Annotated in this window: 48 protein-coding genes and 1 pseudogene (2 of these 49 cut by a window edge); 21 read left to right on the top strand and 28 right to left on the bottom strand. The window is 69.6% G+C overall.

The features are described 5' to 3' along the window. Positions 1 to 1,013, top strand: partial view of a hypothetical protein gene (locus OG801_RS19540; protein WP_406030694.1) — the 3' portion only. The gene continues 490 nt to the left of window position 1, outside the view; 1,013 of the gene's 1,503 nt are visible here — the last part of the coding sequence; the start codon falls outside the window, past its left edge; it ends in the stop codon at positions 1,011 to 1,013. Between the two features lie 156 nt (positions 1,014 to 1,169). Continuing rightward, complete coding sequence (locus OG801_RS19535; RefSeq protein ID WP_406030692.1) at positions 1,170 to 2,552, top strand: dicarboxylate/amino acid:cation symporter; 1,383 nt, start codon at positions 1,170 to 1,172, stop codon at positions 2,550 to 2,552. A gap of 72 nt (positions 2,553 to 2,624) precedes the next feature. Here the strand turns inward: OG801_RS19535 and OG801_RS19530 are convergent, their stop codons facing one another. After that, positions 2,625 to 3,221: an NADPH-dependent FMN reductase gene (locus tag OG801_RS19530; RefSeq protein WP_406030690.1), complete on the bottom strand. Its 597-nt coding sequence runs from the start codon at positions 3,219 to 3,221 to the stop codon at positions 2,625 to 2,627. Positions 3,222 to 3,323: 102 nt separating this feature from the next. Here OG801_RS19530 and OG801_RS19525 point away from each other — a divergent pair, with 102 nt between their 5' ends. Further along, positions 3,324 to 4,160 carry a helix-turn-helix domain-containing protein gene (locus OG801_RS19525; protein ID WP_406030688.1) on the top strand — a complete coding sequence of 279 codons (837 nt, stop codon included), beginning with the start codon at positions 3,324 to 3,326 and terminating at the stop codon, positions 4,158 to 4,160. Between the two features lies 1 nt (position 4,161). Here the strand turns inward: OG801_RS19525 and OG801_RS19520 are convergent, their stop codons facing one another. The 3 genes from OG801_RS19520 to sucC all read right to left on the bottom strand — a co-directional run bounded on the left by OG801_RS19520 (position 4,162) and on the right by sucC (position 7,153). After that, positions 4,162 to 4,833: a LysM peptidoglycan-binding domain-containing protein gene (locus tag OG801_RS19520; protein WP_406030686.1), complete on the bottom strand. Its 672-nt coding sequence runs from the start codon at positions 4,831 to 4,833 to the stop codon at positions 4,162 to 4,164. Positions 4,834 to 5,075: 242 nt separating this feature from the next. Then, complete coding sequence (gene sucD / locus OG801_RS19515) at positions 5,076 to 5,972, bottom strand: succinate--CoA ligase subunit alpha (RefSeq protein ID WP_406030684.1); 897 nt, start codon at positions 5,970 to 5,972, stop codon at positions 5,076 to 5,078. A 17-nt stretch (positions 5,973 to 5,989) separates the two neighbouring features. Continuing rightward, entirely contained in the window at positions 5,990 to 7,153 is a 1,164-nt protein-coding gene (gene sucC / locus OG801_RS19510) for an ADP-forming succinate--CoA ligase subunit beta (protein WP_406030682.1), read from the bottom strand. A gap of 510 nt (positions 7,154 to 7,663) precedes the next feature. On the opposite strand from sucC, the gene OG801_RS19505 reads away from it, so the two are divergent. After that, entirely contained in the window at positions 7,664 to 9,700 is a 2,037-nt protein-coding gene (locus OG801_RS19505; protein WP_406030680.1) for a peptidoglycan DD-metalloendopeptidase family protein, read from the top strand. Between the two features lie 132 nt (positions 9,701 to 9,832). On the opposite strand, the gene pcrA is transcribed toward OG801_RS19505, so the two are convergent. Beyond that, positions 9,833 to 12,292, bottom strand: a complete 2,460-nt coding sequence (pcrA, locus tag OG801_RS19500; RefSeq protein ID WP_406030678.1) for a DNA helicase PcrA — start codon at positions 12,290 to 12,292, stop codon at positions 9,833 to 9,835. A gap of 61 nt (positions 12,293 to 12,353) precedes the next feature. Beyond that, the gene (locus tag OG801_RS19495; protein WP_406030676.1) at positions 12,354 to 12,716 is read right to left on the bottom strand and encodes a hypothetical protein; all 363 of its coding nucleotides are present in this window, start codon (positions 12,714 to 12,716) and stop codon (positions 12,354 to 12,356) included. Between the two features lie 170 nt (positions 12,717 to 12,886). On the opposite strand from OG801_RS19495, the gene OG801_RS19490 reads away from it, so the two are divergent. After that, positions 12,887 to 15,157, top strand: a complete 2,271-nt coding sequence (locus OG801_RS19490; protein WP_406030674.1) for a SulP family inorganic anion transporter — start codon at positions 12,887 to 12,889, stop codon at positions 15,155 to 15,157. Positions 15,158 to 15,160: 3 nt separating this feature from the next. Here OG801_RS19490 and OG801_RS19485 read toward each other — a convergent pair whose 3' ends face one another. Next, positions 15,161 to 15,808, bottom strand: coding sequence for a response regulator transcription factor (locus OG801_RS19485; protein WP_008364072.1), 648 nt, complete (start codon positions 15,806 to 15,808; stop codon positions 15,161 to 15,163). Continuing rightward, positions 15,805 to 17,145 (bottom strand): PspC domain-containing protein, encoded by a 1,341-nt coding sequence (locus OG801_RS19480; protein ID WP_406030672.1) that lies wholly within the window; start codon positions 17,143 to 17,145, stop codon positions 15,805 to 15,807. The genes OG801_RS19485 and OG801_RS19480 overlap by 4 nt, the downstream gene beginning before the upstream one ends. Positions 17,146 to 17,269: 124 nt before the next feature. Here OG801_RS19480 and OG801_RS19475 point away from each other — a divergent pair, with 124 nt between their 5' ends. The 4 genes and pseudogenes from OG801_RS19475 (at position 17,270) to OG801_RS19460 (ending at position 20,360) form a co-directional block, all read left to right on the top strand. After that, positions 17,270 to 18,568 (top strand): PspC domain-containing protein, encoded by a 1,299-nt coding sequence (locus OG801_RS19475; protein WP_406030670.1) that lies wholly within the window; start codon positions 17,270 to 17,272, stop codon positions 18,566 to 18,568. Further along, positions 18,565 to 18,819: a hypothetical protein gene (locus OG801_RS19470; RefSeq protein ID WP_355019663.1), complete on the top strand. Its 255-nt coding sequence runs from the start codon at positions 18,565 to 18,567 to the stop codon at positions 18,817 to 18,819. The genes OG801_RS19475 and OG801_RS19470 overlap by 4 nt, the downstream gene beginning before the upstream one ends. Before the next feature lie 193 nt (positions 18,820 to 19,012). Then, positions 19,013 to 20,089 (top strand): annotated as a pseudogene (locus OG801_RS19465) (DUF222 domain-containing protein); the annotation flags it as partial. 97 nt (positions 20,090 to 20,186) lie between these two features. Then, positions 20,187 to 20,360 carry an HNH endonuclease signature motif containing protein gene (locus tag OG801_RS19460; RefSeq protein ID WP_406030668.1) on the top strand — a complete coding sequence of 58 codons (174 nt, stop codon included), beginning with the start codon at positions 20,187 to 20,189 and terminating at the stop codon, positions 20,358 to 20,360. A 515-nt stretch (positions 20,361 to 20,875) separates the two neighbouring features. On the opposite strand, the gene OG801_RS19455 is transcribed toward OG801_RS19460, so the two are convergent. The 6 genes from OG801_RS19455 to fgd form a co-directional block, all read right to left on the bottom strand. Further along, positions 20,876 to 21,496 carry a helix-turn-helix domain-containing protein gene (locus tag OG801_RS19455; protein ID WP_355020784.1) on the bottom strand — a complete coding sequence of 207 codons (621 nt, stop codon included), beginning with the start codon at positions 21,494 to 21,496 and terminating at the stop codon, positions 20,876 to 20,878. 29 nt (positions 21,497 to 21,525) lie between these two features. Beyond that, the gene (locus OG801_RS19450) at positions 21,526 to 22,404 is read right to left on the bottom strand and encodes a glycerophosphodiester phosphodiesterase family protein (RefSeq protein WP_355020783.1); all 879 of its coding nucleotides are present in this window, start codon (positions 22,402 to 22,404) and stop codon (positions 21,526 to 21,528) included. Between the two features lie 101 nt (positions 22,405 to 22,505). Then, positions 22,506 to 23,231: an acyltransferase gene (locus OG801_RS19445; RefSeq protein WP_406030665.1), complete on the bottom strand. Its 726-nt coding sequence runs from the start codon at positions 23,229 to 23,231 to the stop codon at positions 22,506 to 22,508. Between the two features lie 20 nt (positions 23,232 to 23,251). Further along, complete coding sequence (locus tag OG801_RS19440; RefSeq protein ID WP_406030663.1) at positions 23,252 to 24,034, bottom strand: SDR family NAD(P)-dependent oxidoreductase; 783 nt, start codon at positions 24,032 to 24,034, stop codon at positions 23,252 to 23,254. 97 nt (positions 24,035 to 24,131) lie between these two features. Further along, positions 24,132 to 25,094, bottom strand: a complete 963-nt coding sequence (locus OG801_RS19435) for an RNA polymerase subunit sigma-70 (RefSeq protein ID WP_406030661.1) — start codon at positions 25,092 to 25,094, stop codon at positions 24,132 to 24,134. Positions 25,095 to 25,266: 172 nt separating this feature from the next. Further along, a complete protein-coding gene (fgd, locus tag OG801_RS19430) occupies positions 25,267 to 26,271 on the bottom strand; it encodes a glucose-6-phosphate dehydrogenase (coenzyme-F420) (RefSeq protein WP_355020779.1) in 1,005 nt (334 codons plus the stop codon). 23 nt (positions 26,272 to 26,294) lie between these two features. On the opposite strand from fgd, the gene OG801_RS19425 reads away from it, so the two are divergent. The 8 genes from OG801_RS19425 (at position 26,295) to OG801_RS19390 (ending at position 39,048) form a co-directional block, all read left to right on the top strand. After that, entirely contained in the window at positions 26,295 to 27,335 is a 1,041-nt protein-coding gene (locus tag OG801_RS19425) for an LLM class F420-dependent oxidoreductase (RefSeq protein WP_406030659.1), read from the top strand. A gap of 93 nt (positions 27,336 to 27,428) precedes the next feature. Beyond that, entirely contained in the window at positions 27,429 to 29,717 is a 2,289-nt protein-coding gene (locus OG801_RS19420) for an MMPL family transporter (RefSeq protein WP_406030657.1), read from the top strand. Between the two features lie 353 nt (positions 29,718 to 30,070). Continuing rightward, positions 30,071 to 31,249, top strand: a complete 1,179-nt coding sequence (locus tag OG801_RS19415) for a hypothetical protein (protein WP_406030655.1) — start codon at positions 30,071 to 30,073, stop codon at positions 31,247 to 31,249. Between the two features lie 128 nt (positions 31,250 to 31,377). After that, on the top strand, positions 31,378 to 33,654 hold the full coding sequence (locus OG801_RS19410) for a serine/threonine protein kinase (RefSeq protein WP_406030653.1): 2,277 nt from the start codon (positions 31,378 to 31,380) through the stop codon (positions 33,652 to 33,654). 37 nt (positions 33,655 to 33,691) lie between these two features. Next, a complete protein-coding gene (locus tag OG801_RS19405; protein WP_406030651.1) occupies positions 33,692 to 36,217 on the top strand; it encodes a bifunctional FO biosynthesis protein CofGH in 2,526 nt (841 codons plus the stop codon). A 4-nt stretch (positions 36,218 to 36,221) separates the two neighbouring features. Then, positions 36,222 to 36,758 carry a DUF1697 domain-containing protein gene (locus tag OG801_RS19400; RefSeq protein ID WP_406030649.1) on the top strand — a complete coding sequence of 179 codons (537 nt, stop codon included), beginning with the start codon at positions 36,222 to 36,224 and terminating at the stop codon, positions 36,756 to 36,758. Between the two features lie 97 nt (positions 36,759 to 36,855). Next, positions 36,856 to 38,073, top strand: a complete 1,218-nt coding sequence (locus tag OG801_RS19395; protein ID WP_406030647.1) for a hypothetical protein — start codon at positions 36,856 to 36,858, stop codon at positions 38,071 to 38,073. A 9-nt stretch (positions 38,074 to 38,082) separates the two neighbouring features. Then, the gene (locus OG801_RS19390) at positions 38,083 to 39,048 is read left to right on the top strand and encodes a formylglycine-generating enzyme family protein (protein ID WP_406030645.1); all 966 of its coding nucleotides are present in this window, start codon (positions 38,083 to 38,085) and stop codon (positions 39,046 to 39,048) included. Here OG801_RS19390 and OG801_RS19385 read toward each other — a convergent pair. Then, on the bottom strand, positions 39,033 to 40,574 hold the full coding sequence (locus tag OG801_RS19385) for a sulfatase-like hydrolase/transferase (protein ID WP_406030643.1): 1,542 nt from the start codon (positions 40,572 to 40,574) through the stop codon (positions 39,033 to 39,035). The two genes, OG801_RS19390 and OG801_RS19385, sit on opposite strands and share 16 nt — an antisense overlap. Before the next feature lie 127 nt (positions 40,575 to 40,701). On the opposite strand from OG801_RS19385, the gene OG801_RS19380 reads away from it, so the two are divergent. Beyond that, positions 40,702 to 41,163, top strand: coding sequence for a DUF5709 domain-containing protein (locus OG801_RS19380; RefSeq protein WP_355020769.1), 462 nt, complete (start codon positions 40,702 to 40,704; stop codon positions 41,161 to 41,163). Here the strand turns inward: OG801_RS19380 and OG801_RS19375 are convergent. Continuing rightward, on the bottom strand, positions 41,160 to 41,555 hold the full coding sequence (locus tag OG801_RS19375) for a VOC family protein (RefSeq protein ID WP_406030640.1): 396 nt from the start codon (positions 41,553 to 41,555) through the stop codon (positions 41,160 to 41,162). The two genes, OG801_RS19380 and OG801_RS19375, sit on opposite strands and share 4 nt — an antisense overlap. Positions 41,556 to 41,691: 136 nt before the next feature. On the opposite strand from OG801_RS19375, the gene OG801_RS19370 reads away from it, so the two are divergent. Together OG801_RS19370 and OG801_RS19365 are read left to right on the top strand one after the other, a co-directional pair. After that, on the top strand, positions 41,692 to 42,756 hold the full coding sequence (locus tag OG801_RS19370) for an adenosine deaminase (protein ID WP_406030638.1): 1,065 nt from the start codon (positions 41,692 to 41,694) through the stop codon (positions 42,754 to 42,756). A 40-nt stretch (positions 42,757 to 42,796) separates the two neighbouring features. Then, the gene (locus OG801_RS19365; protein ID WP_406030636.1) at positions 42,797 to 43,648 is read left to right on the top strand and encodes an alpha/beta fold hydrolase; all 852 of its coding nucleotides are present in this window, start codon (positions 42,797 to 42,799) and stop codon (positions 43,646 to 43,648) included. Here the strand turns inward: OG801_RS19365 and OG801_RS19360 are convergent. Genes OG801_RS19360 through OG801_RS19340 form a run of 5 tightly spaced genes read right to left on the bottom strand, consistent with a single transcriptional unit; the run spans position 43,645 to position 49,825 of the window. Then, on the bottom strand, positions 43,645 to 45,369 hold the full coding sequence (locus tag OG801_RS19360; protein WP_406030635.1) for an acetyl/propionyl/methylcrotonyl-CoA carboxylase subunit alpha: 1,725 nt from the start codon (positions 45,367 to 45,369) through the stop codon (positions 43,645 to 43,647). The genes OG801_RS19365 and OG801_RS19360 overlap by 4 nt on opposite strands. Position 45,370: 1 nt before the next feature. After that, positions 45,371 to 46,993, bottom strand: a complete 1,623-nt coding sequence (locus OG801_RS19355) for a 5-oxoprolinase/urea amidolyase family protein (protein ID WP_406030633.1) — start codon at positions 46,991 to 46,993, stop codon at positions 45,371 to 45,373. Beyond that, positions 46,990 to 47,784: a putative hydro-lyase gene (locus OG801_RS19350; protein ID WP_406030631.1), complete on the bottom strand. Its 795-nt coding sequence runs from the start codon at positions 47,782 to 47,784 to the stop codon at positions 46,990 to 46,992. Before OG801_RS19350 ends, OG801_RS19355 begins: the two co-directional genes overlap by 4 nt. Next, positions 47,781 to 48,554, bottom strand: coding sequence for a LamB/YcsF family protein (locus OG801_RS19345; protein ID WP_406030629.1), 774 nt, complete (start codon positions 48,552 to 48,554; stop codon positions 47,781 to 47,783). Before OG801_RS19345 ends, OG801_RS19350 begins: the two co-directional genes overlap by 4 nt. A 14-nt stretch (positions 48,555 to 48,568) precedes the next feature. Continuing rightward, entirely contained in the window at positions 48,569 to 49,825 is a 1,257-nt protein-coding gene (locus tag OG801_RS19340) for an NRAMP family divalent metal transporter (RefSeq protein ID WP_406030627.1), read from the bottom strand. A 143-nt stretch (positions 49,826 to 49,968) separates the two neighbouring features. Here OG801_RS19340 and OG801_RS19335 point away from each other — a divergent pair, with 143 nt between their 5' ends. Next, positions 49,969 to 50,610 (top strand): GntR family transcriptional regulator, encoded by a 642-nt coding sequence (locus OG801_RS19335; protein WP_406030625.1) that lies wholly within the window; start codon positions 49,969 to 49,971, stop codon positions 50,608 to 50,610. A gap of 30 nt (positions 50,611 to 50,640) precedes the next feature. Here OG801_RS19335 and OG801_RS19330 read toward each other — a convergent pair whose 3' ends face one another. The 7 genes from OG801_RS19330 to OG801_RS19300 all read right to left on the bottom strand — a co-directional run. Next, positions 50,641 to 50,904 carry a hypothetical protein gene (locus tag OG801_RS19330; protein WP_328527302.1) on the bottom strand — a complete coding sequence of 88 codons (264 nt, stop codon included), beginning with the start codon at positions 50,902 to 50,904 and terminating at the stop codon, positions 50,641 to 50,643. 197 nt (positions 50,905 to 51,101) lie between these two features. Then, complete coding sequence (locus OG801_RS19325; RefSeq protein ID WP_406030623.1) at positions 51,102 to 51,473, bottom strand: DoxX family protein; 372 nt, start codon at positions 51,471 to 51,473, stop codon at positions 51,102 to 51,104. A gap of 211 nt (positions 51,474 to 51,684) precedes the next feature. Next, on the bottom strand, positions 51,685 to 52,026 hold the full coding sequence (locus tag OG801_RS19320) for a DUF3140 domain-containing protein (protein ID WP_355020758.1): 342 nt from the start codon (positions 52,024 to 52,026) through the stop codon (positions 51,685 to 51,687). Positions 52,027 to 52,093: 67 nt separating this feature from the next. After that, complete coding sequence (locus OG801_RS19315) at positions 52,094 to 53,125, bottom strand: hypothetical protein (protein ID WP_406030621.1); 1,032 nt, start codon at positions 53,123 to 53,125, stop codon at positions 52,094 to 52,096. Positions 53,126 to 53,161: 36 nt separating this feature from the next. Then, positions 53,162 to 54,736 carry a glutamine-hydrolyzing GMP synthase gene (guaA, locus tag OG801_RS19310; RefSeq protein WP_350665591.1) on the bottom strand — a complete coding sequence of 525 codons (1,575 nt, stop codon included), beginning with the start codon at positions 54,734 to 54,736 and terminating at the stop codon, positions 53,162 to 53,164. 247 nt (positions 54,737 to 54,983) lie between these two features. Continuing rightward, positions 54,984 to 56,696 (bottom strand): GMC family oxidoreductase N-terminal domain-containing protein, encoded by a 1,713-nt coding sequence (locus tag OG801_RS19305; protein ID WP_406030618.1) that lies wholly within the window; start codon positions 56,694 to 56,696, stop codon positions 54,984 to 54,986. Beyond that, a protein-coding gene (locus OG801_RS19300; protein WP_406030616.1) for a succinic semialdehyde dehydrogenase crosses the window boundary here: on the bottom strand, positions 56,693 to 57,671 show its 3' portion. The gene runs 644 nt beyond the window's last position; the window shows 979 of its 1,623 coding nt (coding positions 645-1,623); its start codon lies beyond the right edge, outside the window; the stop codon is at positions 56,693 to 56,695. The genes OG801_RS19305 and OG801_RS19300 overlap by 4 nt, the downstream gene beginning before the upstream one ends.

Raw genomic sequence — 57,671 nt, 5'->3', positions numbered from 1 at the left:
CGGTCATCGCCGAGTTCGGCTCGGCCGACGAGGCCGAGAAGGTACGCACCGACCTCTCCGACGCCGCTACCTCGTGCCCCGGCGTGGACGGAGCTGAGGTGGCCGGCTCGCTCCCGGTCGAGGGCGACGTCATCTCGGGCGGGGACATCGACGTGGTGACGTACCAGCCCGACGACCCGGACATGAACGCGGTCTGGGAGACCGCGACGGCCGTCGTCTCCGCGGAGGACCGGGTGCTGGTGATGACCCGGAAGCGTGGCGTCCAGGACTACGTCTCACCCACCACCCTGCAGACCTCTGCCGTCAACGCCGCCTACCGGATGGTCGGCGCCGCGCCCCCGGGCGAACCGTCCACCGACCCGACGGAGACAGGATCGCCCGCGGCGGAAGGTCTCAGCGCCGTCAACCTGATCGATGGCAGCACCCTCCCCGCGCTCGACCGCTTCGAGAGCTCGCTCGGCTGGAACCAGTACACGCCCACTCCCGACGTACCGACCCTCGCCTGCCAGAAGGAATGGCTCTCCACGCTCGGACCCACGGCGAAGATCGCGTCCGACTACCGCTGGGACACCGACAGCGCCATGGTCGGCCAGGTCCACGTGGCGGTGCTGGAGTTCGCCGACGAGAACGCCGCCGGCGCTGCGTACAACGAGGTCATGGAGTGGATGGAGGTCTGCCCGGCCAACAAGCTCGGCGTCGACCCGGACGTCACCGCGCTGCCCATGGACGTCAGCTCCGAGCTCGATGCCGGGCCGAAGCGCGCGGCACGGTCGCAGGCGACGTACCCCGGGGAGGACGGCAACGACAGCATGTGGTTCGAGACCGAGCTGGTCGCGGAGTACGAGACTCGGCTCGTCCTGGTTGGCTACGCCGAGCTCGCCGGCCCCTGCCCGCCGAGCACCGGCGACAAGAACGACCCGTGCTACCAGCCCGACCAGCCCGACTCCTGGCCCAGCCGGATCCTCGCGATCGAGAAAGCGGCGATCACCGCCGGGATCAGCGACCTGCGCTGACGGACACCACTCAAACACGATATGGTTGATCGTCTTTCATGACTTAGCGCGTGGAGACTCCTGTCACAACGCGCTCATCCAAGGAAGACACGTACTGGTCATGGCGTTTGGGCCCATCAGAGCCCCGACCCGCATCAACCTTGGAGAAGCCCTCTCGTGTCCACCGCCCCCACTGCACCCGCCAGGCGGCGGTTGCCGCTTCCGTCCTTCTCGGTCCAGATCATTCTGGGCCTCGTCCTCGGCGTCGCCCTCGGTGCGGTCGCGCGAGCGATGGGTCCCGGGGCCGGCGACGAGGCCAACTGGCTGACGACGACCCTCGCCACGATCGGCGACTCGTTCGTCTCGCTGCTCAAGGCCGTCGTCGTACCGCTGATCTTCACCGCCATCGTCGCCTCGATCGCCAACCTGCGTACGGTCAGCAACGCGGCCCGGCTCGCGGGCCAGACGTTGCTGTGGTTCGCCATCACCGCGGCGATCTCGGTCGCCATCGGCATCGGCCTCGGGCTGCTCTTCCGGCCCGGCAGCAACACCGCGGTCAGCACCGCCGACGCGGCCGAGGCCGGCGCGTCCGCCTCGTGGCTCGACTTCCTCCAGGGCCTGATCCCCGGCAACTTCCTCGGCCTCGAAGCATCGACCAGCGTCGAGCAGGTCGGCGGGAGCCCGCTCGCGGAGACCGCGCTGAGCTTCAACGTCCTCCAGGTGCTCGTGGTCGCCCTCGCGATCGGCATCGCGGCGCTCAAGACCGGCGAGAAGGCCGAGCCGTTCCTCGCCTTCAACCGCTCCTTCCTCGCCATCGTGCAGAAGGTGCTGTGGTGGATCATCCGGCTGGCGCCGATCGGCACCCTCGGCCTGATCGGCAACGCGGTCGCGTCCTACGGCTGGGACTCGCTGAGCTCCCTGGCCTGGTTCGCGGTCGCCGTCTACGTCGGCCTGGCACTGGTCCTGTTCGTCGTCTACCCGGTCCTGCTGCGGGTCAACGGCCTCAACCCGCTGGCGTACTTCCGCGGCGCCTGGCCGGCGATCCAGCTCGCCTTCGTGTCGCGCTCCTCGGTGGGCACCATGCCGGTGACCGAGCAGGTGACGGTCAAGAACCTCGGCGTCCCCCGGGAGTACGCCTCGTTCGCCGTCCCGCTGGGCTCGACCACGAAGATGGACGGCTGCGCGTCGATCTACCCGGCGATCTCGGCGATCTTCGTCGCCCAGATCTTCGGGATCGACCTCGGCATCACCGACTACCTGCTGATCGCCTTCGTCTCGGTCGTCGGCTCGGCCGCCACCGCGGGCCTCACCGGCGCCGTCGTGATGCTGACCCTCACGCTCTCGACCCTCGGCCTGCCGCTGGCCGGCGTCGGCCTCCTGCTCGCGATCGACCCGATCCTCGACATGGGACGTACCGCGGTCAACGTCGCCGGACAGGCGCTCGTGCCGACCATCGTGGCCAAGCGCGAGGGCATCCTCGACATCGACCGCTACCGCTCCGCCTCCGCGGCCGGGCTCCTGGCCGACGACGAGCCCGTCAAGGAGACGGTCGCCGCCTGACGTCCGCGGACAGCCCCGGACGTACGCGATCGAGCGCCCCGGCAGCCAACTGGCTGCCGGGGCGCCTCCGTCTCATCCGGGGTAGGGCGCGTAGCCACGCGCGGTCCGCAGGGCCTCGGCCCACCAGGAGAGCTGGGCGAGCATGCCCTTGGCGTAGACGGCCGAGTCCGGGTCGTTGGGCCGACCGTTCTCGTCGAGGCGCTCCCAGTAGCGCGGGAAGGCGAGACGCGCCTGGAGAGGGTGGGCGTGCAGCTCGGTGAGCACGTTCTCCAGGTGGAGCGCGGCGTGGCGGCCGCCGCTGTCGCCACCATAGGAGACCAGCGCGACCGGCTTGGCCTGCCACTGGGTGAAGTGCCAGTCGAGGGCCGACTTCAGCGAGGCCGGATAGCTGTGGTTGTACTCCGGCGTGACGACGACGAAGCCGTCGGCAGCCTCGAGCGCCTCGGTCAGGTCGCGCTGACCGTCCGGCCGCGGGTAGTCGTCGCCGGCCGCCTTCGGCGACTCGGCGGGCAGGGACAACGGGATCTCATGGTCGGCCAGGTCGATCAGCTCGACGTCGAGACCGCCGTACGCCTCGGCCTGCTCGGCCACCCAGGAGCCGAAGATCGGGCCGCCGCGGCCTTCCCGGACGCTGGCGGTGATGACTGCGATACGTAGTGGTGTGTTCATGCCGTCCAGGTTCACGCGGATCGGCGGCCGGCGGGAGACCGAGCCGAGGCTGGCCCCAGCAGGGCCACCCTGACCGCCTTGCCGGGCCGTAGGCTTGATGACATGCCAGCCAACGCGGGAGCCCTCGGCTCGTACATCCGGGACCGCCGCGACCAGACCACGCCGGAGAGCGTCGGTCTCCCGGAAGGCGTACGCCGCCGAGCCCCCGGCCTGCGGCGCTCCGAGCTGGCCACGCTGGCCGGGATCAGCGTCGAGTACCTGGTCCGGATCGAGCAGGGCCGCGACCGGCATCCTTCCCCGCAGGTCCTGCGCGCGATCGGTGACGCGCTCCGCTTCGACGCCGCCGCCCACGAGCACCTGCGCACCCTCGCGATGGCCTCCAGCGGCCAGTGCCTCGGCCCGTTCTCGTCCGGCCGTGACGTACGCCCCGGCGCACGCGCCCTGGTGGAGCAGTTCGAGCCGGGCATCGCCGTGCTCACCAACCGGCTCGGCGACATCCTCGCCCACACGTCCACGTTCGACCTGCTCGCTCGGCCCCTGGGGATGCTCGACCACGCGGAGCCCAACCTGACCGCGTACGCCTTCCTCGATCCGCGCGCCCGGGAGGCGTTCCCCGACTGGGCGCGGGTGGCCGACGACCTGGTCGCCAACCTCTACCGCGGCCCCAACCCGATCGCCGCGCGGATGATGATCGAGGCGATGTCGGACCGGGCGGGACCGGAGTTCACCGACCGGCTGAGCCGCCACGACCCGCCTCACGGCGGCGTATGGCGCTGGCTGCATCCCGATGCCGGCGAGCTGCGGTTTGACGTCGAGGAGCTCGAGCTTCCGGCGGCCGACAACCAGCAGATCCAGGTGCTGATGCCGGCCGACGACGCCACCGCCGAGGCCCTCGACGCGATGCGGCGCCGCCGCTCGGGCGCCCTGCGCGCGGTCTGACCTACGGGATGTAGAGCTTGTACCCAGGGGGCAGCTTGTCGGGTGCCCTGGTGCCGTTGTAGATCCGCAGCTCCTCCTCGGTGATGCGGAACCTCTTGGCAACGCTTGCATAGGTGTCTCCGGCGACGGTCGTGTAGACCGTCTCGCCGGTGCCGGGCTGGGGTTTCGGCTTCGGCTTGGGCTTGACCGCCTTGGCCGGGATCTCGATCGTCGCGCCGGCGAGCAGCTTGGTGGGGTCCTCGTAGCCGTTGTGCGCCATCAGCGCATCCGCGGTGACGCCGAACCTCTTGCCGATGCTGACGAACGTGTCACCGGCGACGACCTTGTACTTCTTCAGCTTCGGCTTCGCCGTCGGGATCTTGATCTCGCTCCCCGCCAGCAGCTTGGTGGGATCCTCGTAGCCGTTGTAGGCCATCAGCTCGCCCACCTCGACGCCGAACTTCTTGGCGATGCCGGAGAAGGTGTCACCGGGCGCCACGGTGTACGTCTTCCCGGCAGGCTTTGCGGGCGGGCTCACCACGAGCTCCGCCCCCGCTCGGATCTTGGCGGGGTCGGCGATCTGGTTCCAGGTCGCGAGGTCGCTGACCTTGACGCCGTACTTCCCGGCGATCCGGGAGAGCGTCTCCCCCGGCTGGACGGTGTGGGTCCTCCGGTCGGGCTCCGCCTGAGCCACACTCCGATCCACACCCTGGGTCGGTGCCGCCGCCACCGGCGGCAAACCCACGGCCAACGACGTGATCGAAGCCGAGAACCCGATACCTACGACACCCGAGATCAAACGTGCCATTCGCTTGGCCATGGTCAGCACATTAATCCGTGCAGATGCTCAAGCGTGCGCATTCGGAGCAATTCCGCCAGAGATGCCGACCGCCCCGCGACCATGACGGTCGCGGGGCGGTCAGGAACTGACGTACGTCAGAGGGACTGCAGGATCTCGCGAGCGAGAGCAGCGGTCTCCGACGGGGTCTTGCCGACCTTGACGCCGGCGGCCTCGAGGGCCTCCTTCTTCGCCTGCGCGGTGCCGGCGGAGCCGGACACGATCGCACCGGCGTGACCCATGGTCTTACCCTCCGGCGCGGTGAAGCCGGCGACGTAGCCGACGACAGGCTTGGAGATGTTCTCCTTGATGTAGGCCGCGGCCCGCTCCTCGGCGTCGCCACCGATCTCACCGATCATGACGATGAGCTTGGTCTCGTCGTCCTTCTCGAACGCCTCGAGGGCGTCGATGTGGGTGGTGCCGATGATCGGGTCACCGCCGATGCCGATGGCGGTGGAGAAGCCGAAGTCCTTCAGCTCGTACATCATCTGGTAGGTCAGCGTGCCCGACTTGGAGACGAGACCGACCGGGCCCTTGCCGGTGATGGTGTGCGGGGTGATGCCGGCCAGCGACTCGCCCGGCGTGATGATGCCGGGGCAGTTCGGGCCGATCATGCGCGTGGCCTTGCCCTGCAGGTAGGACCACACCTCGGCGGTGTCCTGGACCGGGACGCCCTCGGTGATGACCACGATCAGCGGCATCTCGGCGTCGATGGCCTCGATCGCGGCATCCTTGGTGAACGCCGGCGGCACGAAGAGCACCGACACGTCGGCGCCGGTCTCCTTCATCGCCTCCGCGACCGTGCCGAACACCGGGAGCTCCACGTCGGCGCCCTGGGCGTCCTTGTGGGTGACCGTGGTGCCGGCCTTACGGGCGTTGACGCCACCGACGATCTGGGCGCCCGAGTCGAGCATCAGGGCGGTGTGCTTCGCACCCATGCCGCCGGTGATGCCCTGGACGATGACCTTGCTGTCCTTGTTGAGGTAGATGCTCATGTTTCTCTCTCCTGACCTCAGGCGTTGGCCAGCTCGGCGGCCTTGTCGGCGCCGCCGTCCATGGTGTCGACGATGGTGACCAGCGGGTGGTTGGCCTCACTGAGGATCTGGCGACCCAGGTCCACGTTGTTGCCGTCCAGACGCACGACGAGCGGCTTGGTGGCCTCGTTGCCGAGGATGTCCAGCGCGCCGACGATGCCCTTGGCGACCTCGTCACACGCGGTGATGCCACCGAAGACGTTCACGAACACGGACTTGACCTGCTCGTCGTTCAGGATGACGTCGAGACCGTCGGCCATGACCTGCGCGTTGGCGCCGCCACCGATGTCGAGGAAGTTGGCGGGCTTGACGCCGCCGTGAGCCTCACCTGCGTACGCGACCACGTCGAGGGTCGACATGACCAGACCCGCGCCGTTGCCGATGATGCCGACCTGGCCGTCGAGCTTGACGTAGTTGAGGCCCTTGTCCTTGGCCTTGGCCTCGAGCGGGTCCTCCTCGTCACGGATGACGAACTGCTCGTGGTCCTCGTGGCGGATCTCGGAGGCGTTCTCGTCCAGCGACACCTTGCCGTCCAGGGCCTCCAGCTTGTCGCCCTCGAGGCGAGCCAGCGGGTTGACCTCGACGAGCGTCGCGTCCTCCTCGGTGAACACCGTGTAGAGGCTCTGGATCATCGCGACGGCCTGCTCGAAGACGGGCTCCGGGAAGCCGCACTCGGTCGCGATCTCGCGCGCCTTGGCCTCGTCGACACCCGTGCCGGGGTCGATGCCGATCTTCTTCACGGCGTCGGGGTTGGTCTTGGCGACCTCCTCGATCTCCACACCACCCTCGACAGACGCGATGCAGAGGTACTGCCGGTTCGACCGGTCCAGCAGGAAGGAGAAGTAGTACTCCTCCACCGGCGGGGTCGCCGGCGTGATCAGCACCCGGTTGACACGCAGGCCCTTGATCTCCATACCGAGGATGTTCGAGGCGTGCTCGAACGCCTCGTCCGCGGTCTTGGCCAGCTTCACGCCGCCGGCCTTGCCTCGGCCACCGGCCTTGACCTGCGCCTTGACGACGCAGAAGCCGATCTCCTCGGCGGCCTTCCTGGCTTCCTCAGCCGTCTCGACGACGACACCTTCGGTCACGGCGACGCCGTGCTTGGCGAAGAGCTTCTTCGCCTGGTACTCCATGAGATCCACTGATCCACCTGGTCTGTGTGTTGCGGTACGGGGGCCGTACCGCATTGATCAGCGGTCGACGCCCTCGTCTTCAGATGTGTCCGTCCAGCACCATAGACCCCGCCGAGCCGGACTTACGAGCCCAGGGCACACGACGTGACGTACGCCACTAGCGGGGCGTGGGGCCGGACACACCGGACATATACCAACAAATTGGCAACCTTGGGTAACAGTCCGTAGCCCTACGTAGTGACCCCCGTTTGACCCCGTACGACGCGGCCCGAGGCCCGGGGGCCGGCAGGTTTTGACACCGTATCGAGGCTCAAATGGGCCGATGACACGCGTTTCGGGTGACATGAATAAGTCGCAATCGAGTTCCGAATCTGGCGGAAATACGCAGATCAGCGACTGATTCGGCCACAGCCGTTGGTGAAATCAGCGAAACGGGCGTGCCACATTTCTTGACCGCGCCCTTCGGTCCGTTACAGTCATGGCTCGCCGTCTGACCCCGAACAGCGGAGATATGAACTGATGGGCAACCACCGAGCCGACGTCACAAGTGACAGTCCGCGTTCGGTCACCCCTTCCCCCGGAGCAACCACGAGCAGCAGCAGCTACGTTGGGAAGCGGCGCGCAGCGCCGGCGACCGACAGCCCTGCCTCCAGGCCTGCCCCGCGGGCGACCGGATCGACCTCCTACGTCGGGAAGCGGCGCGCCGCGCCGTCCCCCGCCGTTGGGACCGCGAAGCCATCCCCCGCCCCTGAGATTCCTGAAGAGCCGGTCGCCAAGGCCCGGCCCAACCGTGTGGTCCTCGAGCAGACCGGCAAGCTGCCGGTCGTCGGGTCCCCGCGCACCGACGAGGCCCACGACGGCCGCATCTCGACGGGTGAGCTGCGTGCTCTCGTCGAGGGCGACGGCCCGTCCTTCCCGGCCTCGTTCCCGACGCCGCCGCCCTTCGCGGCGACCCCGATCGTGCCCGTGCAGCGCCGGGCGGCCCAGATCGACCCGGTCCTGGCCGACCTGCTCTCCTCGATGGGCATCGACCCGGACAAGGTGACCCCCGAGGTGCTCGAAGACCTCGGCGTCGGAGGCATGACGACCTCTGAGCTCACCATGTTCCTCACCCAGCCGACCAAGCCCGCGCCGACCAAGGCGACGTCGAGCAGGTCGGTCTCGACCAAGACGCCGCCGCGCGGCGTTCCGGCCGTTCCCGCAGCTCCGGCAGTTCCCGCGCCGGTGCTTCCCGAGCCGGTGGCGCCCGTCGCCCCGGTCGCTTCTGTCGTTCCTGAGCCGACCTTCCAGGCGCCCGAGCCGACGCACACGCCGAAGCCGCTGCGGATGGCCAACACGTTCGCGCCGCTGACCGGCAAGATCCGCGCTGTGCGCGAGGCCCGCCAGATCCCGGCTCCGCCGGTGGCGCCGGTGGCGCCGGCTGCTCCGGCCTACGAGCCGGAGATCCAGGAGCCCCGCGGGTTCCAGGAGGCGTTCGACGCGCCGCCGACGTCGTTCAAGATCGACACGACCTCGTTCCCGGCCCCGCCGGTGTCCCTGCCGCAACAGATCGACTTCGACTCGATGGCGATCGACCTCCCGGCCGAGACCTACACCGTGGATGCGCCCTACTACGAGGCGCCGCAGCCCCACGAGGCGTACTACCAGGACGACTACGCCGACGGTTACGACAGCGACCCGCAGCAGGCCGAGACCTACTTCCGCGCCGACACCGGCAGCATCGACCTGCCGAGCATCAGCGAGATCGCGACGTACCGGCCCGAGCTGCACGACCTTCCGGCGGTCGAGACCACCGGCACGATGGTCGGCATCGGCGGCCCCACCCGTCCCCGCACCCGACGCGCCGCCGCTGCGGCGGCCGGTGGCCGCCCGACGGTCCCTCTGACCGCCGGCGCCGCTGCTCTCGCCGCCGCCATCGGTGGCATCGCGCTGACCGGCGGCCCGACGATGGTCGCCGCTGATGACGTACGCCTCGTCGGCGCCACCGCGCTCGGTGGCGACAGCGACATGGTCGTCGTCGGTGACCGCTCCGCGACCGTCACCCGCAACGACGAGCGCTCCGAGGCCGACACCGCGGCGAGCGACCGCGAGAAGGCGCTCCAGGGCGTCGACGTCCAGGCCGACAAGCAGGACAAGTTCCTCAAGTCGAACATGTGGGAGCTGCCGATCCCGGCGGGCGTCTACCGCATCACCGGCACCTTCGGCTCCTCGGGCTCCAACTGGTCCAGCACCCACACGGGTCTCGACTTCGCGGCCCCCTACGGCACGCCGATCCACGCGATCGCCCGCGGCACGGTCACCGAGACCGCCTGGGGCGGGGCGTACGGAAACCGGACGATCATCACCCTCGAGGACGGCACCGAGATCTGGTACTGCCACCAGAGTGACTACGGCGTCTCCGTCGGCCAGACGGTCTCGCCCGGCGAGGTCATCGGCTACGTCGGCTCGACCGGTAACTCCACCGGCAACCACCTCCACGTGGAGGTCCGCCCCGGTGGTGGTGACGCCGTCGACCCCGACGCCGCCCTCAACGAGCACGGCGTCGACCCCAGCTGACGTCGAGTCGGCGCATCCTGACCGAAAAACCCCGCCGAGTCGGCTCGTCATGACGAGCCGACTCGGCGGCATTTCGGGTGAGAACGAGCCGACTCGACGCTGATCTCTGTCAGGACGAGCCGACTCGGCGCGTCAGAGCTTCTCGACGGGCGCGTAGCGGAGCAGGAGGCGCTTGACGCCAGTGTCGCCGAAGTCGATGCTCGCTACCTGCTTGTCGCCCGAGCCTTCGATGGTGACGACGGTGCCGAGGCCGAAGGAGTCGTGGGTGACCCGGTCGCCCGGGTCGAGCGAGGGCACCTCACGGGCCGGCTTCGACTTGGCGGCGACGTCGGCGCGCAGCGCGGCCGAGGAGAAGTTGCGGCGGCCGGCGGCCGTGGGCTGGCCGAGACGCTGGCCGCCACCCCAGCTGTCGTTGGCGAAGTTCGGCCGGCCCCACGAGGACATCTCCTTCTCCGTGCGCCGCCAGTCGACCAGGTCGACCGGGAGCTCGTCGAGGAAGCGGCTGCCGGGGTTGTGCGAGGGCGCGCCCCAGGCGGACCGAACGACGGCACGCGAGATGAAGAGCCGCTTCTCGGCGCGGGTGATCCCGACGTACGCCAGGCGGCGCTCCTCCTCGAGCTCGGTGCCGTCACCGAGGGCTCGGGAGTGCGGGAAGACGCCGTCCTCCATGCCGGTGAGGAAGACCGCGGGGAACTCCAGACCCTTGGCGGTGTGGAGCGTCATCAGGGTGACCACGCCGTCCTCGTCGTCGGGGATCTGGTCGGTGTCGGCGACCAGGGCCACCCGCTCCAGGAAGTCGCGGAGCCCGGGCTCGACGGTGCCGGCGTCGACGTCGGCGGGGTCGGCGCTCGGGGCCGCGACCGGGTCGTCGGAGAACTCACGGGCCACAGCGACGAGCTCGGCGAGGTTCTCCACGCGGGTCTCGTCCTGCGGGTCGTCGGACTCCTCGAGCGAGGCGAGGTAGCCCGATCGGTCGAGCACCGCCTCCAGGATGACATCGGCCCGCTCGCCGGCGGCGACCATCTGCAGCAGCTCCTCGACCATCGCGACGAAGGCCTTGATGTTGGTCAGGCTGCGGGTGGCCAGACCGGGGGCGTCCTCGGCCTTCTGCAGCGCGTCCCAGAAGGTCAGGCCGTCGCGCTCGGCGAGCGCGTTGACGCAGGCCACGGCGCGGTCGCCGATGCCCCGCTTGGGGGTGTTCAGGATCCTGCGGAGCGAGACCTGGTCGTCGGGGTTGGCCAGGGTGCGCAGGTAGGCCAGCGCGTCGCGTACTTCCTTGCGCTCGTAGAAGCGCACACCGCCGACGACCTTGTAGGGCTGGCCGGTGCGGATGAACACCTCCTCGAAGACACGCGACTGGGCGTTGGTGCGGTAGAAGACGGCGACGTCGGCGGCCTTGAGCCCACCGTCGACGAGCTTGTCGATCTCGTCGGAGACGAACCGGGCCTCGTCACGTTCGTCGTCGGCGACGTAGCCGACGATGCGGTCACCGTTGCCGGCGTCGCTCCACAGCGCCTTCTCCTTGCGACCCTTGTTGTGCTTGATGACCGCGTTGGCGGCGGTGAGGATCGTCTGCGTGGAGCGGTAGTTCTGCTCCAGCAGGATCGTGGTCGCGTTGGGGAAGTCCTGCTCGAAGTCGAGGATGTTGCGGATGTTGGCGCCGCGGAAGGCGTAGATCGACTGGTCGGCGTCACCGACCACCATCAGCTCGGCCGGCTCGGCGCGAGGGGTGTCCTCGGCGTAGGTGTCGGTCAGCGCGGTGTCGTCCATCCGGTCGGCGCAGAGCTCGTGGACCAGGGCGTACTGAGCGTGGTTGGTGTCCTGGTATTCGTCCACCAGCACATGCTGGAAGCGACGCCGGTAGACCTCGCGCACCTCCGGGTAGGTCCGGAAGAGCTCGACGGTCGACATGATCAGGTCGTCGAAGTCGAGGGCGTTCGCCTGCCGCAGACGCTTCTGATACTCCTTGTAGGCCGCCACATAGGTCTGCTCGAGGTGGTTGCGCGCGTCCTTCTCGGCCGCCTCGACGTCGCGCAGCTCGTTCTTCTGGTCGCTGACCCAGTTGAGCACCTGACCGGGCTGGTAATGACGCGGGTCGAGGTCGAGGTCGCTGAGCACCAGCTGCATCAGCCGCTTCTGGTCCTGGGCGTCGTAGATGGAGAAGTTGGACTTCAGCCCGACCTTGTCGATCTCCTTGCGGAGGATCCGTACGCAGGCGCTGTGGAACGTGGAGACCCACATGATCCGGGCGCGCTTGCCGACCAGGACCTCGACGCGCTCCTTCATCTCGGCCGCGGCCTTGTTGGTGAAGGTGATCGCCAGGATGCTGCCGGGGTGGGCGCCGCGCTGCGAGATCAGCCACGCGATCCGCCGGGTCAGCACCCGGGTCTTGCCCGACCCTGCTCCCGCGACGACCAGGAGGGGCGCCCCCTGGTGCTGCACGGCGGCCTTCTGGGGCTCGTTCAGCCCGTCGAGGAGCTCCTCGGTGCTCGGGCCACGCCGTTTCGTACGCGGCTCGTCGGCCGGCTGCGCCGAGGCGAAGGCCTCGAGGCCCGGAATGGTTGCGACAGGGGTCTGGTCAGGCGTACTCATGCTGGCTCCAGCCTAGAGTGCGCCACCGACAAGTCGCGGGTCGGCGGGCCCGGTGGGATCGTCAGGCAGCGACGTGCGCGGACGACCAGAAGACCGCCACGCAGACGTTGATGATCGTCAGCCCGAAGATCGTCCAGTAGAGCGCGTCGGAGATCTTGGGCTTGCGCAGCTGCGACATCACCAGGCCGAGGATGACCAGGCCGATCACGAGCTTCACGCCGACCTTGGCGTGGTCGACCGGACCGTCGCCCATCTCGAGGACGCCGACGAGCAGCAGACCGGCGAGGAAGGCGGTGCCCGAGCCGTCGCGCATGAGGCCGTTGGCGACCTTGTCAGGGGCCTTGATCTGCACCAGCAGGCCGCCGAAGAGCGCCGCGAAGCCGAGCAGGTGAATGACGAGCAGGATGTGCCGCACGATCTCCATGCGCAAAGACTAGAGCCACCGCCTCGGAGCCCGCCACGCGGTACCGGTTCGGCACGTTTTCGAACGATCACACGATTTTGGTCACATTCGCCTTGGGGAATTCGGCGACGTCTGCCTACTCTCACCGTGACCGCCACCATCGCTCTCGGCTCCGCAAGGAGGATTCTGACGTGTCATCACCTCGCCCGACCCTGCCCACCGGCGGGTCCAGACCGCTCGATCAGCTCCGCCAGACCATTCGCTTCGACGTACCGGCCTCGCTGGTCGTCTTCCTCGTCGCCGTGCCGCTCTCGCTCGGCATCGCCGTCGCCTCCGGTGCGCCTGTCGCCGCGGGCCTGATCGCCGCCGCAGCGGGCGGCATCGTCGCCGGCCTCTTCGGCGGCTCACCACTGCAGGTCAGCGGCCCGGCCGCAGGTCTCACCGTAGTCGTCGCAGAGACGGTCGCCGAGTTCGGTTGGGAGGCGACCTGTGCGATCACGGTGATGGCAGGAATTCTCCAGGTCGTGCTCGGTGCCACCCGGCTCGGGCGCTACGCGCTGGCGATCTCGCCGACCGTGGTCAGCGCGATGCTGGCCGCGATCGGGATCTCGATCGTCCTCGGCCAGCTCAACGTCGCTCTCGGCGGCCGCTCCCAGCCCAGCGCGTTCGAGAACCTCGAGCACATAGTCGGCAACGCGCAGGAGCCCAACATCCACGCCATCCTGGCCGGGCTCGGGGTGATCGGCATCCTGCTCGTCTGGCCCCGGCTACCCCAGCGGGTCCGCGCGGTGCCCGGCCAACTGGTCGCCATCGTCGCGCTCACCCTGCTCGCCGCGGCATGGCTGCCCGGCGCCGAGCGGGTCGAGCTCGGTGGTGACCTGCTCGACGAGATCGGCTCGGTCGCGCTTCCCGAGGGCACCCCGCTCGCGGTGGCCGGCGCGGTGCTCACCGTCGCCCTGATCGCGAGCGTCGAGAGCCTGCTCTCGGCGGTCGCCGTGGACAAGCTGCACGGCGGCCCGCGCAGCAACCTCAACCGCGAGCTCGTCGGCCAGGGCCTGGCCAACTCCGCATCCGGTGCCCTCGGCGGACTCCCCGTCACCGGCGTCATCGTGCGCAGCTCGACCAACGTCGCCGCCGGGGCCCGCACCCGCGCGTCCGCGATCCTGCACGGCGTCTGGGTGCTCCTCTTCGCGCTAGTCCTGGTCGGACTCGTGGAGCAGATCCCGCTCGCCGCCCTGGCCGGGCTGCTGATCATGATGGGCACCGGCCTGGTCCGGCCCGCCGACATCTCCCAGGCGCACGCCCGCGGCGAGCTGTGGATCTACGGCCTCACCATCGCGGGAGTGCTCGCGCTCAACCTCATCGAGGGCGTCCTGATCGGGTTGGTCGCCGCTCTGGTCCTGGTGCTGTGGCGGCTGGTCCATGTGCGGATCGACGTACGCCCGGCAGGCCTGGCCGCCGACGGCCGCGAGAAGTGGCTGGTCGAGGTGCACGGCAGCCTCTCCTTCCTGGCGACACCGAAGCTGGTGAGCCGGCTCGACGCGATCCCGGAGGGCCAGGTCGTCGAGCTCGACCTCCTCGTCGACTACCTCGATCCGGCCGGGCGCGACCAGCTCGACCACTGGCGTGTCCGCTACGAGGCCGCCGGCGGCACCGTGCTCGTGGAGCACTCCGGACCGCACGGCGATGAGGCACCCCGTCAGGAGCGCGCGCTCAAGGCGCCTCCGATCAGCCCCCGCGGCCTGCTGCCGTGGAGCGCCTGGCAGGACGTACGTGCCGACCGCATCGACGGGCACCACCCGCTGGCCCTCGGCGTCCGGGAGTACCACCGCCGCCATGCGGCACCGCTGCGCCCGGTCTACGAGGGGCTGGCCGACGGTCAGGAGCCGCACGCGGTCTTCCTGACCTGCGTCGACTCCCGGGTGGTGCCGAACCTGATCACCTCGAGCGGCCCGGGCGACCTGCTGACGGTCCGCACCATGGGCAACCTCGTGCCCGAGCCCGGTAGCCCGGACAGCTCGGTCGCGGCGCCGATGCTCTTCGGCGTGGACGACCTCGGCATCAACACCGTCGTCGTCTGCGGTCACTCCCGCTGCGGGGCGATCACCTCGGCTCTGGAGAGCACCCGTGCCGGCACAGTGCCCGCCGGACCGGTCGGCGACTGGCTACGTCACGCCGCTCCGGCGATCCTGGAGTGGCAGGCCGGGCACCCGGTCGGCGCCGCTGCCGCCGCGGCCGGCCGGAGCGAGGTCGACCAGGTCTCCCAGGTCAACGTCGCAGTCATGATCGACCGTCTCGGGGAGATCCTGGCAGGCCGGGACGTACGTCTCGTGGGGCTGTTCCTCGACATCTCTGACGGGAAGCTGCAGATCCTGCGCGGAGAGGGGTTCACGACACTCACCGACGCCGAGACCGACGAGCTCGCCCACCTGATGGAGGCTCGCCCGCCGGAGCCGGCCTAGGCCCTAGAGCAGGCGGCGGTCGTTGGCCCAGCGAGTGAGCTCGTGACGGCTCGACAGCTGCAGCTTGCGCAGCACGTTGGACATGTGGGTCTCGACCGTCTTGATTGAGATGAACAGCTCGCCGGCGACCTCCTTGTAGGAGTAGCCGCGGGCGATGAGGCGCATCACCTCGCGCTCTCGTTCGGTCAGACGGTCGAGGTCCTCGTCGATGTCGGCGATGGCGATGGTGCCGGCGAAGGCGTCGAGCACGAAGCCGGCCAGGCGCGGCGAGAAGACCGCGTCTCCTCCGGAGACCCGCTGGATCGCGGCGACCAACTCGGAGCCGGTGATGGTCTTGGTGACGTAGCCCCGGGCACCGCCGCGGATGGTGCCGATGACGTCCTCGGCCGCGTCGGAGACCGACAGCGCGAGGTAGCGCGGCGAGCCGTCGACGGCAGGCGCCTTGCGCATCACCTCGACACCGCCGCCACCGGGAAGATGTACGTCGAGCAGCACCACATCGGGCTTGCCCTCGGCGATCGCCTTGACCGCGGTGTCGACATCCTCGGCCTCCCCGACGATCCGGATCACCGGCGACCGGCTCAGCTCGGCGCGTACGCCGGTGCGGAACATCGCATGGTCGTCGACGATGACGACCTTGACCTCACTCATCGTCGTTCCTCTCCAGAATGTGTATTGCCGGTCCGCGGCTGCTTCAGCCGCACCTCGGTGCCCTCTCCCGGAGACGATCTCACCACAGCGCTGCCGCCGTGTCGCGACATCCGGTCGATGATGCTGTCGCGTACGCCGTGCCGGTCGGCGGAGATCTCGTCGACGACGAAGCCCGCTCCCCGGTCGCGGACGAAGACCTCGAAGGCCTCCTCGGTCGCCTCAGCGTAGACGTCGACCCGTCCGGTGCCGGCGTGCTTGGCGGCGTTGGTGACCGCCTCGCGGGTGGCGGCGACGATCGGGCGCACCGTCTCGTCGAAGGGGCCGTCGCCGACGACCACCACGTCGACGGTCACGCCGTGGGCGTCCTCGACCTCGGCGGTGGCCGCCTTCAGCGCGGCCGCGAACGTCTCGTCGGCCTCGGCCGGGGTCGAGAAGAGCCACTCCCGCAGGTCGCGCTCCTGGGCGCGGGCCAGCTTCTGCACCATCGCGGGATCGCCGGAGTTGCGCTGGATCAGGGCGAGGGTCTGGAGGACGGAGTCGTGCAGGTGAGCGGCCATGTCGGCGCGCTCCTGGCTCCGGATCCGCTCCTCGCGCTCGCTGCCCAGGTCGGTGGCAAGCTGGCGCACCCACGGCCCGGCAACGAGGAAGCCCGCGCCGAGCACGATCAGCCCGGCGATGATCAGCGCGGTGGCGTTGCCGAAGTCGAGCTGGCCGCCGGCGAGGATCACCGCGAAGAGCATCAGCCCGACGCCGACCCCGACCCGGACGTACGCCCGCCAGCCGCCCTTGCCGAAGACCATCCGGACCAGGTCGAGGCGACCGGTGCCGTCGATCCAGCGCTCCCGCTGGGCGGCGTCGGCCTGGCGCCACAGCAGCGCGACGCCGGCGACGCCGAGCATCGCCGGCCAGATCAGCGCACCGGCACCGAGCAAGGTGTCGAAGAGCACCACGGCACCGAATCCGAGGGCGAGCAGCGCGATCGCCGGGCCCTTGTCGACGCCGCCCGAACGCGCGGCGGGGCGGCGGCCACCGCGGGTCGCGCTCTCACCGCCGGGCGTGGACTGCTCCAGGAGGGGCGCGGCGGGGACGAAGATCCACAGGGCGGCGTAGAGGAGAACGCCGAAGCCGCTGAACACGGCGGTCACCACGAAGAACGCGCGCACGGCGAGCACCGGCAGGCCGAGGTGTTCGGCCAGGCCCGCGGCCACGCCGCCGATCACCGACGCGTCGGTGTCGCGGTAGGCGCGGCGTACTGCTGAAGCGGAGCCCGAAGCCATAGGCCCTGCGCGCTCCGGGGGCGGTGCCGGCAGCTCCGCCGTGGCATGGGTTGTCGTCATGATGACATCCATCGTCACACCAACCGCGGGTGTATGCCATGAGGATTCACCCTGATCCTTGCGCATCGAGAACTCAGGGCCGTCCCTGATGGTCTGCAGGGTGTTGAGGAGTCAGAGTAGGGGTGTGACGATCCCGCCCGAGGCACCGCTGCCTCCCAACCCGGAGCCGCCCTCGCCTGCCTCCGAGGAGCGCGCCCGCCCCAGTGTCGAGCAGCTGCGCAACCTCAGTGGCCTGCGGCGTACGACCCATGCCTCTCCGGAGGGACGGCACATCGCCGGCGTCGCGGGTGGGATCGCACGCCACTTCGACGTCGACCCGCTGCTGGTGCGGGTACTGCTGGTCGTGGCGGTGTTCTTCGGGGGCGCCGGCGGGATCGTGTACGTCGCGGCCTGGGTGCTGGTGCCCGAGGAGGGTGCCGAGGACGGGATGATCCCCGTCGGGCCACCTGCCCGCAACCTCCTGCTCTGGATCGCCGGCGGGATCGCGGCGATCTCGCTGCTCGGCGACGCGTTCGGCGACACCAGCGTCCCCTGGTTCTGGCTCGCGGTGCTCGGGGTGGTCGCGCTCTGGTACGCCAACCGCGGCAAGTGGGGCCGCAAGCGTGGCGGACCACCACCGTCTCCGGCTTCGTCACCTGCACCCACGAGCATGGACGTTTCCGCAGCTCAGGCGCGTACTCTTCCGGCGCCGTGGCCCCCCGGATCCTACGATCCCAACGCGCCTGTCACCCTGGCTGGTCAGCGGCGTCCGCCGCTGCTGTTCGGCCGCGCCATCGCGGTCGCCGCGCTGGTGGTCGGTGTCCTCGGGCTCGTCGACGTCGCCGACTGGACGCCGGTCCCGACCAGCGCCTACCCGGCCGCACTGCTCGCCGTCTTCGGTGGCTTCCTCGTGCTCGGCGCCTTCTGGGGCCGGGCCGGCGGGCTGATCTTCCTCGGGCTGCTCGCTCTCGCCGCGCTACCGCTCACCATGATCGACCCGTCGAACATCGACACCGGCAGCAGCATCGAGTCCCATCCGCGGAACGTCGCGATGCTGGAGTCGTCCTACCAGGTCGATGCCGGGGAGGTCCTGCTTGACATGAGCGCCATCGACGCGAAGACGCTCGAGGGCCGCGAGCTCGACATCAACAGCTCCTTCGGCGAGATCACGGTGATCGTCCCCGACGACGCCACCGTCGCCGTCGACGCCTCGGTCGGCACCCTCGGTGAGGCGCAGGTCTTCGACGAGACCCGCAGCGACGTCGGCGGTTTCAACCTGGCCCGCACTCACCTGGCCGGCGAAAAAGGCAGCGAGCCCGGACTCGCCGATGACGCCGACCTCCAGCTGACCGCCACGGCCGATGTCGGTGCGATCAACGTCTACGAGGAGAGCGACCCCCGAGCCGCCGCCTTCGTCGGAACGGCCGAGAGGAGCAACCCGTGAGCTACGACTACGCCCCACCGCCACGCTTCGAGGACCAGGCTCAACCGCCGAAGCGCACCGGCCGGCACCCGGTCAACATCGGCCACCTCGTCATGGGCCTCGCCTTCCTCGTCTTCGTCGTCGTGTGGGCCCTGATCGTCAGTGGCACCGTTGTCATTCACAGCATCGAGGACCTCCGCTGGCTCCTGCCGCTCCCGTGGATCGTCGGCGGCTCCATCGGTCTCCTCGCGGCGCTGCTCAGGAAGAACTGACCTAGGGATCTTTCGCGGGGACGTTTGGCGTCTCTGCGGGATCGTTCTTCGGGGCTGGCCCGGGTGTGGCGCGGAGAAATTCCTACACGGGACGTTGGGGTTGATGGGGCGTGAGGGTGGCCCTTCGGGCCACTTACCATCCACAGAAACGATGCCGTTCGCTCATCGCTAAAACAGTGGTTGACCAGGGAAAATGGGTGGTCACTATGGGTTGGAAATAGTAGAATCAGACCCATCACAGCACACCTCTAAAGGGAGGATGGCGATGAGTCTCGGCCGCTCGATCGACCACTGGGGCACCAACCCCGGCGATGCGATCGACGCTGCCTTGACGGCCATCGAGACCGCCGTTCAGGACCTGCTGGCCGCCGATCCCGTCTATTGGCGCACCAGCCAGAAGAAGGACCTGCTGGAACGCTTGGAAAAGCTCCAGGCCCAGCAAGCCGCGTTGAAACTCCGGGTCCTCGCCACGGCCGGCGACATCGCCGAAGAGACCGGCGCCAAAGACGCCTCCGCCTGGATGCGCGCTGAGTTGTTGGTCGACAAAGGCGCAGCCCGGTCCCAGATCAAACTCGCGACCAGTGTCGCAAAATACGACCTCGTCGCCGCCGGCCTCGCCGAGGGTGTCGTGTCCTTGGACAAGGCCCGGGTGATCACCAAGGCGCTCGACAAGATCGAGGCCGACCCCCTCGCCAGCGCCGAGGACCTGGTCCTGGCTGAGAAGCTGCTGGTCGACTACGCCACCCGCCTGACCGCCGACCAACTCCACACCGTCGGCAAGAAGATCCTGGCCGAGGTCGACCCGGTCCGGTTCGAAGACGCCGAAGCCAAAGCACTGCTGGCCGAAGAAGAACGGGCCCACCAGAAGACCGCGCTGCGGGTGTGGGACAACTACGACGGGACCGTCGGTTTCGACGGTGTCCTTCCGGTCTCGATCGGGATGCGGTTCAAGCGGCTGGTCGAGGCCTGGGCCCAACCCCGCAAGCAGCAGTTGGTCGCCAAGGGCGCGCCGCTGCCCCCGTGGGAACGGCTCATGGGCCAAGGCTTCACTCGGCTGCTGGAGACCGTGGACCCGGCCGCCCTGCCCCGCCATGGTGGAGATGCGACCACCATCAATGTGGTGATCTCGCTCGAAGAGCTCCGCAAAGACCTCGGCACCGCCACCCTGGGCTACGACGAAACCAACGGCACCACCATCACCGCGGCCGAAGCCCGGCGGATGGCCTGCAACGCCACCATCATCCCCTGGGTCCTCGGCGGCGACAGCGAAGTCCTCGACGCCGGCCGAGGCAGCAGGTTCTTCCAGCCCATCCAACGCAAAGCACTCCGGCTCCAGCACAAGTGCTGCCCAAGCCGAAGGGTGCGACATGCCACCCGAATGGTGCGACGCCCACCACCTCGAACCCTGGGCAGCCGGCGGCAAGACCGATCTCAAAGACGGGGCACTGCTCTGCCCGCATCATCACCGCCTGGCCCACGCACCTGGCTACACCCATGAGCGACTACCGGATGGCACGATTCGGTTCACCCGCCGCCCCTAACCGGCTGGGCCGAAACTCTTTCGACTCCACACGTGCCGTTTTCCCTGCCGGCGGGGACATTTCCCCACGGCGGTGAAGGTTCCCCACGCTCCGGAGGGTGGGGAAGTTCCTCGCCCGTGGGGAACTCTTCGGATCAGTGGGGTACTCGTGACCATGCCGGGACGAACCCGCCCCACCCAAAGCGACGGCTGGCTTTGTGAGCGGTTCACAAGGTCGCGCCCACTGCCATAAGCACCGGAACCGTCCGCGCACGGCCAGCCCACAGCCCCGAGCCCGTCCCCAACTGAATCCGCTGCGCCACACCCTCGCCGCCGACCCGATACAGGCCAAATCTTTCTCGATCGCGCGCCGGGTCAAGGATGGCCGAAGGCCGTCCTTGACGCGGTGCGTGAGCGGGAAACAATCGAACCAAGGGTCGGCGGCGAACACCGAACCGAAACCACAGTCCCTTCAGCGCGCCATCCCGGGACCAACCAGGACTCGACACGAGTCGGCCCGAGAAGACGGCCGGCAAGCTAGGAGACGCTGGAGATCTCCCCCGCCCACCGCCCGATCAGCTCGGCCTCATGCGGAGGCGGACCGGGAAGGCGGCGGCTGGCTGCCTCGGCGCGCAGGCCGTCGCAGACGAGGGCGAGGTATCGGCGGCGCAGGGCGGCGCTGCGTACGTCGTCTCCTACGTCGATGCGACTGATCTGCTCGAGGAGAACGGTGATGTCGGCGCGGGTGACGTCGGGGCGGAGGATGCCGCTGCCACGGGCGCCGCGCAGGAGGCGGTTGGTGGTGTCGACAGCGAGTTTGTCCAGGTCACGCAGGCCCTGGTCGAAGCTGACCTCGTCGCGCAGAGCGAGGGTGAGCCGCGGGAGGCCGTCGTCGAGCACCTGGCGCAGGAAACCCGTGAATGCGTGCCACGGGTCGTCGGTGTCGCTCAGCGCCGCCTCCGCGAGGGCGATGTAGCGGCGGTAACTGTCGGCGGCGACGGCCCGCAACAGCGCCTGCTTGTTGGCGTAGCGGCGATAGAGCCCGGCGACGCCCATCCCGGCCTCCTCTGCGACCGCGGCCATGGTCGCGCGGGGGTCCCTGAGCAGGACCTCCCGAGCGGCGATCAGGACCGCGCGGTCCGCGTTGAGGGGCGGCATGCCCCACACCCTACGTGCGGGCGCCACGCTCAGGCGGTTTGTACCTGTGTGATGTCGGCCAAGGCCGCGATCGGACGGTTCGGGTAGTCGGCGAACACCCCGTCCACACCGGCCTCGAAGAGGCGATTCGCCTGGTCGCGGCCCGCTTTCAGGGTCCACACGAAGACCAGCAGACCGTGCCGGTGGGCCTCGTCGGCCAGGCCGGTGGGCGGCTGCCCCTTCTTGCGGACCATCGACTTCTTGGGGCCGATGGCCTGGGCGTACGTCGCGATCTCCGCGCAGTCGACCGCGCCCCACTTCTTGTCGACCAGCTGCACCAGCGGAAGGTCGGTGCGGGTGCTCATCTCCCGCACCCACGCCTCGTCGAAGCTCTGCAGCCACAGCCGCTGGGTGGGCAGGCCCGGGAGACTGTTCCAGGCGTCGACGCCGTGGTCGGCGAGGGTCTGCAGCAGCGTCTCGGTGACGGGCAGGCCGATGGAGGCGAAGTACGTCGGGTGCTTGACCTCCACGTGCAGCCCGACCCGCCGCCCGCGGCGCTGGGACTCGTCGGCGACGAGCAGCAGCAGCGTGTCGAGGGTGATGATCGGCTGGCTCGTCGTCGGCGCCCCGAGACTGAGCAGCTCGGGGAAGGTGAAGTCCTCGGTGAACCACCCGGTCCACTTCTTGCCGCTGATGACCTTGGTCGTACGCCGCTCCGCGAACTCCAGGCGCGAGGCCACGTCCGTGGTGCGGGAGAGCTCGTTCTCGTGGCGGAGCACCATCACCCCGTCGCTCGTCATCACCACGTCGGTCTCGAGCGCGTCCACGCCCTGGCGCAGCGCCAGTCGGTAGGACTCCAAGGAGTGCTCCGGCAGATAGCCGGGTGCTCCGCGATGGCCGATCACAAGGGGGCGGTGGGCCGATGCCATGGCGCCAAGCGTGCGTGCCGGCAGCGACGCGGCGGCGGGCGCAATGTGAATGGGACGTTACGAGCGGCGGGCCGTTCGGTTCGGCCCCCTCGGGGTCGTCCTCAGGGAGTGTCCTCGCCGGACCAGACGACGTTCTCACGGATCAGTCGGGCGGGGACTCCGGCCACGGCCGTACGCGGCTCCACCTTCTGGTTGCGGACCATCGCGCGCATGCCGACGACGGCACCGTCACCGATCTCGGCGTGGCCGGTGACGATCACGTCGCGGCCGAGCCAGACGTGCTCGCCGAAGCGGATGTTCGCGCCGTACGGATTGATCCGCTGCCCCGTCTCAGCGTCCTCGAGCCGGTGCATGTCGTCGGTGGCGACGTAGACGTTGGCCGCCCAGAGCTGGTCGCGGGCAGCCACGATCGACCCGCCGTTGCGGGCATCGATCTGTGCGCGGGAGGTCGCGACGAGACCACCGGAGAGGATCACCGCGGAGCCGCCGCCGCAGTAGATCTCGCCCCAGACCATGCTCGTGTCCGGGCCGATGAAGATCGTCGGCGAGTCGCCGCCGACCAGCAGCGCCTGCATCGAGGTGATGTCGGTCGCGACCACGATCAGCGCGTCGGAGAACGGATAGAACCCGAGCAGCTCGATCAGCCGCTCATCAAGGGGGAACCCGTCGCGCAGATAGAGCGCGTTGCCACCCTCGTGCCACCACTCCGGCAAGGGCCCGGTGATCTCGCTCACCTCGAGCCCGGCAAGCACCTCCGGCTCGAGCCCGGCGGCGATGAGCCGCTCCCGATGTACGTCGGTGAGCGGCTCACCCCTGGTCCAGGACATGCCGGGAACCATAACCCGGCTCAGCTCGGGTACATCCCACTGGACACGTTGAGCCAGGTGCCGGTGATCGCGCCGGCGCCGTCGGAGGCGAGGAAGGTCGCGGTGTCGGCGACCTCCTTCAGCCGCGGCGACCGCTTGGTCATCCGCATGCCGTCGAGGTTCGCCCGGATCCCGTCGAGGGCCTCCTCCGGGAGCCGCGTCCCCAGGACCCGCTCGAACTTCTCCGCGGTGAACGTCTCGGTGATCCCGGCGGTCCAGATCCCCACGACGCGTACGCCGGAGGGGCCGACCTCCGCGGCGAGATCACGGACCAGCGCGTCGAGGGCACCGTCGGCGGCGCTGGTGCCGCCCATGCCGGGCGCCGAGCCACGTGCGGAGCCGGAGTCGAGCGCGAGCACCACACCGCGGCCCTGCGCCACCATCTGCCGGGCGGCCGCGCGGGCGGTGTGGAAGGAGCCGGCGATGCCGCGTACGACCGGCTGGGTGTAGTCGGCGGCCGAGATCTCCAGCAGCGCCTGCCCCTGGATGTCGCCGCGGTCGGCGACATTGAACGAGATGTCGAGCGAGCCGGTCTCGGCGACGACCCGCTCCACGAAGGCGACCACGGCGTCCTCGTCGAGGATGTCGACCACCCCATAGCCGGCGGCGCCGACCTCCTCGACCCTGGCCGCCAGGGTGGCCTCGGTGCGGCCGGCGAGGTAGACCTTGGCGCCCGCCTCGGCGAAGGCCTTCGCGGTCGTCGAGCCGATGTCGCCCGCGCCGCCCCAGACGATGGCGGTGCGGTCCTGAAGCTGTGCGTTCATGATGTCTCCTGAGCTGTCCTCGCGCACCCGGTGTGCGTGATCTGCCCGTTAGGACGTACGCCGGGCCAGCAACTCATCGGCTAGGCGCAAACTTTTTTCAGGTCAGCGCCTGCGGGAGCCCGAAGGCGGGAAAGAGATGCGGCTCGAAGGTGGTGATCTGGGCGAGCCTGCCGTCGACGATGCGGAGCACGTCGAGCGTCTGCGGGCGGTAGATCGTGGTGCCCGGGCGACGTACGTAACCCGCGACCGCGGGCATCCGGTTGGCCTGCGCCGGGATGAACTTCCATTCGCCCAGGTAGGTCGGCGAGGTCGGATCGAGGTTGGGCAGCACGAACGACAGCAGCGCGTCGCGGGTGGTGAACCAGAACGGGTTCGGCGGCATGGTGAGCACGGCGTCGCTTGTCAGCAGGTCGGCGATGCCCTCGCGCCAGTTGCTCGCCCCGGCGGCGATGTAGGCGTCGATGACCTTCCGCTCCTCCTCGGTCGGCCCCTCGGTACGCCACGTCGACCGGTCCTCGGGCAGGTGCCGGCGCAGCGCCGGCTTGGCCCGCTGCAGCAGCGAGTTCACGGTGGCGACGGTGACGTCGAGCGCGGCCGCGGTGTCGGCGGCCGACCAGCCGAGCACCTCGCGGAAGACGAAGACGGCCCGCTGCTGCGGCGTCAGGTGCTGGATCGCGGTGAGGAAGACCAGCTCGATCGTCTCCCGCGCGACCGCCTCCTCGTCCGGACGCTCCGGCTCCAGCAGGGCGTCCGGGAACGGCTGCAGCCACTCCAGCAGCTCCGGGGGCTCACCGGTCCCGTGGTCGAACCCCGGCAGGGCGGCGTACGTCTTCGGCCGCCGTTCGTTCCGGCGCAGGAAGTCGAGGCAGGTGTTCGTCGCGATCCGGTAGAGCCACGCTCGCATTGCCTCGGGGTCGGTCAGCTGGTCGCGCCGCTCCCAGGCCTTGACCAGCGTCTCCTGGACCAGGTCCTCGGCTTCGTCGAAGCTCGCCACCATCCGGTAGCAGTGCACGCGCAGCTCGCGCCGGTGCTGTTCTGCGGCATCCACGAACGGTTCCATGGCTGGCGAGCGTAAACCCGGGACGGCCGTCGCGAGACCGATTTTGCAAGCAATGTCAAACTGCTGCAACGCAACTCATCCGCACGACGTACGAAGTATGTGGGGCGGTCCTCCCAGGGTCCCGGCCGCTGTGCGAGTGAATTGGGCTCCCGGCCGGGGCCCTGGTGCGTTCTCAGACGAGGCCGCGGAGCTTGGGGAGGATCTCCTCACCGTAGAGCTTGAGGAACTTCGCCTGGTCCGGGCCCGGGGCGTGGAAGACCAGGTGGGTGAAGCCCATGTCGAGGTATTCCTTGATCCGCGCGACGTGCTCGTCGGGGTCGGTCGACACGATGAACCGCTTGGCGGTCGCCTCGGTCGGGAGCGCGTCAGCGAGACGCTGCATCTCCACCGGGTCCTCGACGGAGTGCTTCTGCTCGGGGGTGAGACCGAGAGCGCCCCAGAAGCGGGTCGCCTCCATCGCCTGCTCCAGGTCGTGGTCGAAGGAGACCTTGACCTCGATCATCATGTCCACGTCCTCCGGCTTGCGCTCGGAGAGCTCGATGCCGGTCCGTACGGCCGGAAGCAGCGTGTCGGTGTAGAGCTCGGCGCCCTTGCCCGAGGTGGTGATGTAGCCGTCACCGGCGCGGCCGGCGTACTTGGTCGCGGCCGGGCCGCTGCCGGCCAGGTAGATCGGGACCGGCGTGGACGGCTTGTCGTAGATGGTCGCCCGATCGAGCTGGTAGTAGTCGCCCTCGAAGGTGACCCGGTCCTCGGACCAGAGCTTCTTGATCACCCGCACGGCCTCGCGGAACCGCGCGAAGCGCACCTTGCCCTCGGGCCACTCGATGCCCAGCGGGGCCTCGTTCATCGCCTCACCGGTGCCCATCCCGAGCACGACGCGGTCGGGGAAGAGCGAGCCCAGGGTCGCGAAGGACTGCGCCACGATCGCCGGGTGGTAGCGGAACGTCGGAGTGAGCACCGAGGTGCCCATCACGATCCGCTCCGTGCGCGCACCGAGCGCGCCCAGCCAGGTCATCGCGAACGGCGCGTGACCGCCGTCGTGTCTCCAGGGCTGGAGATGGTCGGAGATGAAGACCGAGTCGAAACCCTGTTCCTCCGCCATCACTCCGTAGTTCAGCAGCTCCGTGGGTGCGAACTGCTCGTTGGACGCCTTGTATCCGAACCTGATCTCCGTCACACGGTCACGGTAGCCTCCTCGGCATGAAGCTTGCGATGCCCTTGACCTACTTCGGCAACCCGCGGGAGACCGCTGACCAGGTCGTCGGCCTGGAGAAGGCGGGGCTCGACCAGCTCTGGGTCGCCGAGCCGTACGGCTTCGACGCGGTCTCGCTGCTCGGCTACCTGGCCGCGAAGACCGAGACCGTCGAGCTCGGCGCGGGCATCCTCAACATCTACAGCCGTACGCCGGGAGCGCTGCTCCAGACCGCGGCCGGTCTCGACAACGTCTCCGGCGGCCGTGCGATCCTGGGCCTCGGCGCGAGCGGGCCCCAGGTCATCGAGGGCTTCCACGGGGTGGCGTACGACAAGCCGTTGACCCGCACCCGCGAGATCATCGGGCTGCTGCGCGCCGGCCTGCGGGGCGAGCGGCTGCAGAGCGACGGGCTCTACAAGATCCCGCTGCCGGCCGACCAGGGCACCGGCCTCGGCAAGCCGCTCAAGCTGCTCAACCGGCCCGAGCGTGCCGACACCCCGCTGTGGGTGGCTGCGCTCGGTGACAACAACGTCGCCATGACCGCCGAGATCGCCGACGGCTGGCTGCCGTTCCAGTTCCTGCCCGACAAGGCCCGCGAGGTCTGGGGTGAGGCCATCGACAAGGGCCTGGCCAAGCGCTCGGCCGACCTGAAGCCGCTCGAGATCTCCGCCGGCGGCCTCCTCGCGATCACCGACGACCCCGACGAGGCCAAGCGCCACCGCGACACGATGCGCGGGCTGCTGGCGTTGTACGTCGGTGGCATGGGCGCGCGCGGCAAGAACTTCTACAACGACATGGCCGTGAAGTACGGCTTCGGCGACGCGGCCAAGAAGATCCAGGACCTCTACCTCGACGGCCACAAGCGCGACGCCGAGGCCGAGGTCCCCGACGCATGGCTCGAGGCCGGCAACCTGGTCGGGCCGGAGTCGTTCGTGAAGGAGCGGATCGCGGCGTTCAAGGAGGCCGGCGTGACCAGCCTCCAGGTGACCCCCGCCTTCGGCACCGACGGTCTCGCGTCGATCGCCCAGGTCAAGGAGTGGCTGGTCTGATTGCCTCGGCCGGCTGTGAACTCGCTTACACCCACAGCCGGCCCGGACGTCCCGATGTGACGCTGCCCCCACGGGCATTGGTTGCATGGACGTATGTCTGAGCGGATCGTCAGCGCCATCACCGGGCCCGTCACCAAGTGGGTCGTGCTCGGCTTCTGGCTGGTGATGCTGATCCTGATGGGACCGCTGACCGGCAAGCTCGGCGATGTCGAGTCCCACGACAACTCCGACTGGCTCCCGGCCAACGCGGAGTCGACCCACGCGATCGACGAGCTCGCCAAGGTGCAGGACCCCGACGACCTGACGACGACGATCGTCTACCACCGCGACGGTGGCCTGACGAAGTCCGACTACACCGCGATCGTGCTGCAGATCCCGGAGATCGCGTCTCTCGACGGAGTGGTCACCCAGGAGAGCAAGCCCGATCAGCCGGTGATGCCGGCGATCGCGTACCCGACCGGGGAGAAGAAGGGCCAGAAGCACGGCCTGGTCTCCGCCGACGGCGAGGTCGCCACGGTCTCGCTCGTGGTCAACTACGCCGACGAGGACCCGACCGCGCTGCTCGATCTGCGCGACGACCTGGTCGAGATGACGAAGATCGACGGCGTCGACGTCTACATCGGCGGCGCGGGTGGTTCCACGGCCGACCAGATGGAGGCCGGCGCCGGCATCGGCGGTGCGCTGCTCTACGCCGCCGCGGGCGTAGTCATCGTGATCCTGCTGATCACCTACCGCAGCCCGGTGCTGTGGTTCCTCCCGCTCGTCTCGGTGCTGGTCGCGCTGGTCGTGTCGATGGGGGTCGTCTATCTCTGCGCGATGTACGCCGGGCTGACCCTCAACCAGATGAACCGGGCGATCCTCGACGTACTCGTCTTCGGCGCCGGCACCGACTACGCGCTGCTGCTCATCGCCCGCTACCGCGAGGAGCTGGGCCGTCACGAGGACCGGCACAAGGCGATGGCGGCGGCGCTGCGCGGGTCGGCGCCCGCGATCATCGCCTCGGCCGGCACGGTCACCGTCGGCATGCTCGGCCTGATGGTCGCCACCATGGGGTCGACCGCAAGCCTCGGCCCGGTCTGCGCGATCGGCATCGTCGCCGGCCTGGTCGTGATGCTGACCCTGCTCCCGGCCCTGCTGGTGATCACGGGTCGCTGGGTGTTCTGGCCGGTCAAGCCGGCGTACGGCACCTCCGGCGAGAAGAGCGGAGGCATCTGGGCGCGGCTCGGCGACTGGATCCGGAAGCGGCCCCGGGCGGTCTGGATCGGCACCGCCGCGGTACTGCTGGCCTGCTGCGGCGGGCTCTCGATGCTCAACATCACCACGCTGGACAGCTCGGAGACCTACACCAAGGACTTCCCGTCGCTGATCGGCGACCGGGTACTCGAGGAGCACGACCTCGGCGACCCCTCCAACCCGATCCAGGTCGTCTCGGCCCCGGGCACCGAGAAGGATGTCGTCGAGGCGCTCACGAAGGCCGGCTACGAGGGCGTCACCCCGGTCACCGACGGCAGCCACGAGGTCGCGCTGACCGCGGTCCCGCTGGCCACCGATCCGATGTCGAAGGCGTCGTTCGACACCGTCGAGGACGTACGCGGCGTCGTCCACGCCGTCGACGGCGCCGACGCGCTCGCCACCGGCACCGCCGCGATCCAGCTCGACATGGCCTCGGCGACCGACCGGGACACCAAGGTCGTGATGCCGCTGGTGCTCGGGCTGGTGCTGATCATCTTGATGATTCTGCTCCGCTCGGTCCTCTCCCCGCTGCTGCTGATGGCCACGGTCGTGCTCAGCTTCGGTGCCGCGCTCGGTCTCTCGGCGATCATCTTCGACGCGATGGGGTTCGCCGGACAGGGCCGCGAGTTCCCGCTGTTCGTCTTCGTGTTCCTGGTCGCGCTGGGCATCGACTACAACATCTTCCTGATGCACCGGGTCCGCGAGGAGGTCGTCGCCCATGGCGACACCCGGCGCGCCTCCCTGGTCGCCCTCTCGGCGACCGGCGGCGTCATCACCAGCGCCGGCATCGTCCTGGCCGCGACGTTCGCGGTGCTCACCACGCTGCCGCACGTGAGCTTCATCGAGATCGGCCTGGCGATCGCCCTCGGCGTACTCCTCGACACCCTCGTCGTCCGCTCCATCCTGGTCACCGCCATCAACCTCGACCTGGGCGACGTCATCTGGTGGCCGAGCAGGCTCGCCCGCGGACGAACGAAAATTCGTTCGCAGCATCCGGTGGCCGGTCGGAGGCCGATGGCCCCGGTCCATCACCAGCTCCGCCAGCCCCCGCCCATGCGCGGTCCGCAGCCCCCTCGGGATCTCCGCGGCCGTCCTGATCTTCGGGGTCATCCGCAGCAGCACCGGCCCCGCAATCCTGGCCGGTACTGAGGCCCCGGCTGCGAATTCGGCGAAGTGTCTTTACGATGTGCCCTACGACTCGGGTCGCTCGGCCCGGTCGCTCCACTTCACTGACATGCGGGGCGTGCGACATGGGGCCAGACGACCAGGACAAGACGAGACCGGGTACGCCGCGGCCCACGCCGCCTCCGGCGCCTGAGCCGGCGAACCCCATCGACCCGGACGCGACTCGGATCCCCAGCGCGAGCCCCACTCCGCCGCCGCCTCCGCCGCCGTCGTCGGCCCCTCCGTCATCACCCCCGCCGTCATCACCCCCGCCGTCGTCGCCCCCGCCTGCTCAGCCGCCGACGGCACCGCCCCCGCCGCCGCCGCCCACGATGGCGATGCCGGCGGCCCCGCCCAGCGGCTACGGGCCGCCTCCGGGGCAGCCGCCGGTTGCGTACGCCTCGGGCTATGGGCTGCCGCCGCACCACCAGCAGCCGAAGAAGAGCAACAAGGGGCTCCTGATCGGGCTCGGCGCCGCGGGCGCGGTGGTGCTCGTCGCGCTGCTCAGCACCGGGGCGTGGGCGTTCTTCACCGGGCGACTCGGGTTCGGCCCGCTGAGCGCCGAGGACAAGAAGGCGGTGACCGCGATCGCCGCGGACGCGCCGAAGCCGGCCTGGGCCTCGGCCGGAGACGCCAAGTGCGCCGCCGAGCAGCTGGTCAAGGACGAGCGCAGCGACGCCCTGCGCAAGGCCGGGCTGATCCAGATCTCCGGCGAGTCGGTGACCTACACCGGCGCGTGGCGGGGACAGCAGGCGACGACGTACTCCGAGGGTCTGCTCTCCTGCTCGGGTGACTGGAGCAAGGCGATCGGCAAGGAGTGGGCCCTGACCGACACCGACTGCCTCGGCGACGTCGACGAGACCGCGATGGCCGGCCTGATCACCACCCAGGTCATGGAGGTCGAGGACGCCGGCGTCACGAAGCAGGCCGACAAGGCGGTCGCCGCGCTCGATGAGTGCTACGTCAGCGACGAGCTCACCGCGCCGGCCGCGACGGCCACCCCCGCCGTGCTCGGCGTCGACTTCGCGGTCACGTCGCCGACCGTCGAGGGCAGTGAGGTGGTCGTGCAGGCGAAGTCCGCCGACTCCTCGGAGTGGGCCCCGGTGACCGGCGGGAAGGTCAACATCCCCGTTCGCGAAGGCGGCCAGGAGGGCTGCGCGACCTTCCAGGCCTCGATCAACTACCCCTGGGGCACCACCAAGACCAGCGAGAGCGAGGCCTGCGGGAAGGCGAAGGACCGCAGGCTGTGGTGGACGAAGGACAAGTCGTGCGCCCAGCCGAAGTACGCCCCGTGCAGCTCCTGGACGCTCCACTACGAGGGCTACGAGCTCCTCTCCAGTGTCACGATCAAGCTGAAGCTCAACGGCGGAAACTGCCGGTCGGCCTCCGGATCGTGCTCGGACAGGGCCTTCGTCACCAAGCCGAGTGGCACCTGGACCAACTGGACCGCACCCAAGGGCTGGAAGGACCGGTTCACCGCCGAGGTCGACGGTCTCAAGGCAGTCCTCCCGAACTAGCCCTTCCTAACCAACGCCTTAACAATTGGTCTCGCCCGTGGCGTTGCCGCGCGACGATCGTTAAGGGGACGCTAGGGTTTCGGCAGAGGTCTGGAATCGGGTAAAAAAATCAGGGCGAGGTTCTAAAGATGGTTGCGTTCCCCCAGGAAGGCGAGCAGTTCGGTCGCTACGTGATCGAGCGGGTCCTGGGTCAAGGTGGCATGGGTGTCGTCTATCAGGCGAAGGACCCGGCACTGCGACGCAAGGTGGCACTGAAGCTGGTGCTGCCCTCGCTCACGGTCGACAAGGACTTCATCACCCGCTTCGAGCGGGAAGCCAACATCCTGGCCAAGCTGCGCTCGCGCAACATCGTGCAGATCATCGAGTACGGCGAGGTCGAGGGCACCGTCTACCTCGTCACCGAGTACGTCCCCGATGGCGACCTGCACGGCTGGCTGAAGACCAAGGGGCAGCTGGAGACCGTCCAGGCGCTGCGCCTGGTCGGTGACGTCAGCGACGCCCTCTTCGACGCGCACCGCGCCGGTGTGGTCCACCGCGACGTGAAGCCGTCCAACGTGCTCCTTTGGGAGCGCCAAGAGGGCGAGCTCGTCCCCTACCTCACCGACTTCGGCATCGCGACCGAGGGCGACTCCAACGTGACCCGGGCCGGCTCGGTCGTGGGCTCGCTGCCTTACATGTCGCCCGAGCGTCACATGGGTGAGCAGGCGACCGCGGCGGGCGACATCTACGCCGCCGGCTGTCTGCTGTGGGCCTGCCTGACCGGCAAGGCCCCCTACGTCGGCACCGACTTCGAGCTGATGAGCGCCCACATCAACAGCCCGGTGCCGAGGCTGCCCGCCTCGACGCCGGGCGCCGACCTGATCAACCCGATCATCCAGCGGGCGCTGGCGAAGAAGCCGGAGAACCGCTTCCGCACCGCGGCCGAGCTCTCCAAGGCCCTCGACAAGGCCGCCGACCGGCTCGAGGAGTCCGGTCTGGGTGGTGGGGTCATCGGCGCTGTCGCCGGAGCGGGCGCCGCCGATCTCGGCTCCCGTCCCGGCGTCAGCTACGACACGACCGCGAGCGGGACCTCCGGCGGCGGCACGCCGGTCCCCGAGGCCGAAGCCCAGCCGACGATCGTCAAGCGCCCGGGCGAAGGCACCCCGACTCCCGCCCCGCTCGCCAACGAGACCGACTCCACGGTCGTGCACAGCGGCAAGGGTCTGCCCCAGACCGCTGCCGCCGCTGCCGCCGCGTCCTCGACCGGCAACACCGGCGCCGGCGGCGGCCAGCCCGAGTGGCTGCCCTCGCACCACTCCAACGCCGGCCAGGGCAACGGCGGCGACAAGAAGAAGCTCTACACCATCGTCGGCGGCGGGGTCGCCGCGGTTCTGCTCCTCGGCGTCGGCATCTTCACCCAGGGCTTCGGCATCTTCGGTCTCCACGGCGACGACGCCAAGGCGGCTGAGGCGATCGCCAGTGGCGTACCGAAGCCGGGCTGGGCCTCCGAGGACCAGATGACCTGCGCGGCCGAGAGCCTAGTCGGGAAGGTCCCTGCGGCCGAGCTGCGCTCCCACGGGGTCGTGGACGCGGGCGACGACTGGACCTACACCGGCGACTGGCCCGCCGACGACGCGATGAAGTTCACCCAGGGCATGCTCGACTGCACCGAGTCCTGGTCGACCGAGATCGGCGACAACTGGAAGGTCGGCGACACTCGCTGCATGGAGAAGGAGGTCGACAAGACCTCCATGGCCGGTCTCCTCGCCGTCGGGGACCTCCTCAAGGACGGTGACACCGGCGCCGCCGGCCCGGCCAGCGAGAAGGCCGTCAAGGCCCTCGACGCGTGCTACGTCAAGGCCGATGCCCTCGGCGCCAAGGTGACGCCCAAGGCCACCTACATGCAGGTCGACTTCGACGTGCAGGAGCCCACCGCTCCCGGCGGGCAGTCGGTGATCGGGATCGCCAAGAAGGGCAGCAGCAGCTACGAGGAGCTCAAGGGCTCCTCCTACGAGCTCCCCGTCACCGAGGGCGGCGTCGAGGGCTGCATCGCGGTCAAGACCACCGTCAACTTCGCCTGGGGCACCGCGAAGGCCACCGACGCCGACGCGTGTGGCAAGGCCGAGCCGAAAAAGCTCGTCTGGGACAAGCTCGACAAGTGCACCGACCCGACGTACACGAAGCGGAAGATCGCGTGCAACACCTGGCAGCTCAACTTCGAGGGCTTCGAGCCCGGCAAGAAGTTCAACGTGAAGCTCACCCGCAACGGCGGTAAGTGCTCGGACGCGAAGGGCGCGCAGTGCACCTACCCAGGCACTCCCGCCGGCGACGGCCGGGGCGCCGTCGTCCAGTGGTCGGGCCCCCAGGACTGGACGGACAAGTTCGTCGCCACGGCCCCCGGAGCGAGCGCCCAGATCGACAACTAGTTCGACAACTGGGCGGCCCATACTAGGCTGCTTGGTGATGAGCGAGCAGCCGACACCTCAGCAGATCCGCCGGGCGCTGGCCCGGGCCGAACGCGGCGCAGCCCTGGACGTGGCGGAGGCTTCGGCACTCCTCGCGGCCAGGGGCGATGACCTCGAACGACTGACCGCCGCCGCGGCGAAGGTACGCGACGCCGGGCTGGTCGCGGCCGGGCGACCCGAGACCGTGACGTACTCCCCCAAGGTCTTCATCCCGGTCACCAAGCTGTGCCGGGACCGATGTCACTACTGCACGTTCGTGGAGACGCCGGGGCAGGCCGAGCGTGAGGGCCGCGAGCCGTACCTGAGCCCTGATGAGATCCTGGAGATCGCCGCCGAGGGCGCCAAGCTGGGCTGTCTGGAGGCGCTGTTCACCCTCGGCGACCGGCCCGAGGACCGCTGGCCCGAGGCGCGCGAGTGGCTGGAGTCGCGTGGCTATGAGTCGACCCTCGACTACGTGCGGGCGATGGCGATCCGGGTGCTCGAGGAGACCGGCTTGCTCCCCCACCTCAACCCCGGGGTGATGTCGTGGGAGGAGATGAACCGGCTCAAGCCGGTCTCCCCCTCGATGGGGATGATGCTGGAGACCACGAGCCGGCGGCTCTTCGAGACCAAGGGCGAGGCCCACTACGGCTCGCCCGACAAGGACCCGGCGGTGCGACTGCGGGTGCTCGAGGACGCCGGTCGCCTCTCGATCCCGTTCACCAGCGGACTCCTGGTCGGCATCGGCGAGAACCTCACCGAGCGCGCGGAGACGATCTTCGCGCTGCGGAAGGTGCACAAGGCCTACGCCGGCCTGCAGGAGATCATCGTGCAGAACTTCCGGGCCAAGCCGTCGACCGCGATGCGCCATGTCGACGACCTGGGGCTGGATGAGTATCTGGCCGCGATCGCGGTCACCCGGATCGTCCTCGGCCCCAAGGCCCGGGTCCAGGCGCCGCCCAACCTGGTCGACCTCGACGAGTGCCGGGCCCTGCTCGGCGCCGGGATCGACGACTGGGGCGGCGTCTCGCCGCTGACGCCCGACCACGTCAACCCCGAGCGGCCCTGGCCCTCGCTGGACGCGCTGCGCCAGGTGTCCGCCGAGGCCGGCTTCGGGCTGCGGCCGCGGCTGACCGTCCACCCGGAGTACGTCAACGGCACCCTGCGCGACGGGCAGGCCTGGATCGACCCGCGCGTCCTCTCCCACGTCGAGGCCCTCGCCGACGAGGACGGGCTGGCCCGTGACGGCATCCGGCCCGAGGGGCAGCCGTGGCAGGAGCCCGACGGCGGCTTCACCGCAGCCGGCCGGGTCGACCTGCACGCCTCGGTCGACACCGAGGGCCGCACCAACGACCGCCGCGACGACTTCGAGACGGTCTACGGCGACTGGGACGCCGTTCGAGAGGCCGCCACCACGACCGGCGCACCGGCCGTACTCCACGCCGAGGGACACGAGGCTCTCGCCGCAGCCGAGAAGGACCCCGGCAACCTCTCCGACGAGCACGCACTGACCCTGATGACCGCCGAGGGCGACCTGCTGCGCCAGGTCACCAAGCTCGCCGATGACCTGCGCCAACAGGTCAATGGCGACACCGTGACGTACGTCGTCAACCGCAACATCAACTTCACCAACGTCTGCTACGTCGGCTGCCGGTTCTGCGCCTTCGCCCAGCGCAAGACCGACGCCGATGCGTACTCCCTGGATCTGGACCAGGTCGCCGACCGCGCCGAGGAGGCCTGGAACCTCGGCGCCACCGAGGTGTGCATGCAGGGCGGGATCGACCCCGAACTCCCCTCGACCGCCTACTTCGACCTCGTCCAGGCCGTCAAGCAGCGGGTGCCGGAGATGCACGTGCACGCCTTCTCCCCGATGGAGATCGTCAACGGCACCTCCCGCACCGGGCTCTCCATCGAGGACTTCCTGATCAAGGTCCGCGAGGCCGGGCTGGGCTCGCTCCCCGGCACCGCCGCCGAGATCCTCGACGACGAGGTCCGCTGGGTCCTGACCAAGGGCAAGCTACCCGCGAAGACCTGGATCGAGATCGTCTCCACCGCCCACCGCGTCGGCATCCCGACGACGTCGACGATGATGTACGGCCACGTCGACAACCCGCGCCACTGGGTCGGTCACCTCCGCGTCCTGGCCGGCATCCAGGACCAGGCCCGTGAGCACGGAAACGCCGGATTCACCGAGTTCGTACCGCTTCCGTTCGTGCACACCAGCGCACCGATCTACCTCGCCGGCGCAGCCCGCCCCGGCCCGACCATGCGCGACAACCTCGCCGTCCACGCGCTCGCCCGGATCATGCTCCACGGCCGCATCGACAACATCCAGACGAGCTGGGTCAAGCTCGGCGTCGACGGCACCAGAGCCATGCTCCAAGCCGGCGCCAACGACCTCGGCGGCACCCTGATGGAAGAGACCATCTCCCGGATGGCCGGCTCCGAGCACGGCTCGGCAAAGACCGTCGCCGAGCTCGAGGAGATCGGCGCAGGCATCGGCCGGGACGTACGCGAACGGACGACCTTGTACGAAGGTCGATGACCTGATGCACGTCGTGTTCTACCGGAACCTCAACCTCGGTCATGCCGGGTCGCCGAACCGGGAGCAACTGGAGGGTGCGCTCGAGCGGGGCGGCGCCTTGCGCGTGAGGTCGTTCCAGACGAACGGGACGGTGTTGCTCGAGGCCGATGCCCCCGAGAGGGTCGTGGCTGCGGCAGCCGGCGAACTGGGCTCCCTGGCAGGGTACGACGACGCGGCCATCGTGAGGCCGTTGGCGGATCTCGAAGAGCTGTTGGCCTTGGGGGTGTTCGAGAAGCACCAGTCCCCCCGCACGTACCGCGAGACCGTGACGTTCTTCCAGGGCGGCAAGGAGCCGAGTTGGTCAACACCATGGACCAACTCCAAAGACGACGTCGACGTGCTGCACGTCGGAGACGGGATCGCCCTGAGCCTGATCCGCAAACCCCGCAACTCCGCGGGGAGTCCCACCTTCGAACTGGAACGGGCCACCGGTGGCGTGGCCACGACGAGGACCCGCGGCTCCATCGACCGGCTGTTGAATGCCGCCGCAAAGTGGAAGTAGTCCGCATCGTTGAGGCGGAAGCCACTGGGGAGTGGCAGGGGGTATCGGAAACGACTACCCTCTACGATCCTCGCTGAACCGTCTCGAGAAGAGTGAGATGTCCGACCCCACCGGCAGCACCGCTCAGCAACAACCGAAACCCACCGAGCTCGCCAACGCGGCGGCTGAGGAGGCCCGTCGGCGACGGCTCGGGCTGCCGCCGCTGCCGCGGCGGCGGCGCGACCGGGGCCGCCCCGTACGCCTGGCGCTGCGCTGGCTCGTGAGCGTCGGCGTACTCGTCGCGGTGGCCTTCCTCGGCACCTCGGCGTGGGCTTACTTCACCGGCGAGATCGGTCCGCTGCGCGGTGCCGAGAAGGACGTCGCGCGCACTCTCGCCCTCGCCGGCGACACCCCGGCCTGGGCCGACCCGGAGCAGATCCGCTGCGCCGGAGACGCCATGGTCAAGGACAAGGGCAGCGCCGGGCTCGCCGATGCGGGAGTGGTCGACAAGACCGGCAGCGGGTTCAGCTACGCCGGGGAGTGGCCCTCGGCGCTGGGCTCGCAGTGGTACGCGGAGCTGCTCGACTGCGCCGACGGCGGCGCCAACAGCTGGAGCAGGCAGGTCGCGGACGCCTGGACGCTCGATGACCCCCGATGCCTGCGGGAGGTCGGCCGCCCGGCGATCGCCGGTGTCCTGGCTGTCACCAACCTGCGGCTCACCGACGAGGACCTCGCCGCCAAGAACGTCGCCACGATCACCCACCTCGACAGCTGCTACGCCCGCACACCCGAGGCGCCGACCGGAGCCGCCGCCGCGGGCTACCGCGAGGTCACGCTGAAGGTCACCGCCCCGGCGGTCACCTCCGGCACCGCCTCCATCGACGACGGCGCCGCGCAGCCCACCGCCGGCGAGGACCCGGAGCTCACCTACACGCTGCCGGTCGCCAAGGGCGGCACCGAGGCTTGCGTAGAGGCGACCACCAAGGTGACGTACGCCTGGGGCACGGTCCGCGCCGGCGAGCCGGCCAAGCTCTGCGGCAAGGCGGCCGCGGCCCGGATGGAGTGGCACACGGTCGAGCGTTCGTGCCCGAAGGGGAAGCCGAAGTGCACCTACATGGCGGCCTATGTCGAGGGGTTGGCCGACAACCAGACGATGACGGTCACCTACCGGCCGACGGGTGACTTCAAGTGTGCCGGCAAGAAGCCGACCTGCACGGTCAAGATCAAGGCCGACGCCACCGGGAAGGCCCGCACGCCCGGCCTGATGGTCACCGGCAAGAAGGGGAAGATCGTGGCGAGCGCGGGCAGTCTGAAGGCGACGTTCAGCGGCTCGTAGGCTGGGGGCGTGCCTTCTGATCTCACCTTCGGCGCGACCCGCGGGCCCAGCCCCGACCCGGCCCAGCGCCCGCCGGCACTGCCCCGCAAGCGTCGCCGGACCCTTGTCGACCTCCCCTGTGGGACGTACGTCGCCGGGGACTCGTTCGGCGAGGGCTACCAGGCCGACGGCGAAGGTCCGGTGCACTCCGTCGACCTGCCGAGCTTCCGGCTGGACGCGACCGCGGTCACCAACGAGGAGTTCGCCCGGTTCGTGAAGGCGACCGGCCACGTCACCACGGCCGAACGAGAGGGCTTCTCGGCCGTCTTCCACCTGGCCTTCGAAGGCTCGCCGCGTGACATCCTGGGCCGCTCGCCGGAGGCACCCTGGTGGCTCGGCGTACGCGCCGCGTCCTGGCGGGCGCCGGAGGGCCCCGGCACCAACGTCGGCCGCAGGGGCAACCACCCGGTCGTGCACGTCTCCCACGACGACGCGCTGGCCTACTGCGACTGGGCCGGGACGAGGCTGCCGACCGAGGCCGAGTGGGAGTACGCCGCCCGCGGCGGCATCGCCGGCTCGCGGTTCCCGTGGGGTGACGACCTGGAGCAGGACGGCACCCACCACGCCAACGTCTGGCAGGGAGTCTTTCCGGACACCAACACCGCCGACGACGGGTTCGTCACGACCGCGCCGGTGCGGACGTACGAACCCAACGGCTTCGGGCTGTTCCAGATGATCGGCAACGTCTGGGAGTGGTGCGCGGACTGGTTCTCGCCGACCTACTACGCCGACCTCGTCGACTCCGGCTCCTCCGCGGACCCGCGGGGCCCGGCCGAGGGCCTGACCCGGGTCATGCGCGGCGGCTCCTACCTCTGCCACGACTCCTACTGCCACCGCTACCGGCTCTCGGCGCGCTCCAGCAGCCCGCCCGACTCGACCGCGGGCAACCTGGGGTTCCGCTGCGCGGCCGACCTGGACGATCAGTCCGCCGGGTAGAACTCCTTCGGGCAGGTGTCACCGGCACAGTCGGCGTACTTCTCGCTCAGCCCACGCAGCTCGGCCAGCTCGTCGGCGTACTCGGGGAGCAGCGCGAGCGAGCGGATCTGGTAGGGGTCCTCGGCCAGGTCGTAGAGCTCTTCGCTGCCGTCGGAGAAGCGGGCGTAGGTCCAGTCACCGAAGCGGATCCCCGAGTAGATCTGCTTGGAGCCGTCGTTGACCCGCCAGGCGGAGAGCGGGATCACCCGGTCCTGCGCGGGGGCCTCGAGCCACGGCATGATGTTGACGCCGTCCTGGGTCCGCCCCGGCTCGGCGCCGGCGACCGCCATGATCGTGGTGGCGATGTCGGGGTTGCCGACCCCGGTGGCCAGGGTCCGTCCGGCCGGGATGCCCGGGCCGCGCAGGATCACCGGGATCCGCTGCGTCTCGCGGTAGTGCATCAGCTTGCCGTTGATGTTGTGGCCGCCGGTGGTGTAGCCGTTGTCCGAGGTGAAGATGATGATGGTGTTGTCGAGCTGGCCGGTCTCCTGCAGGCGGAGTACGTGGCTGGCGACCGCGCGGTCGAGCGACTGGACTGCCTCGACCCGCTGCTCGTGCGCGATCCGCAGCTCGGCGCGGCCCTGCGCGTCGAAGTGCTTGCGCGAGGCCGAGATCCGCGGCGCATCGGTCGGGGTGCGGAACATGTAGGGAGTGTCCGGCAGTTCGAGACCGTCGAAGGAGTGCTTGTCCTCCTCCGCCGGCCTGGTCGTGCTGGTGCCCTCCGGGTCTTCCGGCTCATCGGGTCCACCGTGGTGCGGTGCCACGTAGTTGAGCCACATGTACCACGGCTTGTCGGCACGCTCCGGCGCCGAGATCATCTCGTTGGCCTGGTCCCGCATGACGTACGTCGTGTAGCGGTTGTAGGTCGTGAGCTTGCCGTTGTGGTTGATCCGCGGCCGGATGAAGTTGTAGGTCGACATGTCTGTCGTCGCCCGCCAGTCGGTCCACCCGGGCGGCACGTCCTTGGCGGTCCCGTCGAGGCCGTAGCCGTTGAGGTACTTGCCGGCGAAGAGGGTGTCGTAGCCGGCGTCCTGCAGCGCCTCGGGCAGCGTGCCGGTGTGGTCCATCGACTGGTAGCCACCGCGTTCGCCGTTGATCGTCACCGTGTGGTGGTTCTGGCTGTACTGCCCGGTCAGCAGCGACGCACGGGCCGGCACGCAGATCGGCGTGGGAGCGATCGCCTCGGTCAGCGAGGTGCCCTGCGCGGCCAGGAGGCTGCGGGTGTGGGGCATGAACTCGAGATCCTCGTAGGCGAGGTCGTCGGCCGTGATCATGAGGATGTTGGGCTGGGTCGAGTAGGGCGACCAGTCGGGCGTCGATGTGGCCGTCGAGGGCACCACGCCATCGTTGTCGCGCGCGAAGGCGTTCCCTGCCAGAGATCCCAGCGACCCCAGCGGACCGGCCGATTCAGGCATCGCGCCGAGCGCGATCGAGGCGCCGGCGAGCACGGCAACGGCCGCCACCGCCAGTCGGGCGCGAGGCGCCATCTGCTCTGCTCCCTTGGTCGATCCCCGCGTCGTATGTTTCCGTCCGGTTCCACTCCATACCGGACCGGGTTAACGTTACCGAAGGGGGCCGTCATGACCCCAATGCCCGGCTGATCAGGAGACTCAAGTGAGCGAATCGCGCGAGAACTACGGCGACTACAGTGTCGACGACGAGGACCAGATCACCGGTGAGGACGCGCTCTCCGGGGACGTTCTCGAAGGTGAGGTGCGCGACGAGCTCGACCACGGCATCGTCACCGCCGACCGCTATTCCACCGACTACGGCAACACGCCCTGGGAGGAGGAGCACCGGGAGTGCATCGACCAGCGCCGCCACCAGGAGGTGCCGGAACCGGATCCCTACGCGGTCGAGTACGACGATGCCGAGGAGAGCGACGACCCTGACGGCCGCGAGGTCGGCAACCAGCGAGCGGGGCGGCTGGTCGACCCCGACCGTGGCGAGGGGGAGGACGCGGAGTCCGAGCTCTACGGGATCGATGCCGGCATCGACGGCGCCGGCGCCTCCGCCGAGGAGGCCGCCATCCACATCATCGACGACAGCGACGCCGACGGGGACGACTACCGCTAGGCGGTGAGGTCGTCGATCTCCAGCACGATCTCGACCTCGAACCCCTCAGAGCTCTCCAGGTAGAGCGCCGTGTGCTCGTCGCCGCCGGCGTGCGGGTAGCGGTCGGCGTACATCTCGTGCCAGCCGTGCTCGGTCGACGCCGCCCGCATCCTGTCGAGCTGGTCTCGGTCATCGATCATGAACGCGATGTGGTTGACGCCGGGCCGGAGCCGGTCCTGCGTGCCGTGCTGGTCCGTGGAGTGCTCCATGAAGACGTACGTCCCGTCCGGTGCCTCCCAGAAGTGGCCCTTCTCGCCGGCCTCCCAGCCGAGCTCGCCGAAGAGCCAGCCCCACTCCCCCGAAGCGGTCTCGAAGTCGTCGACCCAGAGGTCCCAGTGGTGGATCGCCCGCATCTCTCCCCCTAACCAGCCAGTGAGCCTGAGGCTACATCGTGCACCGGCGTACGCGGATCGGTTCGGACTCGGAGTATTGGTGGCGAAGCCGAGAAACGGAGTCGCGGGAGGGCGTGCCGCGTGTGAGGATCGGGGCGTGAGTGACCTGAAGACCTTTATCGCCGGGCTGCCCAAGGCCGAGCTCCATGTCCACCATGTCGGATCGGCTTCGCCGCGGATCGTCTCAGAGCTGGCTGCGCGGCATCCGGGGACGGTGCCGACGGATATCGAGCTGCTGCGGGAGTACTTCACGTTCAGCGACTTCGCGCACTTCATCGAGGTCTACCTCTCGGTCGTCGACCTGGTCCGTACGCCGGAGGACATCCGCTATCTGACCTACGAGATCGCGCGCGACCTGGCCCAGACCCAGCAGGTCCGTTACGCCGAGCTGACCTGCACGCCCTACACCTCCGTACGCCCGGATCTGGCCGTGCGCACTGAGCCCATTCAAGCGGGTGGGACCGGGCACACCGGGATGGCGATCGAGGCCTACACCGAGGCGCTCGAGGACGCCCGGGTGGGAGCCGAGCGCGACTTCGGGATCACGCTGCGCTGGATCTATGACATCCCGGGCGAGTCGGGGATCCCGGCGGCCGATGCGACCCTGGCGTACGCCGTCGACCACGGCCCGGAGGCGCTCATCGGGTTCGGGCTCGGTGGACCCGAGGTGGGGGTTCCCCGGCCGCAGTTCGAGAGGCACTTCGACGCGGCCCGCGCCGCGGGACTCCGCTCGCTGCCGCACGCCGGCGAGACCACCGGACCGCAGACGATCTGGGACGCCCTGACCGTGCTGAAGGCCGAGCGGATCGGCCACGGCACCTCGGCAGCCCAGGATCCCGCCCTGCTCGCCCACCTCGCCGAGCACCGGATCCCGCTCGAGGTCTGTCCCTCGTCCAACGTCGCCACCGGTGCCGTCGCGACGCTCGAGGAGCACCCGCTGAAGACTTTCGTCGATGCCGGCGTGCCGGTCACGATCAACTCCGACGACCCGCCGATGTTCGCGACCACGCTCAACCAGGAGTACGAGATCGCGACCGACCTCCTCGGCCTCGACACCGCCGGCATCGCCGACCTCGCCCGTGCCGCCGTCGACGTCTCCTACGCACCCGACGACGTCAAGACCCGGCTGCGCGCCGAGATCGACGCGTACGCCACGCCTTAAGCGCTTGACGCGGCTCGGACCCGCCCGTTTGCTGGATGCCATGGGCGAACTGACACTGGCTGTCAACGGGATCGAGCTGTGCGTCGAGACGTTCGGGAGTCCGGCGGACCCGCCGATCCTGCTCGTCGGTGGGATGAGCGCCTCGATGGACTACTGGGAGGACGACTTCTGCCAGTCGCTGGCCGCGGGCCGGAGGTTCGTGATCCGCTACGACCACCGCGACACCGGCCGCTCGACGACCTGGCCACCGGGAGAGCCGGGCTACACCGGGCGCGACATGATCGCGGACATCCCGGCTCTGCTCGACGCCTTCGGCCTCGACAAGGGCCACATCTTCGGCATCTCGATGGGCGGGGCGCTGGCCCAGTGTGCGGCGGTGCTCTATCCCGAGAGGGTCGAGACGCTGATCCTCAACGAGACCTCACCGGCCTTCGACGGCGTACCCGACCTGCCGCCGATCGGCGAGGAACTGGCCGACTTCTTCGCGAAGGCGGCCACCACCACGGTCCCGGATCCCGACGACCACGAGGCTCTGGTGTCGATGCTGGTGGAGGACCAGCGGGCGTTCGTCCCGGAGGGCTTCGACGAGGCCAGGATGCGGGCGGTGATCGAGCGGGTCGTACGCCGCACGCCGGACATGCGGCCGAGCTTCGCCAACCACCAGGCGATGAGCGACGGCGAGCCGGTCGAGGCGACCCTGGCCGACATCGCCGCCCCGACGCTGGTCATCCACGGCACCCGTGACCCGCTGTTCCCGATCGGCCACGGCGAGATCCTCGCCCGCGACATCCCCGCCGCGACGCTCCTCGTCCTCGACGGCGTCGGCCACGAGCCGCCCCCGCCCTCCACCTGGGACAAGGTCGTCCCGGCGATCATCGATCACACGAGCTAGACCTCGATCTTCCCGAGCACGTCCCCGATCGCGACCGTCCCACCCACGTCGGTGCCGCGGGAGAGCACTCCCGCACGATGTGCGGCGACCCGGGTCTCCATCTTCATCGCGTCGATGACCGCGACGTCCTGGCCCTCCGTGACCTGCTCGCCGTCGGGGACGAGCCAGTCGACGAGTACGCCGGGGACGGTGGCCTCGAGCACGGTCGGGTCTGCGACGGCCGTCGCCGGGCCCGCATCAGCCGCCGTCCCGCCTGCGGCGATCCCGCGCAGGAGGTCATCGGGAAGGCCCAGCATCACCCGGCGACCGTCGATCTCGATCGGCACCCGCCGGAGCGGCTGCACGGGCGCCGGCTCGGGTCGCCGCTGCGCCTCCAGGCGCGGCATCAGCGTGGTCTCGATCCACTGCGTGTGCACCGCGAACCCGGCGGTCGAGAAGGCCGGGTCGTCGAGCAGGACGCGAGCGAAGGGTACGACGGTCGCGACCCCCTCGACGCTGAGCTCACGGAGCGCGCGGCGGGCACGTACGACGGCGGTGTCCCGGTCCGGCGCGTGCACGATCAGCTTGGCGATCAGCGAGTCGAAGGCGCTCTGCACCGTGTCGCCCGCCTCGATCCCGGCGTCCCAGCGCACCCCCGGCCCGGCGGGGACCCGCAGGCCGGTCACGACGCCGGGGCTCGGCAGAAATCCGCGGCCCGGGTCCTCGGCGTTGATCCGCAGCTCGATCGCATGGCCCGTCGGCGCCGGCGTCTCCGAGAACGAGAGTCCCTCGCCCGCGGCGATGCGCAGCTGCTCCGCGACGAGGTCGACGCCGGTGACGGCCTCGGTGATCGGGTGCTCGACCTGGAGGCGGGTGTTCACCTCGAGGAACGAGATCACCCCGTCCTCGCCCATCAGGAACTCCACGGTCCCGGCCCCGCGGTAGGAGACCGCGGCGCAGATGTCACGCGCGGCGTCGTGGATGCGGCGACGCTGCTCGTCCGTCAGCCCCGGCGCGGGCGCCTCCTCGACGAGCTTCTGGTTGCGGCGCTGCAGAGAGCAGTCCCGGTCGCCGACGACCACGACGTGCCCGGTGCCGTCGCCGAGCACCTGCACCTCGATGTGCCGCGGACGCTCCAGGAACCGCTCGACGAAGCACTCCCCGCGACCGAAAGCGGCCAGCGCCTCGCGCGAAGCGGAGTCGAAGGCATCGGCGACGTCGTCGAGCTCGCGGGCGACCTTCAGCCCGCGACCACCGCCGCCGAAGGCCGCCTTGATCGCGATGGGAAGCCCGTGCTCGCGCGCGAACGCGACCGCCTCGTCGGCCGACTCCAGCGGCCGGTCGGTGCCCGCCACCAGCGGTGCGCCGACGCTCTGCGCGATCCGGCGTGCGGTGATCTTGTCGCCGAGGCTGTCGATGCTCGCAGGAGCCGGGCCGATCCAGATGAGGCCGGCGGCCTCGACTGCGCGCGCGAACTCGGCGCTCTCCGACAGGAACCCGTAGCCCGGATGCACCGCGTCGGCGCCGGAGGCCTGCGCCGCGGCCATGAGCCATTCGATGCTGAGGTAGGACTCGGCGGCGGTGGACCCACCGAGCACGTACGCCTCGTCGGCCAGACGCACGTGCAGCGCGTCGGCGTCCTGATCGGCGTAGACGGCGACCGACACGAGGCCGGCCTCGGCAACCGCCCGCACGACGCGGACGGCGATCTCTCCCCTGTTGGCGATGAGCACCCTGCGCATGTCAGTCTCCTCGGATCTCGGCCGTCGGCCCAATGGGCACAATCGGCACAGTGGGCGTGACGGGACGGAAGCGGATGCGGACGCCGGGCGGCAGCTGACCGGCCAGGTCCAGGTCGCGGTCGATGACCGCGCCGATGATCGGATAGCCGCCGGTGAGCGGGTGGTCCGGAAGGAAAAGCACGGGCTGGCCGTCGGGCGGCACCTGGATCGCGCCGGTCACCGCCCCCTCGCTCGGCAGCTCACCGGTGACCTCACGCTCGAGCGGAACGGCGCCCTCGAGGCGTACGCCGACCCGGTCGGAGCGCGGCGTGACGGTCCACTCCTGCTCGACGAGGGTGCGTACGCCGGCCGGGGAGAACCAGTCCTCGCGCGGGCCGAGCACGATGCGCAGCTCGACCGTCTCACCGGGGGCGGGCAGCGGGTCGGCGGGAGCCGGGCTGCGGTCGACCGCGTGCGGCGCGGCCGCGGGTCCGCGCAGCGGCACGACGTCGCCTGCGCGCAGAGGCCGTCCGCCGAGGTCGCCGGGGCCGAGGCCCGCGAGCGTGTCGCTGGAGAGGCTGCCGAGCGCCGGCTCGAGATCCAGGCCGCCACGCACCGCGATCACAGCGCGCAGGCCGGCGCTCACCGCGCCGAGACGCAGCTCCTCGCCGTCCTCGAGCGCGGTGGCGGCGCCGTGCTCGACCGGGAGCGGCGGTCCGTCGGTGCGTACGATCGTCGTCTCGGCAGAGGCGCCCGCGACCGCTACGACCGCCGGACCGGTGAAGCGCAGGACCGCACCGCCACCGGCGAGCTCGAAACCTGCCGCTCCCGGAGCGTTCCCCACGGCGCGGTTCGCGGCCCGCAGGGCGCGGCGGTCGGCCGTCCCCGACGCGGAGACGCCGAGGGCAGCATGGCCGGGGCGGCCGAGGTCCTCGAGCACCAGCTGCAGGCCGGGGCGTACGACCTCGACTGCGAAGGGGTGTTCTGCGGCGTCGACCGAGGGAGCGGACTCTGTCACCGTGACCGACTCCCGCTCGCGCCGCTCGAACCGCACGGTCATCCCGGGCGCGAGCAGGGCGGGCGGATCCCGGTGCAGGTCCCACATCGGTGCGTCCGTACGCCCGATCAGCTGCCAGCCACCGGGGCTCTCCCGGGGGTAGACGCCCGAGAACGTCCCAGCCAGCCCGACCGAGCCGGCCGGGATCCGGGTGCGTGGAGAGGAGCGCCGCGGTACGTCGAAGAGCGGGTCATCGCCGACGAGATAGCCGAAACCGGGCGCGTAGCCGGTGAAGGCCACCCGCCAGGTCGCGGCCGCGTGGCGCGCGGCGACCTGCTCGGCGCTGACCCCGAGCAGGTCGGCGACCTCGTCGAGATCCTGCCCGTCGTAGCGGACACCGATCGTCACCGAACCAGCGGTCGGGAGGCCACCATGGACGGATTCGACCCGACGCAGCTCCTTGGCGAGGCTGACCTCGTCGACCAGCGTCGGATCGAACCGGACGAGCACCGTCCGGGCGGCGGGCACCAGCTCGACGACGCCGGTCGGCGGCGCGGCCATGAGGGCAGCGTGCAGCCGCATCGCGCCCTCGAGGTCGTCCTCCTCGACCAGCAGCGCCTGGTCCGATGCGATGAGAACGCGCCTCACGCCAGATACTCCGCATCCCGTACGTCGGTGATGAACATGTGGCCGGGCGCGTGGGTGAGCGCGAACGGCGGGCGCGAGTCCATGATCGCGGCCTGCGGCGTGACCCCGCAGGCCCAGAACACCGGCACCTCACCGTCGCGCACCTCCGGCGGGTCCCCGAACTCGGGAGCGGCGAGGTCGGCGATGCCGAGCGACGCCGGGTCACCGACATGCACCGGCGCACCGTGCACCGCCGGATAGCGCCCGGAGATGCGTACGGCATCGGCGACGCGGTCGGCGGGGATCGGGCGCATCGAGACCACCATGTCGCCGCGCAGGCGCCCGGCGGGAGCGCACGGGCGGGATGTGCGGTACATCGGCACGTTGCGGCCGAGCTCCTGATGGCGGATCGGGATCTCGGCGTCGGCCAGGCCCGCCTCGAACGTGAAGCTGCAGCCGATCAGGAACGAGACCAGGTCGGGGTGCTCCTCCCACGCCGCGCCCGCGTCCGTGACCTCCTCGGTGAGCACGCCATCACGCCAGATCCGGTACGCCGGGATGTCGGTGCGCAGGTCGGAGCCGGGAGCCAGGGTCGACTCGTAGGCGCCCGGGTCGAGCACCTCGAGCACCGGGCACGGCTTCGGGTTGCGCTGCGCGAAGAGCAGCACCTCGAACGCCCAGTCGGCCGGCACGGAGATCAGGTTCGCCTGCACCAGGCCGTGGGCGACGCCACTCGTCGGTGCGACCTCGCCCGCCCGGTAGGAGGTGCGCGCGGCGCGAGCCTGGGCGAGCTGGGTGATGCTTGCGGTCATGCCGTGGCTCCGGCGAACGGGCCGATCGCGATGCCCTCGGCCTCGAGCAGAGCGCGGGTCGCCGCAGCCATCCGGATCGCCCCGTCGCTGTCGCCGTGCACGCAGATCGAGTCGGCGCGTACAGCCACGTCGGTGCCGTCGATCGCCTCGACCACACCCTCGCGCGCGAGCCGCAGCATGCGGGCCGCGACGGCGTCGGCGTCGTGCAGGACCGCGCCGGGCTCGGCGCGCGAGACCAGCTCGCCGCCGGGCGTGTAGGCACGGTCCGCGAAGGCCTCCGCGGCCGTCGCGAGGCCGGCGCTCTCGGCCACGTCGAGCGCGACACCGCCCGCGAGCCCGAGCAGGACGAGGGACGGGTCGATCGCCTTGACGGCTGCGACCACGATCTGCGCCTGTCGCTCGTCGCGGGCGATCGTGTTGTAGAGCGCGCCGTGCGGCTTCACGTAACGGACCGCTCCGCCGACCGACGAGGTCAGGCTGATCAGCGCGCCGAGCTGGTACTCGACGTGTGCCTGCAGCGTCGCTGAGTCGATCTCCATGGCGCGGCGTCCGAAGCCCTCGTAGTCGCGGTAGCCGGGGTGCGCGCCGATCGTGACGCCGTTGGCGACGGCGTCGGCGAGCGTCGTACGGATCCCTTCAGGGGTGCCGGCGTGGAACCCACAGGCGACGTTGGCGCTCGAGACGATCGCGAGCATCGCCGCGTCGTCCGCGACCAACCGGTCGGGTGCGTTCTCGCCGAGGTCGGAGTTCAGGTCGATGGTTGCTGCCATGGTGTTCATGGTGCTCACACTCCAATGCCGATGAAGGCGAAGATCGGGCGGATCGAGACGATGCCCATGTACCAGCTGAGCAGGGTCGCGGTCGTCCCCAGAACCAGCAGCCACATCGGGTAGCGGTAGCCGCGGAGGACATCGCGCTGACGGAACCAGCCGATGTACATGAAGATCGACATGCCGATCGGGAGGATCAAACCGTTGAAGCCGCCGACGAAGACCAGGATAGCCGCGGGTGCGGCACCGATCAGCAGGTAGAGGACGAGGGAGACCAGGATGAAGGCGACGGTCGCGAGCTGCAGCGGCCACCCCGCTCCGAGCTTCTTCGAGAACGTCGAGATGAAGGTGGCCGAGGTGTAGGCGGCGCCGATCACCGAGGTGATCGCCGCGGCCCAGAAGATCGCACCGAAGATGCGGATGCCCGCGTCACCGAGCACGGCGCCGAACGCCTGACCGGCAGGGTTGGCCGCCTGGCTCGAGAAGTCGAGGGTGACGCCGGAGGCCACGACACCGAGGATCGCGAGGAAGAGTACGTAGCGCATGATCCCGGTGACGAGGATGCCGCTCATCGAGGCACGGTGCACGGCCGGGACGTGCTCGGGGCCGGTCAGGCCGGAGTCGAGGTAGCGGTGGGCGCCCGCGTAGGTGATGTAGCCGCCGACCGTGCCGCCCACGATCGTGGTGATCGTCGCGAAGTTGAGCGTGCCGGGCACGAAGGTCTGGCGCAGCGCGTCGCCGACCGGAGGCTGCGACGCGATCGCGACGAAGAGCGTCAGCCCGATCATCAGCAGACCGAGCACGAGCACGACCATGTCGACGACGCGGCCTGCCCGCTTGTACATGAAGATGCCGATGGCGAGCAGCGCCGAGAGCAGGCCGCCGACCTTCGGCTCGATGCCCAGCAGGGCGTTCAGGCCGAGACCGGCACCCGCGATGTTGCCGATGTTGAACGCCAGGCCACCGATCACGATGAGCGTCGCCAGCAGATGACCGGAGTACGGCACCGCCTCGTTCGCCAGGTCGCCGGCCCGTTTGCCGGCGACGGTGATCATGCGCCACACGTTCATCTGCAGCGCGAAGTCGATCAGGATCGAGGCCAGGATCGCGAAGGCGAACGCCGCGCCAAGCTGCGCGGTGAAGGTCGCGGTCTGGGTGATGAAGCCGGGGCCGATGGCCGAGGTGGCCATCAGGAAGATGGCGCCGAGGATGGGTCCTCGGCGGGAACGGGCGAAGCTCTTCGCGCGCTCGGCGCTGGTCGTCTCAGTCATGGGGGACTCCTGCCATCACTGTGTGGCTGGCACCACACTCTCTTGTGTAGTACAAGATGGCATAGATTGTTCTACAACAACACCCGTCATTGTTAAAATGGTGTTTCGATTGTCCGCGGATGCGATTCCCTTAGGATGCGGTCATGCCCGATGTCGAGGACACCCTGACGAACGCCCTGCGCCGGCGGATCATCGACGGCGAGTTCGCGCCCGGCACCCGGCTGTCGGAGATCTCCCTCGCCGAGAAGCTCGGGGTCTCGCGCAACACGCTTCGAGAGGCGTTCCGCGTGCTGGCCGAGCAGGGCCTCATCGAGCACGTGCCCCATCGCGGAGTCTCGGTCGCCTCCCCGACGGTGGCGGACGTCGTCGACATCTATCGGGCGCGGCGCTACGTCGAGCCCGCCGCGCTGGCCGCGGGCTCCCCGCTGCATCCCGCGGTGACGGCGATGCGCGAGTCAGTGGACTTGGGCGAAACCAGCCTTGAGGCGCGCGACTGGCGCACGGTCGGTACCGCCAACATGGCATTCCACGACGCCATCGTGGCCCTCGCCGACAGCCCGCGCCTGGAGCGCCTGTTCCGCGACATCGCCGCCGAGCTGCGGCTCGCGTTCCTCGAGATCGACAACCCCGAGGCCCTCCACGCGCCGTTCGTCACACGCAACCGCGCCCTGCTCGAGACCTTCCTCGAGCAGGGAGGACCTGCGGCCGCTGAGGAGCTGCGCGGCTACCTCATCCTCTCCGAGCAGACCGTGCTCGGAGCGTTCACGCGACTGCGCCGCGGCTAGGCGATAGGCGCTCGAAGATCGCCGGTGAGGTCAGGCGCTCTTGAGGTGCCGGAGTCGGGCCACCGCATCGGCACCAACCCTGCGGTGCGGCCCTTCGGGAAGGGTCTCGAGATGGCCCTCCAGGGCATCGACGACCGCCACGGAGACGGTCTCCGGGGCTCGTTCGATCAGTTCGATCAAGGACGTCAGGTATTCACCTGCGTCGATGTCGTCCGCGATGACCTCGAGCACATCAGCGGGGATGGACGGCAGTGCCTCCATCAGCACGCCATAGGCGAAGTCCTCAACGTTCATGACAACCATGCTAAGCCTCGGACGTTTCTCGGTTCCGTCCAGTCAGGGCGCCATACGGCTCCGCCAGAGATCCTCGCCAGGCCCCGCACATTCCCGTCACTATGACAGAGGGTCCGGCCTTGTGAATCGCTCACAAGGCCGAACCCTCCGCCATGGCTGCGAGCCCCCCTCGCACGCCGGCTGAACGTCCCACAGTCTCACGCGGTGATCAGACCGCGCAGCCGCTCGTCGCGCGGCCAGGCACCTGCCCAGACGAGGACCGCGGTGGCGATGGCGAAGACGGTGTTGAAGGCCGGCTGCCCGAAGACCAGGTTCACCGTGACCGCGCCGCCCAGGTACGCGGTGATCAGGATCGTGCCCATCGCCCGGGTGGCCGGGACGTGGTAGGCGACCAGCGACAGGCCGAGGACGACGCCGCAGACGACGGGGAACCAGCCCGGAGCGCCGATCTTGTCGTTGAAGTCCATGACGGGCTCGACCCGTAGCAGGTGCGTGACGATGTCGAAGCCGAGGAACAGGGTGACCAGGACGGTGATGACCCAGCCGGCTCGTTGTGCGTTGGTGCTCATCTCGATCTCCTCAAGGGTGGGTGGTGTTGCTCTTACCCACGCGTCGAGCGTGCACCGGCGATCTCGACATCGCCTTTCACTTTTTCTCGAGAGCGGCGGCGGCGACCTGCAGATCGGCGACCAGACCGTCGTACGTCGCCTGCCTCCCGTCCTGAGGACGGCAGAGGGGCGCGTCGCGTGTTGTCTGGACTGTTCACTCGCTGACGCTCGATCACGGGGCGAGCGGGTCGTGGCCGACGTTCATCAGACGACGCCGCCATTGCGCATCGCCCGCGGTCGGCTCCCACTCGCCGGTGTCCCCGCCGCGCAGGTCGGTGACCTTGTCGACGACGCGCCGCATCACGTCCACGTCGTCCGGGGTCACGTCGGCCCGACGCTTGCCGAGGATGTCGGCCACCCGGTGGCCGAGCTCGCTGCCGGCTCGGTCCGGTTCGGTCTCGGTCGTTTCCCCCGCGCCTTGCACTGCGAGCCACTGCCGCAGGTCGCGCGAGGTCATGTTCACCGCGCGATGGAAGTTCTCCCAGAGCCTGTCGTCGACGATCGTCTCGGCCATGTCGTGCCTCCTACCTGATCGACTGCTCCGATCCGGTACCCAGCGCAGCGGCCGAACACACGGGGCGTCACCCCAGGAGAGCCTGGGCCTCCGGAGAGTCGTAGAAGCTCGAAAGCCGGCGGCGGATCAGCTGCTCGAGGACGCCGGCCTCGGCGAGCGCCTCGATCACCGGCGGGCCGAAGCGGAGCGCCTCCTCGACCAGGTCATCGCGGCCCAGACCCCACTCCTCCAGGAGCCGGTCGAGGGTGAAGCTCCCATAGGTGTCGAAGAAGAAGTCGACACCCGTGTCGACCAGGGCCTGCAGGTATTCGGAGTCCCGGACATCGAGCCAGACCTGGTAGAGCCCGACGAAGAGCGCGACCAGCTGCTCGTCGTCGACCAGGTCGGCGAGCTCGCGCACCGGCCGGGTCGCGAGCGCGTCCCAGACCTCCAGCAGCGCGTCATGCACCTCCTCGTCGGTGACCGAGCTCGCGGCGGTGTCGGTGAGGTATCCGAGAAGCGCTCCGGCGCCCCGCTCCGCGAGCTCGCGAGCGCTCTGGTCGACGGCCGCACCGACCGGGGTGCCCTTCACCGTGTCCGCCATCCGGCCGGCGACACGTTCGGCGATCGAGAAGCCGAGCGAGCCGCCCGGGAGGTTGTCGGCGAACCTGCGGCCGGTGTCGACGGCACCCCGAGCGGTGCCACGCATCAGAGTGCCGACGCCGGCCTGGATCCCGGAGTTGTCGGCCAGACTGCGCAGGACCTGCTGGCGCAGCGTACGCATCTCGACCAGGGCCTCGACGAGCTCGGCGATCCGGGGCCGGCTGACCACCTTGCCCAGCGGCGTCTCGTTGGCCGGATGCGCCTTGAGCCTCGTCGCGAGCGCCCCGGCGACCTCCGGGATCGCGCCCGGGAGCCGGAAGGTGCTGACGTACTTCAGCGCGACCTCCTTGATCAGGTCGCGGGGCATCACCTGGTCCAGCGTCAGCTCACTGGCGGCGCGCAGCGCGAAGTCGATCTCGCCGGTGGCGAGATCGAGAAAGCGTACGCCGCGCATCGCCGCCATCTCATGGGCGACGTGGGCGTCGAGGAGTCGTCGAGCAAGGTCCGGCTCAGTCATGGAGGACATTGTCCACGGACGGAGCCGGTCCCCGGCTCATTCCCACTCGATGGTGCCGGGAGGCTTCGAGGTGATGTCGACGGTGACCCGGTTGATCTCGCTCACCTCGTTGGTGATCCGGGTGGAGATGCGCTCCATGACCTCGTAGGGAAGCCGGGCCCAGTCGGCGGTCATCGCGTCCTCGGAGGTGACCGGGCGGAGCACGACGGGGTGGCCGTAGGTGCGGCCGTCGCCCTGGACGCCGACCGAGCGGACGTCGGCGAGCAGCACGACCGGCATCTGCCAGATGTCGCGGTCGAGACCGGCGAGGGTCATCTCCTCGCGGGCGATCGCGTCGGCCTCGCGGAGGATGTCGAGCCGCTCCTTGGTGACCTCGCCGATGATGCGGATGCCCAGGCCGGGGCCGGGGAACGGCTGGCGCTGGACGATCTCATCGGGCAGGCCGAGCTGGGAGCCGACGGCGCGCACCTCGTCCTTGAAGAGCTCACGCAGCGGCTCGACCAGCTCGAACTCGAGGTCCTCGGGGAGGCCGCCGACGTTGTGGTGGGACTTGATGTTGGAGGTGCCGGCACCGCCGCCGGACTCGACGACGTCGGGGTAGAGGGTGCCCTGGACGAGGAAGGCGACCTTCTCGTCGCTGTCGCCCAGGATCTCGACCTCGGCACGCTCGAAGCAGCGGATGAACTCGCGCCCGATGATCTTGCGCTTCTCCTCCGGGTCGGTGACCCCGGCGAGCGCGTCGAGGAACTCCTTCTCGGCGTCGACGATCTTCAGCTCGGCGCCGGTCGACTCCCGGAACGCCTTCTCGATCGCGACCGACTCGTTCTTCCGCATCAGGCCGTGGTCGACGTAGACGCAGGTCAGCCGGTCACCGATCGCCTTGGCGACGATGGCTGCGGCGACCGCGGAGTCGACGCCACCCGAGAGCGCGCAGATCGCGCGGTGGTCACCGATCTGCTCGCGGACCCGCTCGATCTGGTCCTCGGCGATGTTGCCGATGGTCCAGGTCTGGCGCGCGCCGGCGATGTCCCACAGGAAGTGCTCGAGCACCTTCTGCCCGTGCTCGGAGTGGAGCACCTCGGGGTGCCACTGCACGCCCGCGAGCTGCTTCTCGACGTTCTCGAAGGCGGCCACCGGGGTGTCGGCGGTGCTCGCGAGCACGGTGAAGCCCTCGGGCGCCTCGGAGACCGAGTCGCCGTGCGACATCCACACGTTGTGGGCCGGCGGGATGTCCTTGAGCAGCGTGCCGGAGACACCGACGGTGACCGGCGTGCGGCCGTACTCCCGCGCTCCGTTGTCGTCGACGGTCCCGCCGAGGCCCTGGGCCATCAGCTGGAACCCGTAGCACATCCCGAATACCGGGGTGCCCGCGGTGAACAGGGTGTTGTCGATGGCGGGGGCGCCCTCGGCGTACACGCTCGAGGGGCCGCCGGAGAGGATGATCGCCTTCGGGTTCTTGGCGAGCATCTCCTCGACCGGCATCGAGTGCGGCACGATCTCGGAGTAGACCTTCGCCTCACGTACGCGGCGGGCGATCAGCTGCGCATACTGCGCGCCGAAGTCCACCACGAGAACCAGATCGTGCTCTTCCGCCCCAGGAGCCTGCGTCATGCACGAATCCTAACGACGACGTACGTTGCCCGCGAAATGCACCAGGGCCCGACCGGGGAGGGAGGTGGTCGGGCCCTGATTGCCCGAGGCAAAGCTGTCCCGGACGAAAGACCCGGCATGTATTAGGGAGGGAGCAATCCCGGGTCTGATCACTCCAACGAACTCTTTTAACCACGGTTACGGGTCAACCAAAAACTTCCTGCCGGAAAATTCTTGCGCAGCCCGTATCACCAAGGCAACAGGTTGGTCACCGTACGTCAACAATGGGCAGCTGCAGCGCCCCCGGCGCGCTTGCGGGCACCGCGGGCGAAGCCGGCCTGACGGGCTGGATCCGGGCATAGCCCGCACCCAGCTTCGGCCGCGGGTCGGCCTGGTCCTTGTTGGGCCAGAACGCCATCGCCCGCTCGGCCTGGGCGGTGATCGTCAGCGACGGGTTCACGCCCAGGTTGGCGGAGATCGCGGAGCCGTCCACGACATGCAGGCCGTCGTAGCCGTAGAGCCGCTGGTAGGGGTCGATCACGCCGGCGTCCACCGAGTCGCCGATGGTGCAGCCGCCGATGAAGTGGGCGGTCATCGGCTTGTTGAACGGCTCCCCGATCGTGCCGCCGGCATACCCCGGCTTCTCGCCCGAGCTCATCACCCCGGCCATCTTCCGCACCGCGTCGAGGCCGGCGGGGATCCAGGTCGGGTTGGGCTTGCCGTGGCCCTGCTTGGACGACATCCGCCACCCGAAGATCGTGCGCTTCGGGAAGGTCGTGATCGAGTTGTCCAGCGCCTGCATGACCAGCGCGATGACAGTGCGCTCGGACCAGTGCTTGAAGTCGTAGAACGTACGCAGCGACCGCCGCTGCAGCCACATCTCCTTGAGCCACCGGCGGAGGCGATGGGGACCACCTTCGGTGAGCACCGTCTGCATCGCCGCGATCGCATTGCTGCCGTGCCCGTAGCGGACCGGCTCGATGTGGGTGTGCTCGTCGGGGTGCCACGAGGAGGTGATCGCGACACCCTCGGTGTAGTCGATGGCGGTGTCCGGGGCGATCGCGCCCAGGATCGACTCGGAGTTGGTGCGGGTCAGCTCACCCAGGCGCGGGGAGATCTCGGGGAGGTCGCCGGTGCGCTTGAGTTTGTGGAGCAGCTTCTGGGTGCCGAGCGAGGCCGCCGAGAAGACCACCTGGTCGGCGGTGAACCGCTTCGTGCGGCCGATGCCCAGCTTGGCCTTCGTGGAGCGGGTCTCGATGACGTACCCGCTTCCGGTCTTGGCCGGGTAGACGCGCGTCACCGTGGTCAGCGGGTGCACCTCGGCGCCGTTCTTCTCGGCCAGGTAGAGGTAGTTCTTGACCAGGGTGTTCTTCGCGTTGTGGCGGCAGCCGGTCATGCACTCGCCGCAGTTGGTGCACGTACGCCGGTCGGGGCCCTCCCCACCGAAGTAGGGGTCGGCCACCTCCTGCCCGGCCACATGGCTCGGGCCGCCGAAGAAGACGCCGACCGGCGCCTTGTGGAAGGTGTCACCGCGGCCGGCCTCGGCTGCGACCTTCTGCATGACCTCGTCGGCCGGGGTCAGGTGGGGGTAGAGGGTGACGCCGAGCATCCGCTTGGCCTGCTCGTAGTACGGAGCGAGCTCGTCCTTCCAGTCGGTGATGTGGCTCCAGGAAGGGTCCTCGTAGAACGGGTCGAGCGGCTCGTAGAGGGTGTTGGCGTAGACCAGCGAGCCGCCGCCGACCCCGGCGCCGGCCATGATGACGGCGTCCTTGACCATGTCGATGCGCTGGATCCCGTAGCAGCCGATCGCCGGTGCCCAGAGGTATTTGCGCAGGTCGAAGGAGGTGTTGGGCAGCTCGTCGTCGCTGAACCGGCGACCCGCCTCGACCACTCCGACGGAGTAGCCCTTCTCGGTCAGGCGCAGCGCGCTGACCGATCCACCGAAACCCGACCCGATGATGAGTACGTCGTAATGGGTCATGCGCGGCCCAGCGACTTCAGCACGCGCAGCGAGGCCGTCATGAACTTGGCGTACGCCTGGTCGCTCATCCCGAACTGCGGGGCGAAGCGCAGGATCGCCTGGGACGCGACCGACTGGGTCTCGGTGTAGCGCAGGATGCCCTCGACACCCTGGCGACGGCCCTGGCCGGACTCGCGCATGCCGCCCATCGGGGCGTCGATGCTCGCGAAGGTGGCGCCGAAGGCCTCGTTGATGTTGATCGTGCCGCACTTGACCTGGCGGGCGATGCGGCGGGCGCGCGAGGTGTCGCGGCTGTAGATCGAGCCGTTGAGGCCGTACTCACCGTCGTTGGCGCGCTCGATCGCCTCCTCCTCGCTGTGGAAGCGGTAGATCGAGACGACCGGGCCGAAGGTCTCGTTGCCGAAGCAGGTCATCTCCGGGGTGACGCCCTCGAGGATGGTCGGCTCGAAGAAGAACGGCGCCAGGTCGGGGCGGGCCTTGCCGCCGGTGAGCACGCGAGCACCCTTGGAGACGGCGTCCTCGACGTGGGCGGTCGCGGTGTCGACCTGGGCCTGCGAGATCAGCGTGCCCATGTCGTTCTCCCAGCCCAGGGTGGCGCCGAGGGTCATCGCCTGGGTGCGGGCGACGAAGCGCTCCACGAACCGGTCGTAGACCTTGTCGTCGACGAAGAGCCGCTCGACGCTCACGCACAGCTGGCCGGAGTTGGAGAAGACCGCGCGGGTCGCGCCCTCGGCGGCCTTCTCGATGTCGGCGTCCTTCAGGATCAGCATCGGGTTCTTGCCACCGAGCTCGAGGCTGGCGCCGATCAGGCGCTCCGCGGCCTGCTTGGCGACGAGCTTGCCGGTGTTGGTCGAGCCGGTGAAGCAGACGTAGTCGGCGCGCTGGATGATGCTGGTGCCGACCTTCGAGCCCGGGCCGGCGACGACGGTCCACAGGTTCTCCGGGAGCCCGGCCTCGGCCAGCAGCTCGGCGCCG

The sequence above is a fragment of the Nocardioides sp. NBC_00163 genome (genome assembly GCF_045206295.1).
GTDB lineage: Bacteria > Actinomycetota > Actinomycetes > Propionibacteriales > Nocardioidaceae > Nocardioides.
This window is presented reverse-complemented; position numbering and strand designations above follow the sequence as displayed.

Coding starts and splice junctions, on each gene's coding strand:
- OG801_RS19530 (WP_406030690.1), bottom strand. CDS start 3,221: ATGAACACACCACTACGTATCGCAGTCATCACCGCCAGCGTCCGGGAA.
- OG801_RS19525 (WP_406030688.1), top strand. CDS start 3,324: ATGCCAGCCAACGCGGGAGCCCTCGGCTCGTACATCCGGGACCGCCGC.
- sucD (WP_406030684.1), bottom strand. CDS start 5,972: ATGAGCATCTACCTCAACAAGGACAGCAAGGTCATCGTCCAGGGCATC.
- OG801_RS19505 (WP_406030680.1), top strand. CDS start 7,664: ATGGGCAACCACCGAGCCGACGTCACAAGTGACAGTCCGCGTTCGGTC.
- pcrA (WP_406030678.1), bottom strand. CDS start 12,292: ATGAGTACGCCTGACCAGACCCCTGTCGCAACCATTCCGGGCCTCGAG.
- OG801_RS19495 (WP_406030676.1), bottom strand. CDS start 12,716: ATGGAGATCGTGCGGCACATCCTGCTCGTCATTCACCTGCTCGGCTTC.
- OG801_RS19485 (WP_008364072.1), bottom strand. CDS start 15,808: ATGAGTGAGGTCAAGGTCGTCATCGTCGACGACCATGCGATGTTCCGC.
- OG801_RS19480 (WP_406030672.1), bottom strand. CDS start 17,145: ATGACGACAACCCATGCCACGGCGGAGCTGCCGGCACCGCCCCCGGAG.
- OG801_RS19460 (WP_406030668.1), top strand. CDS start 20,187: ATGCCACCCGAATGGTGCGACGCCCACCACCTCGAACCCTGGGCAGCC.
- OG801_RS19455 (WP_355020784.1), bottom strand. CDS start 21,496: ATGCCGCCCCTCAACGCGGACCGCGCGGTCCTGATCGCCGCTCGGGAG.
- OG801_RS19450 (WP_355020783.1), bottom strand. CDS start 22,404: ATGGCATCGGCCCACCGCCCCCTTGTGATCGGCCATCGCGGAGCACCC.
- OG801_RS19445 (WP_406030665.1), bottom strand. CDS start 23,231: ATGTCCTGGACCAGGGGTGAGCCGCTCACCGACGTACATCGGGAGCGG.
- OG801_RS19440 (WP_406030663.1), bottom strand. CDS start 24,034: ATGAACGCACAGCTTCAGGACCGCACCGCCATCGTCTGGGGCGGCGCG.
- OG801_RS19435 (WP_406030661.1), bottom strand. CDS start 25,094: ATGGAACCGTTCGTGGATGCCGCAGAACAGCACCGGCGCGAGCTGCGC.
- OG801_RS19425 (WP_406030659.1), top strand. CDS start 26,295: ATGAAGCTTGCGATGCCCTTGACCTACTTCGGCAACCCGCGGGAGACC.
- OG801_RS19420 (WP_406030657.1), top strand. CDS start 27,429: ATGTCTGAGCGGATCGTCAGCGCCATCACCGGGCCCGTCACCAAGTGG.
- OG801_RS19415 (WP_406030655.1), top strand. CDS start 30,071: ATGCCGGCGGCCCCGCCCAGCGGCTACGGGCCGCCTCCGGGGCAGCCG.
- OG801_RS19410 (WP_406030653.1), top strand. CDS start 31,378: ATGGTTGCGTTCCCCCAGGAAGGCGAGCAGTTCGGTCGCTACGTGATC.
- OG801_RS19405 (WP_406030651.1), top strand. CDS start 33,692: ATGAGCGAGCAGCCGACACCTCAGCAGATCCGCCGGGCGCTGGCCCGG.
- OG801_RS19400 (WP_406030649.1), top strand. CDS start 36,222: ATGCACGTCGTGTTCTACCGGAACCTCAACCTCGGTCATGCCGGGTCG.
- OG801_RS19395 (WP_406030647.1), top strand. CDS start 36,856: ATGTCCGACCCCACCGGCAGCACCGCTCAGCAACAACCGAAACCCACC.
- OG801_RS19385 (WP_406030643.1), bottom strand. CDS start 40,574: ATGGCGCCTCGCGCCCGACTGGCGGTGGCGGCCGTTGCCGTGCTCGCC.
- OG801_RS19375 (WP_406030640.1), bottom strand. CDS start 41,555: ATGCGGGCGATCCACCACTGGGACCTCTGGGTCGACGACTTCGAGACC.
- OG801_RS19365 (WP_406030636.1), top strand. CDS start 42,797: ATGGGCGAACTGACACTGGCTGTCAACGGGATCGAGCTGTGCGTCGAG.
- OG801_RS19360 (WP_406030635.1), bottom strand. CDS start 45,369: ATGCGCAGGGTGCTCATCGCCAACAGGGGAGAGATCGCCGTCCGCGTC.
- OG801_RS19350 (WP_406030631.1), bottom strand. CDS start 47,784: ATGACCGCAAGCATCACCCAGCTCGCCCAGGCTCGCGCCGCGCGCACC.
- OG801_RS19345 (WP_406030629.1), bottom strand. CDS start 48,554: ATGGCAGCAACCATCGACCTGAACTCCGACCTCGGCGAGAACGCACCC.
- OG801_RS19340 (WP_406030627.1), bottom strand. CDS start 49,825: ATGACTGAGACGACCAGCGCCGAGCGCGCGAAGAGCTTCGCCCGTTCC.
- OG801_RS19335 (WP_406030625.1), top strand. CDS start 49,969: ATGCCCGATGTCGAGGACACCCTGACGAACGCCCTGCGCCGGCGGATC.
- OG801_RS19330 (WP_328527302.1), bottom strand. CDS start 50,904: ATGAACGTTGAGGACTTCGCCTATGGCGTGCTGATGGAGGCACTGCCG.
- OG801_RS19325 (WP_406030623.1), bottom strand. CDS start 51,473: ATGAGCACCAACGCACAACGAGCCGGCTGGGTCATCACCGTCCTGGTC.
- OG801_RS19320 (WP_355020758.1), bottom strand. CDS start 52,026: ATGGCCGAGACGATCGTCGACGACAGGCTCTGGGAGAACTTCCATCGC.
- OG801_RS19315 (WP_406030621.1), bottom strand. CDS start 53,125: ATGACTGAGCCGGACCTTGCTCGACGACTCCTCGACGCCCACGTCGCC.
- guaA (WP_350665591.1), bottom strand. CDS start 54,736: ATGACGCAGGCTCCTGGGGCGGAAGAGCACGATCTGGTTCTCGTGGTG.
- OG801_RS19305 (WP_406030618.1), bottom strand. CDS start 56,696: ATGACCCATTACGACGTACTCATCATCGGGTCGGGTTTCGGTGGATCG.